The 57671-nt window shown below is 59.0% G+C and carries 42 protein-coding genes and 1 tRNA gene (2 of these 43 cut by a window edge); 23 read left to right on the top strand and 20 right to left on the bottom strand.

Going from position 1 to position 57671, the window contains the following annotated elements; genetic code table 11:
• Positions 1 to 1129 carry the 5' portion of an alpha/beta hydrolase family protein gene (locus FNT36_RS12290; protein WP_144847990.1) on the bottom strand. The gene continues 380 nt to the left of window position 1, outside the view, so 1129 of the gene's 1509 nt are visible here — the first part of the coding sequence; it begins with the start codon at positions 1127 to 1129; the stop codon falls past the left edge of the window.
• A gap of 289 nt (positions 1130 to 1418) precedes the next feature.
• Between FNT36_RS12290 and FNT36_RS12285 the strand changes: the two genes are divergently transcribed.
• The 5 genes from FNT36_RS12285 (at position 1419) to FNT36_RS12265 (ending at position 9056) form a co-directional block, all read left to right on the top strand.
• A complete protein-coding gene (locus tag FNT36_RS12285) occupies positions 1419 to 2324 on the top strand; it encodes an SDR family oxidoreductase (RefSeq protein ID WP_144847988.1) in 906 nt (301 codons plus the stop codon).
• A 102-nt stretch (positions 2325 to 2426) separates the two neighbouring features.
• Entirely contained in the window at positions 2427 to 3002 is a 576-nt protein-coding gene (locus FNT36_RS12280) for a gluconate 2-dehydrogenase subunit 3 family protein (protein WP_144847985.1), read from the top strand.
• A 93-nt stretch (positions 3003 to 3095) separates the two neighbouring features.
• A complete protein-coding gene (locus tag FNT36_RS12275; RefSeq protein WP_144847983.1) occupies positions 3096 to 4775 on the top strand; it encodes a GMC family oxidoreductase in 1680 nt (559 codons plus the stop codon).
• Positions 4776 to 4880: 105 nt separating this feature from the next.
• On the top strand, positions 4881 to 6215 hold the full coding sequence (locus FNT36_RS12270; protein ID WP_144847981.1) for a family 1 glycosylhydrolase: 1335 nt from the start codon (positions 4881 to 4883) through the stop codon (positions 6213 to 6215).
• Positions 6216 to 6479: 264 nt separating this feature from the next.
• Entirely contained in the window at positions 6480 to 9056 is a 2577-nt protein-coding gene (locus FNT36_RS12265) for a DUF5686 and carboxypeptidase-like regulatory domain-containing protein (protein ID WP_144847979.1), read from the top strand.
• A gap of 94 nt (positions 9057 to 9150) precedes the next feature.
• Here the strand turns inward: FNT36_RS12265 and FNT36_RS12260 are convergent.
• Together FNT36_RS12260 and FNT36_RS12255 are read right to left on the bottom strand one after the other, a co-directional pair.
• Positions 9151 to 9222 (bottom strand) — tRNA-Arg (locus FNT36_RS12260).
• Between the two features lie 50 nt (positions 9223 to 9272).
• Positions 9273 to 10586: a Pycsar system effector family protein gene (locus tag FNT36_RS12255; RefSeq protein ID WP_144847977.1), complete on the bottom strand. Its 1314-nt coding sequence runs from the start codon at positions 10584 to 10586 to the stop codon at positions 9273 to 9275.
• A 218-nt stretch (positions 10587 to 10804) separates the two neighbouring features.
• On the opposite strand from FNT36_RS12255, the gene FNT36_RS25465 reads away from it, so the two are divergent.
• The 4 genes from FNT36_RS25465 (at position 10805) to FNT36_RS12235 (ending at position 17211) form a co-directional block, all read left to right on the top strand.
• Positions 10805 to 14896, top strand: a complete 4092-nt coding sequence (locus FNT36_RS25465) for a metallophosphoesterase family protein (protein ID WP_233635870.1) — start codon at positions 10805 to 10807, stop codon at positions 14894 to 14896.
• Between the two features lie 191 nt (positions 14897 to 15087).
• Positions 15088 to 15468 carry a hypothetical protein gene (locus FNT36_RS12245; protein ID WP_144847975.1) on the top strand — a complete coding sequence of 127 codons (381 nt, stop codon included), beginning with the start codon at positions 15088 to 15090 and terminating at the stop codon, positions 15466 to 15468.
• Positions 15469 to 15649: 181 nt separating this feature from the next.
• A complete protein-coding gene (locus tag FNT36_RS12240; RefSeq protein WP_144847973.1) occupies positions 15650 to 16018 on the top strand; it encodes an SPW repeat domain-containing protein in 369 nt (122 codons plus the stop codon).
• A gap of 68 nt (positions 16019 to 16086) precedes the next feature.
• Complete coding sequence (locus FNT36_RS12235; RefSeq protein WP_144847971.1) at positions 16087 to 17211, top strand: DUF6268 family outer membrane beta-barrel protein; 1125 nt, start codon at positions 16087 to 16089, stop codon at positions 17209 to 17211.
• 137 nt (positions 17212 to 17348) lie between these two features.
• Here FNT36_RS12235 and ppk1 read toward each other — a convergent pair whose 3' ends face one another.
• Positions 17349 to 19436 carry a polyphosphate kinase 1 gene (gene ppk1, locus FNT36_RS12230; RefSeq protein ID WP_144847969.1) on the bottom strand — a complete coding sequence of 696 codons (2088 nt, stop codon included), beginning with the start codon at positions 19434 to 19436 and terminating at the stop codon, positions 17349 to 17351.
• Between the two features lie 146 nt (positions 19437 to 19582).
• Entirely contained in the window at positions 19583 to 20080 is a 498-nt protein-coding gene (locus FNT36_RS12225; RefSeq protein WP_144847967.1) for a SixA phosphatase family protein, read from the bottom strand.
• Positions 20081 to 20151: 71 nt separating this feature from the next.
• Between FNT36_RS12225 and FNT36_RS12220 the strand changes: the two genes are divergently transcribed.
• Positions 20152 to 21369: a TlpA disulfide reductase family protein gene (locus FNT36_RS12220; protein ID WP_144847965.1), complete on the top strand. Its 1218-nt coding sequence runs from the start codon at positions 20152 to 20154 to the stop codon at positions 21367 to 21369.
• An 86-nt stretch (positions 21370 to 21455) separates the two neighbouring features.
• On the opposite strand, the gene FNT36_RS25460 is transcribed toward FNT36_RS12220, so the two are convergent.
• The 3 genes from FNT36_RS25460 to hflX all read right to left on the bottom strand — a co-directional run bounded on the left by FNT36_RS25460 (position 21456) and on the right by hflX (position 26254).
• The gene (locus tag FNT36_RS25460) at positions 21456 to 23198 is read right to left on the bottom strand and encodes a GEVED domain-containing protein (RefSeq protein WP_233635869.1); all 1743 of its coding nucleotides are present in this window, start codon (positions 23196 to 23198) and stop codon (positions 21456 to 21458) included.
• A gap of 277 nt (positions 23199 to 23475) precedes the next feature.
• Positions 23476 to 24813: a leucine-rich repeat-containing protein kinase family protein gene (locus FNT36_RS12210; protein WP_144847963.1), complete on the bottom strand. Its 1338-nt coding sequence runs from the start codon at positions 24811 to 24813 to the stop codon at positions 23476 to 23478.
• A 76-nt stretch (positions 24814 to 24889) separates the two neighbouring features.
• Positions 24890 to 26254 carry a GTPase HflX gene (hflX, locus tag FNT36_RS12205; protein WP_144847961.1) on the bottom strand — a complete coding sequence of 455 codons (1365 nt, stop codon included), beginning with the start codon at positions 26252 to 26254 and terminating at the stop codon, positions 24890 to 24892.
• Between the two features lie 380 nt (positions 26255 to 26634).
• On the opposite strand from hflX, the gene FNT36_RS12200 reads away from it, so the two are divergent.
• Both FNT36_RS12200 and FNT36_RS12195 read left to right on the top strand, forming a co-directional pair.
• On the top strand, positions 26635 to 27234 hold the full coding sequence (locus tag FNT36_RS12200) for a Crp/Fnr family transcriptional regulator (protein WP_233635868.1): 600 nt from the start codon (positions 26635 to 26637) through the stop codon (positions 27232 to 27234).
• Between the two features lie 94 nt (positions 27235 to 27328).
• A complete protein-coding gene (locus FNT36_RS12195; RefSeq protein ID WP_144847957.1) occupies positions 27329 to 28207 on the top strand; it encodes an NmrA/HSCARG family protein in 879 nt (292 codons plus the stop codon).
• Positions 28208 to 28424: 217 nt separating this feature from the next.
• On the opposite strand, the gene FNT36_RS12190 is transcribed toward FNT36_RS12195, so the two are convergent.
• The gene (locus FNT36_RS12190) at positions 28425 to 31193 is read right to left on the bottom strand and encodes a M16 family metallopeptidase (RefSeq protein WP_144847955.1); all 2769 of its coding nucleotides are present in this window, start codon (positions 31191 to 31193) and stop codon (positions 28425 to 28427) included.
• Between the two features lie 262 nt (positions 31194 to 31455).
• Between FNT36_RS12190 and FNT36_RS12185 the strand changes: the two genes are divergently transcribed.
• Complete coding sequence (locus FNT36_RS12185) at positions 31456 to 31893, top strand: hypothetical protein (protein ID WP_144847953.1); 438 nt, start codon at positions 31456 to 31458, stop codon at positions 31891 to 31893.
• 114 nt (positions 31894 to 32007) lie between these two features.
• Here FNT36_RS12185 and FNT36_RS12180 read toward each other — a convergent pair whose 3' ends face one another.
• A complete protein-coding gene (locus tag FNT36_RS12180) occupies positions 32008 to 32304 on the bottom strand; it encodes a c-type cytochrome (protein WP_144847952.1) in 297 nt (98 codons plus the stop codon).
• Positions 32305 to 32426: 122 nt separating this feature from the next.
• On the opposite strand from FNT36_RS12180, the gene FNT36_RS12175 reads away from it, so the two are divergent.
• Positions 32427 to 33554, top strand: a complete 1128-nt coding sequence (locus tag FNT36_RS12175) for a glycosyltransferase family 4 protein (protein WP_144847950.1) — start codon at positions 32427 to 32429, stop codon at positions 33552 to 33554.
• Positions 33555 to 33627: 73 nt separating this feature from the next.
• Positions 33628 to 34176, top strand: coding sequence for a dTDP-4-dehydrorhamnose 3,5-epimerase (gene rfbC, locus FNT36_RS12170; protein WP_144847948.1), 549 nt, complete (start codon positions 33628 to 33630; stop codon positions 34174 to 34176).
• A 54-nt stretch (positions 34177 to 34230) separates the two neighbouring features.
• On the opposite strand, the gene FNT36_RS12165 is transcribed toward rfbC, so the two are convergent.
• Complete coding sequence (locus FNT36_RS12165; RefSeq protein ID WP_144847946.1) at positions 34231 to 35547, bottom strand: UDP-N-acetylmuramoyl-tripeptide--D-alanyl-D-alanine ligase; 1317 nt, start codon at positions 35545 to 35547, stop codon at positions 34231 to 34233.
• 39 nt (positions 35548 to 35586) lie between these two features.
• Entirely contained in the window at positions 35587 to 36990 is a 1404-nt protein-coding gene (locus FNT36_RS12160; protein WP_144847944.1) for a hypothetical protein, read from the bottom strand.
• Between the two features lie 190 nt (positions 36991 to 37180).
• Between FNT36_RS12160 and FNT36_RS12155 the strand changes: the two genes are divergently transcribed.
• Positions 37181 to 39562, top strand: coding sequence for an FG-GAP-like repeat-containing protein (locus tag FNT36_RS12155; protein ID WP_144847942.1), 2382 nt, complete (start codon positions 37181 to 37183; stop codon positions 39560 to 39562).
• Between the two features lie 61 nt (positions 39563 to 39623).
• Here the strand turns inward: FNT36_RS12155 and FNT36_RS12150 are convergent, their stop codons facing one another.
• Both FNT36_RS12150 and FNT36_RS12145 read right to left on the bottom strand, forming a co-directional pair.
• On the bottom strand, positions 39624 to 40412 hold the full coding sequence (locus FNT36_RS12150; RefSeq protein WP_144847940.1) for an amidohydrolase: 789 nt from the start codon (positions 40410 to 40412) through the stop codon (positions 39624 to 39626).
• Positions 40413 to 40516: 104 nt separating this feature from the next.
• Entirely contained in the window at positions 40517 to 41671 is a 1155-nt protein-coding gene (locus tag FNT36_RS12145; RefSeq protein WP_144847938.1) for a methionine aminotransferase, read from the bottom strand.
• Between the two features lie 167 nt (positions 41672 to 41838).
• On the opposite strand from FNT36_RS12145, the gene FNT36_RS12140 reads away from it, so the two are divergent.
• On the top strand, positions 41839 to 42261 hold the full coding sequence (locus FNT36_RS12140) for an STAS/SEC14 domain-containing protein (RefSeq protein WP_144847936.1): 423 nt from the start codon (positions 41839 to 41841) through the stop codon (positions 42259 to 42261).
• A gap of 82 nt (positions 42262 to 42343) precedes the next feature.
• Here the strand turns inward: FNT36_RS12140 and msrA are convergent, their stop codons facing one another.
• Complete coding sequence (gene msrA / locus FNT36_RS12135) at positions 42344 to 43042, bottom strand: peptide-methionine (S)-S-oxide reductase MsrA (RefSeq protein ID WP_144847934.1); 699 nt, start codon at positions 43040 to 43042, stop codon at positions 42344 to 42346.
• A gap of 191 nt (positions 43043 to 43233) precedes the next feature.
• Between msrA and FNT36_RS12130 the strand changes: the two genes are divergently transcribed.
• Complete coding sequence (locus FNT36_RS12130; protein WP_144847932.1) at positions 43234 to 43686, top strand: hypothetical protein; 453 nt, start codon at positions 43234 to 43236, stop codon at positions 43684 to 43686.
• Positions 43687 to 43756: 70 nt separating this feature from the next.
• On the opposite strand, the gene mutS is transcribed toward FNT36_RS12130, so the two are convergent.
• Positions 43757 to 46414 carry a DNA mismatch repair protein MutS gene (gene mutS / locus FNT36_RS12125; RefSeq protein WP_144849242.1) on the bottom strand — a complete coding sequence of 886 codons (2658 nt, stop codon included), beginning with the start codon at positions 46412 to 46414 and terminating at the stop codon, positions 43757 to 43759.
• Positions 46415 to 46654: 240 nt separating this feature from the next.
• On the opposite strand from mutS, the gene FNT36_RS12120 reads away from it, so the two are divergent.
• The 3 genes from FNT36_RS12120 (at position 46655) to FNT36_RS12110 (ending at position 50632) form a co-directional block, all read left to right on the top strand.
• Positions 46655 to 47191 (top strand): RNA methyltransferase, encoded by a 537-nt coding sequence (locus FNT36_RS12120; protein WP_144847930.1) that lies wholly within the window; start codon positions 46655 to 46657, stop codon positions 47189 to 47191.
• A gap of 164 nt (positions 47192 to 47355) precedes the next feature.
• Positions 47356 to 50127, top strand: a complete 2772-nt coding sequence (locus FNT36_RS12115; RefSeq protein ID WP_233635867.1) for a M36 family metallopeptidase — start codon at positions 47356 to 47358, stop codon at positions 50125 to 50127.
• Positions 50128 to 50206: 79 nt separating this feature from the next.
• The gene (locus tag FNT36_RS12110; RefSeq protein WP_144847926.1) at positions 50207 to 50632 is read left to right on the top strand and encodes a hypothetical protein; all 426 of its coding nucleotides are present in this window, start codon (positions 50207 to 50209) and stop codon (positions 50630 to 50632) included.
• A gap of 87 nt (positions 50633 to 50719) precedes the next feature.
• Here FNT36_RS12110 and FNT36_RS12105 read toward each other — a convergent pair whose 3' ends face one another.
• Both FNT36_RS12105 and FNT36_RS12100 read right to left on the bottom strand, forming a co-directional pair.
• Positions 50720 to 51496: a TerC family protein gene (locus tag FNT36_RS12105; RefSeq protein WP_144847924.1), complete on the bottom strand. Its 777-nt coding sequence runs from the start codon at positions 51494 to 51496 to the stop codon at positions 50720 to 50722.
• A 231-nt stretch (positions 51497 to 51727) separates the two neighbouring features.
• On the bottom strand, positions 51728 to 52216 hold the full coding sequence (locus FNT36_RS12100; RefSeq protein WP_144847922.1) for a YajQ family cyclic di-GMP-binding protein: 489 nt from the start codon (positions 52214 to 52216) through the stop codon (positions 51728 to 51730).
• Between the two features lie 132 nt (positions 52217 to 52348).
• Between FNT36_RS12100 and FNT36_RS12090 the strand changes: the two genes are divergently transcribed.
• Positions 52349 to 52828 carry a PaaI family thioesterase gene (locus FNT36_RS12090; protein ID WP_144847920.1) on the top strand — a complete coding sequence of 160 codons (480 nt, stop codon included), beginning with the start codon at positions 52349 to 52351 and terminating at the stop codon, positions 52826 to 52828.
• Between the two features lie 76 nt (positions 52829 to 52904).
• On the opposite strand, the gene FNT36_RS12085 is transcribed toward FNT36_RS12090, so the two are convergent.
• Both FNT36_RS12085 and FNT36_RS12080 read right to left on the bottom strand, forming a co-directional pair.
• A complete protein-coding gene (locus tag FNT36_RS12085; protein WP_144847918.1) occupies positions 52905 to 54005 on the bottom strand; it encodes an NYN domain-containing protein in 1101 nt (366 codons plus the stop codon).
• Between the two features lie 231 nt (positions 54006 to 54236).
• Positions 54237 to 54977, bottom strand: a complete 741-nt coding sequence (locus tag FNT36_RS12080; protein WP_144847916.1) for a metal-dependent hydrolase — start codon at positions 54975 to 54977, stop codon at positions 54237 to 54239.
• 384 nt (positions 54978 to 55361) lie between these two features.
• Between FNT36_RS12080 and mfd the strand changes: the two genes are divergently transcribed.
• Positions 55362 to 57671, top strand: the 5' portion of a protein-coding gene (gene mfd, locus FNT36_RS12075) for a transcription-repair coupling factor (protein WP_144847913.1). It continues 1167 nt past the right edge of the window; the window shows 2310 of its 3477 coding nt (coding positions 1-2310); its start codon is at positions 55362 to 55364; the stop codon falls past the right edge of the window.

Raw genomic sequence — 57671 nt, 5'->3', positions numbered from 1 at the left:
CGGGGTTGAAATCCAGAAAATAGCGCGACCACGGCGAGGTCAGCTCTGCGGCGCGAGCACGAGCCATGCTTTCGCTGAGGGCGGTATTGCTGCTGCGCAGCAAGGTGATGACTTTGGCGCGGGCAGCCGCATTGTTAGGGGTTTGGCGCACGGCATCGACGAGTTGGTCGTACAGCGCCTGGGCCGCTTTTATTTGTGTACCATCGGTGCCAATGAGGCGCATAATCTCGCCCTGCTGCCGCCGTAGTACATCGCGGCCCGACTGCCCGTATCCTGCCAGCGAGGCCACAAAGGCCGGCCCACCCTGGGGCGCTGCCGCCGCCAACAAGGCTACGTTGGCGCCTTCACCGTGCCCAAGCAAGCCCACCTGCTGAGGCGCAATGAGAGGTGTTTTGCGCAAAAAAGCTAGCGCAGCTTGCGCATCGGTTACTAGGTCGGCGGTGGTGGCGCGGGTGTAGTCGCCTCCCGAGCGACCCACGCCGCGGTCGTCGAAGCGCAGCACGGCAATGCCGTGGCGGGTCAGGTAATCGGCCAGGATGCCAAACAGATGGTAGCCTTGCAAATCGCAGTCGCGCTCCTGTGGGCCCGAGTCAGAAAGCAAGGCTACTGCTGCAAACGGGCCTTCACCGCTAGGAATAGTGAGCGTTCCACTGAGCTTGAATTTACCCGTAGGGTTGTTGAAAGTCACTTCTGACTCGCGATAAGGCGGGGTCAAGCGCAGCTTTTTGGCGGCTTGGGCGGCAGCCGGGGCAGTGCCGCGCTCTAGTACTAGGTCGGTTTTGAGGCCCGGCTGCTGCCAGGTGCCGCTAAGCTGGGCACCGCCAGCCAGTACCTTGCCCTCAAAGTGACTACCAGCCTGCTCGATACGCAGGGCAAGATTGTCGCCTTTTAGCTCGACCTCTACGGGCATGCGGCTGATGCGCTGCTGCGGCACATCGAGGGCCGCGTAGTAGGTGCCGTTGCTGAGGGGCACTATCGTTATCATCAGCGTGAGCGAGCCACCGGGCACTTTCAGCGGCCCTTGCCACTGGCCGCTTAGGCGAGGGGGCTCTTCGGCCCCAGGCCTAGCCTCGACAGTATGAACGAACCAACTACTAACGAGCAACAGCAAGAGTAATAATTTCTGCATAAAGTAGCACTCTATAAGGAAGTTAAAATAAAGTAAGGTCAATACTCCGCAAGGTACTAGGTCGCTGCCATTGAGAGGCTGGCTTTTAAGCGACAAAGCTGACTATAGTCGCATCCCTAAATGAACAATGCACACATAGCTAATGAAATACAGAAAACCTCGACCTTTAAAAATTATACTGACCGCATTGCTTTAAGGTGGTAGTCTGCCTTGCGCTGGCTTTGTGCGGTGCTAGCAGCCCTAGGCGTAGTTTTTCCGTAAGCAGGGCTATACTCATTGCCCCTGTTTTATGCCTACCAAAAAATCGACTTCTGCCCCTGCCCCACCCAAGCGCCCTATGGCGGCCGACATGAAGCAGCATTCTCAAACACTGCCTTATCCCGCCAAGCAGGCCGACATGAAGCTGCAACCGCAGTCGGACCTGGCTGCCTACCGCGCCGCGGGCAAGCTCGAAGGCAAGGTGGCCCTCATCACGGGGGCCGACTCGGGCATTGGCCGGGCCGTGGCCATCGCCTTTGCTAAGGAAGGCGCCAATGTGGCTATTCTATTTAATGAAAACCAAGAAGATGCCGCCGAGACCAAGCGCCTCGTAGAGCAGGAAGGCCGCCAGTGCCAGGTGCTGCAGCTTGATGTGCGCGACCGTGAACAGGCGTTTCAGGCTGTGCGCCTGGTGCGCCAAGAGCTCGGCGGCCTCAACATCTTGGTTAACAATGCCGCGTTCCAGGCCTCGCAGGAAAAGTTTGAGGACATCACCGAAGCCCAGATTCGGCGCACCTTCGATACTAATATCTTAGGGTACATGTGGATGGCACAGGCCGTTATTCCGCACCTGCAAAGCGGAGATTGCATCATCAACACCGGCAGTATTGTGGGTATCGTGGGCATTCCGATTCTGGTGGACTACGCCTGCACCAAGGCTGGCATTCATGCCCTCACGAAGTCGCTGGCGCTGTACCTAGGCGAGAAAAATATTCGGGTGAATGCCGTGATACCCGGCCCGGTTTGGACGCCCAATATCGTGGGCACCATGCCGCGCACCGAAATCGACAAGTTTGGCCATGAGGTGGCGCTCAAGCGCCCTGGCCAGCCCGAGGAGCTAGCCCCAGCCTACGTGCTGCTGGCCTCGCAAGATGGCTCTTTTATGACCGGCGCGCTGGTACACGTCACGGGCGGCAAGCTCAGCAGCGACGAGTAACCTACGGAGGAGTTTGTACGTTCTACTAGCCTAGCGGGCTGTTAGCTGCTTTTCAGGTCGAATAAGCAGCTAACAGCCCGCTTACTTTTTTTCAAGCAACGTATGACTTTTCAGGAGCTGCTGCCCACCTCCCACTTGTCGGAGGCTACCCGCGCCGAGCTAACGCAGCGCTTAGCCGCAACCAGCCAGGCGGCGGCCTACGAGCCGCAGTTTTTCGCCCCCGAAACCTACCAGCTCTTTGTGGCAGTGGCAGCGCGATTGTTTCCGCAGCCCGAGCGGCCGGTGCCGATTCCACTTATCGCGGCCGTTGACAAGCGCTTGGCCGAAGGTCAGTCGGATGGCTGGCGCTACGATGCCCTGCCCCCCGACCGCGAGGCCTACCGCCTAGGTCTGGGTGGCATCGAGCAAATAGCGCAAGCCCTGTTTCAGAAGAATTTTGAACAGCTTGAGCCGGCTCAGAAAGATGCCGTTATTGAATCGCTGGCCAGCGGCAACCCGCCCGGCGAAATATGGCAGAGCCTGAAAGCAACGCGCTTTTTTGAGGAGATGCTGGCCGAGCTCACCGAAAACTACTACGCCCACCCCTGGGCGCAGGATGAGATTGGCTACGTGGGCTACGCCGACCTACCCAGCTGGGTCAATATCGGCCTCAACCAAAAAGACGCACGGGAGCAATAGCCGGCCGGGGCTACTTCCGCTCCGCTTCCCTCCGCTCCAATACACTGCCTATCAACCCCGGCGGGCCTAGCTCCGCGCCCCATATACTAGTTTATGCCCGACGAAGAAATTGCCGAAGAGGGGGTGCTTACCCCGCTCGATACGCCCGTGCAGGACCCGCTGCTGCGCGAAATACTAGCTGAAAACCAAGCTGCCGCTACGCCGCAAGAACAGTCTCAGCCCACTCCTACCAAACAAGAGGAAGTTGACTGCGTGGTTATTGGCCTAGGAGCAGGCGGGGCACCGCTGCTGGCCCGCCTAGCTCAGGCCGGGCTAAAGGTAGTGGCGCTGGAAGCCGGCCCCTGGCACGACCCGACCAAGGATTTTGCCACCGACGAAAAGGCACAGAACTTCCTATTCTGGAACGATGAGCGCCTGGCGGCGGGCGGCAACCCGCTGGCCATGGGCCGCAACAACTCGGGTACCGGCGTAGGTGGCTCGACGCTGCACTACACGGCTTACACGCCGCGCCCCCTGCCCGACGACCTCACGCTAAAGCGCGACTTTGGCCAGGGTGAAGACTGGCCCCTGACCTACGATGAACTGGCCCCCTACTACGAAGAGGTGGAGCAGTTTCTGGGGGTTTCGGGACCTACCCCCTACCCCTGGGGGCCGGCCCGCCCCAAGGGCTATGTGCTGCCCCCACTGCCCCTCAATAGTGCCGCCCAACTGATGGTGCGTGGCGCCGAGAAGCTCGGCATCCGCACCTCGCCGGCTGCCAACGCGGCCTTATCGGCCCCTTACTTTCAGGAGGGCGTGGGCTGGCGGCAGGCGTGCACCAACCGAGGCTTTTGCCAAGCGGGATGCTCCAACGGGGCCAAGTCCAGCATGGACGTAACGTACATTCCGGTGGCAGTGAAGTTTGGGGCTGATATTCGGCCTAATAGCTTCGTAACCGAAATCGAGCGCAATGCCCAGGGCTTGGTTTCGGCGGTGGTATACACCCAAAACGGCCAGCAGCACCGCCAGGCCTGCCGCCACCTGTTCTTATGCGGCGGCGCCGTCGAAACACCTCGCTTGCTGCTGCTCAACAACCTAGGGCTGACCAGCGGCCAAGTAGGCCGCAACCTGATGGCGCACACTGGCATTCAAGTGTGGGGCACGTTTGAGGAAGAAGTACGGCCAACCAAGGGCATTCCGGGCGGGCTCATTTCGCAAGACACTCACCGGCCTCAAGATGCCGATTTTGTGGGCGGCTATCTGCTGCAAAGCATCGGCGTAATGCCAGTTACGTTTGCTAGCCAGGCAGCCCGCGGGCGCAAGCTCTGGGGCCAGGCTATGCGCGACTACATGCGCCAGTTCAACCACGTAGCGGGTATTAACATCCTAGGTGACTGCCTGCCGCACGCCGACAACTTTATGGAGCTGAGCGACGAGCTCGACGCGCGCCAGCTGCCCAAGCCACGCTTGCATTTCACCGCTCAAGACAACGAGGTTCGCATGACGGCCCACGCCGAAAAGAAAATGCGCGCCATTTGGGAGGCGGCCGGCGCTACCGACATCTGGGCATTTGACCGCTACGCTCACGTCATTGGTACGGCCCGTATGGGCCGCAGCGGCGACGATGCCGTGGTTGACCGCGATGGCCGGGCATTTGATGTGCCCAACCTCTACATCTCCGACAACTCGACTTTTCCGAGCGCCCTTAGCGTGAACCCGGCCCTGACAATTATGGCCTTGAGCTTGCGCACGGCCGATAAGTTTTTGGCGCGCGAGCGGCGGCGCGATAGCTAAGCCGCGATTAATGATGAATTATTAATGGTTAATGCTTTTCCTTACTGATTACCAATTAGCTATATCACTTCATCAACCATTAATAATTACTCATTAATCCTTAAAATGAAATCCTTTCTCACCGAGATAAAACGCAAATTCGGCGACGGCAACTACGAAGGTGACGAGTTTGGCGGGGCACGTGGGCATAATGGCAAAGGCCTGCCCACGGGGCTGCCCAACAACTTTATGTTTGCCACCGGCATCGAGTGCAGCTACCCTACCATCGACCACGGCAAAACCCGGCGCGATATGCTGGCCGAGTGCGACCACTACAACCGCTACAAGGAAGACCTAGGGCTGGTAAAGGAGCTGGGCTTGAAGGTGCTGCGCTATGGCCTACCCTACTACAAGATTCAGCAGGCACCCGGCAAGTACGACTGGGAATTTGCCGACCTAGCCATGGCCGAAATACAGCGCCTAGGCATCACGCCCATTCTGGACCTGATGCACTTTGGCGTGCCCGACTGGCTGGGTGATTTTCAGAATCCCGACCTACCGGTTCAGTTTGCCGACTACTGCGAGCAAGTGGCCAAGCGCTACCCCTGGGTGCGCTACTACACCCCCGTAAACGAGATTTACGTCACGGCCCGGTCGAGCGCCAAGGATGGCGTCTGGAACGAGCAGCTTAAATCAGACAAGGGCTTTGTGACGGCGCTCAAGCACTGCGCGGCGGCCAGTATCATGGGCACGCAACAGATTGCTAAGCACCGTCCCGACTGCGTGATAGTACAGAGCGAGTCGGCCGAATTCATTCACGAGCTGCGCGCCGAGCGTACGCCCGCCGTACAGCTCGAAAACCTGCTGCGCTTTACGTCACTTGATTTGCTGTATGCCCACCACCCTGAGGGTGAGGTAGTGAACTACTTGTACGACAATGGCATGACCCGCCAGGAGTATGACTGGTTTATGGCCGGCGAGCCGCCCGGCTACCAGATAATGGGCAACGACTACTACGGCCGCAACGAGAAAATAATGCTGCCCAATGGCGAGGTCTGCACCAGTATCGATGTGCTAGGCTGGTCGACCATCACCCACGACTACTACCAGCGCTACAAAAAGCCGGTAATGCACACCGAAACCAACGTTTTTGATGCCAACGAGGCCCCCGTTTGGCTTTGGAAACAGTGGGTTAACATCCTGCGCCTGCGCAAGGAGGGCGTGCCTGTGCTAGGCTTCACCTGGTATTCGCTTATCGACCAGATTGACTGGGAAACTGGCCTAGCTGAAAAGAAAGGCACCGTGAACGCCTGCGGCCTTTTTGACCTCGACCGCAAGCCTAGGCTTGTAGCCGAGGCTTACAAGCAGTTGCTCGAAGAGTACGGCCAAATCACGATAGTGCCCCACGGCGAACTGTTTGAGGTGACTGCCCGCCCCGCCACCTTGAAGGTCGAGGTGTAGCTGCTCGCAGCTTGACCAAAGGCCAGCCGCCCCCGCCGAAGAGTACTAGCTCTTTGGTGGGGGCGGCTGTTTTTGATGGCAGCCGCTATGCTAAGACCATCCCAGGCCATTGTCAAGCCTGTTATTAGCCTGTTAAATAGTTATTTTAACATTTTTAAAGACGTACTTAAATAAGAGAACAGGGAACTACTTGCAGCCAGCTAGTGATTGCGTAACTTGCAGGCGTAACCCTTTGACTTTACCCCGCTGCTATTACACATTTCTATGAAATTACCCGTTCCGCTGTTGCTGGTTGCCCTGCTCATCGGGGTGCTGCCGGCAGCTGCCCAACGACTATTTGTGACGGGCCAGGTGGTAGAGGCGCAGTCGGGTGAACCGGTGCCCTTTGCATCCATTTTTGTACCCAAGTCAACAGCAGGCATCACGGCTGACCTAGAAGGCAAATTTAAGATTTCGCTTACTGGGTCGCCCGACTCGCTCGCGGCCTCGGCCCTCGGGTTTCTGACCCAGCGCAAGCGCTTGAGCAACCTGCCGCAGCAAACCATCTTGTTTCGCCTCAAAAAAGGCGGAGGCGTGGCCCTAAGCGAAGTAGTAATTCGCCCTGGCGAAAACCCGGCGTTTCGCATTTTGCGCGAGGTGCAGCGGCACCGCAAGGAAAATGAGCGCAACGCCCTCTCGGCCGCTGAGTTCAACTCATATAACCGCATTGAGGTAAGCATGGCCGACATTCCGAAGTCCTTGGCCAACCGCAAGGTGGTGAAGGACATTCGGGCGCTGGCCGTGCGCCGGGGTGCGGCCGCCGCCGCCGACCCCGATGCTCCACTGCCGCTATTTGCTTCCGAAGTGGGCTCCAAAGTATACCAGAAATACAGCCCGCTGCGCCGCCGCGAAGACATCTTGCACAAGCAGATGCGCGGTGCTGGCCCCCGCGAAGGCTCAGTACTGAGCCAGATGCTGGGCTCTAATTTTCAGAACTTTGACTTTTACCCAAACTGGCAAAATATCCTAGGTAAGGATTTTATCTCACCTATTGCCGACGGCGGCCGCCTCACCTACGACTACGACCTGCAAGACTCGGTGTTTGTGGACAAAGACTGGTGCTACAAAATAGCCGTGACGCCCAAGCGCCCGCACGACCTGGCGTTTAAGGGCACCGTCTGGATTACGGCCGAAAAGTACGCCCTACGCCGTATCGACGTGGTAGCTAGCGAACAGTCTAACATCAACTTCGTCAGTGACCTGCGCATCTACCAGGACCTGACTCCACCTACAGATGGCCCTGGTCTGGCCTCCCGTACCCGCTTAGTGATGGGCATTCGACCCTACGAAAAACAAGCGGCCTTGCGTGTGCGCTTCACCACCGTCAACTCGGGTTTTGTGCGCAATCAGCCGCACGAGGCCGCTTTCTATGACCAGCCTATCGTGTCGAGCATCATGGAGCCGGGCAAGAACGGCGAAGCCAGCGGACTGCTCACCGGCATGCTGCCGGCCGGGGCTACCGAGGGCTACTTCGACAAAAACCGGCCCGATACACTGAGTTTGAGCGAGCGGCAAACTTTTGCGGTGCTCGACTCGGCCCGAAACCTGCCATCGGTGCGCAGTACCCTCGATTGGATTGACTTGTTTATCAATGGCTATAAGCGCATTGGTAACGGCGACAATAACAGCAAGATAGAACTGGGCCCTATCATCAATACCTACGCCCACAACGACTACGAGGGCAATCGCTTTCGCATCGGGCTGCGCACCACACCAGGCTTTAGCCGCAACACGGTGTCGCAGGCCTACATGGCCTACGGCACCCGCGACGGCCGTATTAAGTACGGCCTGCGGTCGAGCTACATTGCCGAGCGCCGCCACTGGACGGTAATAACGGGCGAGTTTCGGCACGATGTCGAGCAGGCCGCCCTGCTTGATAATGACTTTTTGCAGGTCGATAACAACCTCTTTCTGGCGGCTACGCGCTGGGGTCGCTTTATCCAAGGCAAGCCCATCTTGCGCGACTTAATGACCTTGTCGCTGCAGCGCGACTTGTTTCACGGGTTCACCCAAACCATTACGGTGCGTGAGCAAAATATACGGTTTCTAAATGACTTTATATATCGCCGCAACGACCGGGTGGTACCTGACATTACCCTGTCGGAAATAGTACTGGAATCGCGCTACGCCCCCGACGAAACCCAGGTGCAGGCCGAAAACCGCCGCCGCGCTATCGGTCTCAAGCGCCTGCCGGTGTTCACCTTTCGCTACACCATCGGAGCGCGCGACCTGTTTACCAGCAGCAACGCCCGCTATCAGAAATACAACCTGCTCGTGAGCCACAGTGTATCGCTGGGCCACTTTGGGCGACTCAACTACCGCGCTGAAGGCGCCTATGCCCCCGACCGCCTCCCGGCGCTGTTTCTCAAAATCCCGCTTGGCAACCAGACGCCGTTTTACAACGCCAATGCCTTCAACCTCATGAACTACTACGAGTTTGTGACCGACCGCTCCGTGTCGCTCCGGCTCGACCATCATTTCGAGGGCATTGTTCTCAACGCTATTCCGGGCGTGCGCGCCCTCAACTGGCGCCTAGTGGCAACTGCCAATGCGCTTTATGGCGGCTTAAGCTCTAAAAACCAGCGCCAACCTCTTGATATGCAGGGCCGCCCGCAGACGCCACTACCCACACTAGGAAAGTTGCCCTATGTGGAGGTCGGCTACGGCGTGGAGAATATTTTCAAGTTTATCCGGGTCGATTTCATTCATCGCCTCACCTACCGCAATGCTGCACCCACTGGCCCAGACGAGCCTGCTCCGCGCAACTTCGGTATTAAAGTGGGCGCCCAGTTCCGATTGTAAGCATCCGAAAAATTGCAAACAAAAAGCTCCGCTGCCTTTGCAGCGGAGCTTTTTGTTTATAGTAAAGCACTCAAGTTTTTGAGCTGTAACTATGTAGCCACGAGCAGATTCGAACTGCTATCAAGCGTTTAGGAAACGCCTATTCTATCCCTTGAACTACGCAGCCAGTACACAAAGGTAAGAACTAGCAGGCCCTAGGTCTAGCTGGCACACCACTTACATCTTATACGCCAACACAATGGCGAAGGACAAGGCGGTGAGAATCAAGCCTACCATGAAGATAGAGTAGCTCACGCGCAGCAGTTTGTACTTGCGGTCGAGCACCTCGCCTAGGTAGTACACGTCGGTCACCATGTTGGTATAGAGCGTATCCTTTTGGCGCATGAGCTCGCGCATACCTTCCTGAAAGCGCTGAAGGCTAAGCTTGGTGAACTGGCCGAAGAACAAGAGGTTAACGCGGCGATTGGTCGCAATTTCAGGGTTGCGCTTGAGCCACTTAAAGCTCGTGACATCGGGCTGGGCCGAGAGGATGGCCGAGGTAACTGACCCTAGGGCCGTGAGCAGCAAGATGCCCATAGGCACGGCCAGAATGGGATTGCGGATGAAGCTGGTGCCGCCCGTGGTAGCCAGCGACGACGACTTGGCTCCGAAGTAGGTGATGATAACCGACAAAATAACCGCGTTGAGCTGTATCATCATACTGGCCTTTTTATCGGCCATGTCGCTCAGCTTCATGTGGTTGGAATACATGGTGCGAAACATCGTTTCGATGCCCCGCTTGGGCTCGGCATAAGTGTCGGTGGCTTTCTTTTCCTTCTTCTTGGCCTTTTTCTCGGTCTTTTTGAGGTAGTCGCGCTGGTCCTCAATGTTGACCTTGAGCGCTTTCTTGTAGCGGTCCTTGCCAACTTCTGACTGGTACTTGTGGGCCAGCATAAAGTTGAGTTGCAGCTCGGCCCACTCGGGGTTGGTGTAAGACTTGCCTAGGGAGAGCTCCCACTCGGTACGAATGAGCTCGGCCCGCGAGCGGAAGTCCTCGGCCGCCAGATTACTCATGTCGGCGTCTACCATGATTTTTTCGAGCTCGGTAGTAGGCTCCTCGTTGCGATGGGTGACCCGAATGAGGTTTTTAATTACCTCAATGCGGGCAGGGTCTAGCTGCTTCTCGCGCAGCCAGGCCTCGGCGCGGGCCATGCTCTTGTACTCATGGCCATCGTAGGTGTCGAGGTAGCCCGAGTCGTGAAACCAAGCGGCCACGAGCAGCAGCTCCGTATCGGCGGGGGTGAGCTTGGCGCTATCGGCTAGGGCATGGGCCTGCTCTACCACATAGGTGGTATGAGCCAGCGTGTGGTACGTAAGGCGCGGGTCGAGGTCATTTTTGAGCAGCGGCTCCACGTAGGCCTGGGCCTGCTGCACCAGTGCCGAGGGCTCCGACTTGGGCGGCTTGGGGGGCTTGGGGGCCGCGGCGGCGGGCAGCCCAGGCGCATCGGCCGGCACCTCAGCTTCGGTGGCGGGGAGGGTAGTAGTAGCCATAGATATGCAAGAAACAACACAGAGCAGGCCCGTGGTTCGGCCAGCCCGCGGGGCTTTCAACGCGAAGCGCGGCCTAGGGGTTAAGATAGGCTCAACCGTACACCCAACCTTTGCGTAGGGAGCCACCTACACAGGTCATATTTCACGTATATACCGGTCAACTCCTCCGGTACTTATGCTGTTTTTGGCTGGTGCCCCGCCTCTTTTCTGCTTTATATATGCCACTACTTTTTCGCTTAACGCTATTTCTCAGTTTACTAGCTTCCCTGCCCTTCGCCGCCCATGCCCAACTAGAGGAGCTAGGCGAGGCCGGTGAGTCAGATTTTAACCCCGCCAATCCCAAACCCAACTACCGCGCCAAGGCGGTAGGCTGGCAAAAAAATTTGCCGCCCGATTCGAGCCGCATCCGGTACTCGGTGTTTTTGATTGGCGACGTGGGCAGCCCCATTCCGGCCGAGAAGGGTGGCGAGCCTTCGCTCAACTTTATGCGCCAGCAGATGATGCACATGGGCGCCAACAGCTCGGTGGTGTACCTAGGCGACAACATCTACAACCAAGGCATGCCGCCCGAAGGCGCCTACGACCGCAAGATTGCCGAAGGACGCCTAAACACGCAGCTTAACATCCTAAAGGGCTACAAGGGCGAGAAATACATGGTGCCCGGCAACCACGACTGGATACAGGGCACCCAGAACGGCCTAGCCCAGGTAAACCGCGAGCAGGCCTACGCCGAGCATTACTTGGCCCAGGACTCGACAGCTTTTGCCTACACCGGCGACTTCTTAGTGCCCCGCGATGGCTGCCCCGGCCCGTACGAAATACCGCTGCGCGACGACCTGGTAATGATTGCCCTCAACTCACAGTGGTTTATCACGCCCCAGGAGTTTCGCCCCTACGGCGACATCTGCGGCGCCAACAATGCCGAGGAGGTATACGCGCAGTTGGAGGAGGTTATTAAGCGCAATAAGGACAAGCACATCCTCATTGTGACGCACCACCCGCTGTTTTCGGACGGTATCCACGGGGGCTACTTCACGTTTGCCGACCACGTATTTCCGCTCAGCATTGTGCAGAAGTACGCCTTCTTGCCGCTGCCCATTATCGGGTCGATATACCCGCTGGCGCGCAAGTACGGCGGCATTTCGCAAGACATTCCGCACCCGGCCTACCAGGCATATAAGAAGAACCTGCTCGACATTTTTGCCAAGTACCCCAACGTCATTTACGCCAACGGGCACGAGCACAACCTTCAGTACATCGACGTGGGTACGGGCCACTTCATTACGAGTGGCTCGGGCTGCAAAACCCAGCACGTGAAGCCCGGTGTACAGGGCGACGCGCTGTTTTCGGACAAGGAGAAAGGCTTTGCCCGCCTCAACTACTATGAGGATGGGCAGGTATGGGTCGAGTTTGTGGTACCTAACGATGCCGACCAGGGCAAAACTGCGCGCATCGTGTACCGCCAGCAGGTGTATGGCGACCTAGGGCGCGGCGGTGCTACAGCTAGCACCAAAGGCCCCGGCGGCGCCGTAAACCAGCTCAAGCCCGACGCTGGCAAAGTACAGGGCACCAGTGCCCCAGCCGGCACCGGCCGCACCCGCAAGGGCAACCAGAGCAAGGACGACCTAGAGGCTGCTGCGGCTCAGGCCAGCGGCACGCCCATCGGCGCGCCCGTAGTGGCTGCCGATGTCAAGCGCCCCGACTACAAAGACAGCACCGTGACGGTGGCCGTGAACCCCACCTACGCCGAGCACGGGCGCTTCCACAACTGGCTGCTTGGCGACCACTACCGCGCCGAGTGGGCCACGCCGGTCAAGTTTCCGGTGCTCGACATCAAGACTGCTCAGGGGGGGCTGATTCCTTATAAGATGGGCGGCGGCAAGCAAACGGCTTCGCTGAAAGTGCGCAATGAAGAAGGCTACTACTTCACGGTGCGCGGCATCGACAAGGACCCTACGGCCGTGCTCCCCGAGGGCTTCCGCACCGGGCTGGCGCTGGCTGTGCTGCAAGACCAGATTTCGGCGCAGCACCCCTACGCCTCGTTTGTGCTGCCCCCGCTGGCCACGGCCGCGGGCATCTTGCACACCAACCCCAACTACGTCTACGTCCCTAACGACCCGGCCCTAGGGCAGTACCAGCAACGCTTTGCTAACACACCCGCCGCGCTGGAAGAAGATGCCAAGGGTAGCCAGGATAACGACGCCTCCCTAGGGTATGCCAAAAAGCTGGTGAGCACCGAGAAGATGCTCGAAGAACTGCTGCAAGACAACGACAACAAGGTAGACCAGCCGGCCTTTGCGCGCTCGCGCCTCTTCGATATGTGGATAGGCGACTGGGACCGCCACGAGGACCAGTGGCGCTGGGCGCAGCGCAAAACCAAGGACGGTGACAAGATATTCACGGCCGTGCCCGAAGACCGCGACATTGCCTTCTTCAAGGGTGATGGCGTGCTACCCTCACTGATTTCGAAGAAGTTTGCAGTGCGCAACTTCCAAAACTTTGGCTACGACTACGGCGACTATAAGGGCCTCAACCAAACGGGCCTCTCCAACGACCGCCTGTATCTAAGCGGCGTGAGCCGCGAGGAATGGGTGAAGCAGGCCGAGATAATGAAGGCCCAGCTCACCGATGCCGTGATTGAGAAAGCCTTCGCCGAGCGCTGGCCCAAGGAGATTTATAGCCTGCACGGCGCCGAGATTGTGGCCAAGCTCAAGAGCCGCCGCGACCTGCTGCCCGATGTGGCCCGCAAGTACTCCAACCTGATGAGCGACATCGTAGAGGTGCGCGGCTCGCAGAAAAACGAGAAGTTTACGGTAACGCGCCTGCCCGACCACAAGACTCGCGTGGTAATGCAGAAAATCAGCAAAAAGGGCGAGCTGACCAAGGTGCTGTACGACCGCACGTTCGATAAAGTAACCGATGAAATTCGCCTTTACGGCATCAGCGGGCGCGACGTGTATGACCTCACCGGCGACCAGCGCCTAGGTCATAAAATCCGCATTATTGGCGGCACGGGGCACGATACCATCATCGACGACTCGCGGGTAGCCGGCATGCGCCACCGCACCCAGATTTACGACGCTGACACCGGCAACGTGATTCAGAACCGCCGCGGCGAGGCCCGCCTGCGCCTCGAGCCGGGCGTAGACGTGAGCCGCTACGACCACCCACACCGCTTCGACCTTAAAGACTACCGCCTCAACTACACCGGCCCAGCGCTGTTTTTTGGGTATAACATCGACGATGGCCTGCTCATCGGGGGCGGCGTTACGCATCGGCGCTACGCCTTCCGCCGCGAGCCCTACGGCTCGCAGCAGTCGCTCACGGCCAACTTTGCGCCGGCCCGCGAGGCGTATAATTTGCGCTACCTAGGGGAGTTTATCAGTGTGTTTGGCGGCAAAGCCAACTTACGCGTAGCGGCTCAGTACTACGGTCCGCAGCTGCTTTACAACTTCTTCGGCATCGGTAACAACACCCAGAACTATAGCAGCGAGGACAACGACGATGGGCAGGCCTCCAACCGCTCTATCAACAGTGCCTACCGCGTGCGCTTCGACCGCTTCTACGTGGCGCCCACGCTCGAGCGCAAGCTGTTCTCGTTTGGTAAAATCGGCATTGGGCCGCAGTTCGAGCGCTTCCGGGTCGAGCAAGACCAAGTGGGTTCGATTATCCGCGACAGCATCGGGTCCAACTTCGAGAACCGCCGCTTTGGTGTTCGGGCTTCCGATTTTCAGGCCAACACCTACCTAGGCGCGCTGATGTACCTGGATTTTGGCGCGCAGTCAACGCCTAAAGACCCACGCATCGGCATCCAGTGGCACAATGAGTTCCAGTACAACTTCCAGCTCAACGGCACGGGCCTCACCTATGGCCGTTTCGCTACCGAGCTCAAGGCCTACCTCACGCCCAACTTCCCTTTCCGCCTCACCTACGCCGGCCGCATTGGCTGGATGCACAACATCGGCGACTACCGCTTTTACCAAGCCAATACGCTGGGCGGCACCACCAACCTGCGCGGCTACCGCCGCACACGCTTTGCGGGCCGCGACGCGCTGTATGGCAACTTTGAGGCGCGCCTGCACTTGTTCAAGTTCAATGCCTACCTCTTCCCCGGCACGTTCGGCATCCTAGGCCTAGCCGACGCCGGCCGCGTGTACTCAAGCAACGATACGCGCACGGGCATCGCGGCTTTCCACACGGGCTTCGGCGGCGGCGCGTTTGTCAATATCCTCGACCAGGCGGTGATTAATGTGACCTACTCGGTGGGCGAAGAAAAGCTCGTATTCGTGGGCTTCGACTTCCTCTTCTAAGCAGCTAATCAATTAGCTAGTAGAAGCCCCGACTGCTCTAGCAGTCGGGGCTTCTTTTTTAATCGCGTACTAGCCGTGGCCTGAGCGTGTTGAACGAGCGCTTCGCTAGCCGCTTCTTGAGAAGTAACTAAGCCCAACTACCTCCCCTAGGGCGCGTATAGTTCTCACTCACATTCTCTCCCCACCTCCTTATGAGCCAGAACGAACATAGCCGCACCCAGGCCGACGCTGCCAACGACGGCACCAATACCTCGCGCCCCGAAAACGCCCAAGGCACCGCCGGCCAGCAGCAGGGCAATGCCCCCCAAACCACCGACGGCACCACCGGCACCAGCCAGGGCCAGCACGGCGGCAACCATAGCGGCGCCTCGACCAGCAACGCCAAAGGCAGCAGCCACCGCGGCGACGAAGCCAATGCCGACTCAGAAAACACCGGCGGCGGCTCGGATAAAGAGCATAAAAACCAGACCAAGAACACCACCGAAGAAAAGACCGACTACGGCACCGGCAACGCCGCCCCCAGCGCTGCCAACGACGGCGGCAAAATCGGCGACGCCAACAACCCCGCCTAGGTAGCTTTTCTTCATTACGCTTGCAAAAAGGCCTCGCAGTATGCATTGCGGGGCCTTTTTGTGCGGTGCGCATAGCGGGTGGCAAGTAGGCTCGGCTATACCCTTTCGGGCGGCCGGCCGTTAGTCTGCCTGGCACCTACCCGTTGTCGCATCCTTTCATCTCCTCCTTTTTCGACTTGCTATGGACAAGCCCATCACCCGTGTACAGCACGGCTTCACCGATTACTCTTACATCCCGCTGGTATCGAGCGCCCCACACCTAGTTGGCTTCAGCGAAAATAAGACAGCTACTACGTTGTGCTACGTACTTAGCAGTAGCATTTTGGCTTCGTCGCTGGTTACCCGCGCCGAATGGGGCATCTTCAAGGTAATGCCTTACAAGGCCCACCTAGTATTTGACACCCTAGGCGGCCTCACGGCCCTCACAGCACCCTGGCTGTTTGGCTTCGCCAAAGACCGCAAGGCGCGCAATACATTCATTGCGGCAGGCATCTTTGGGCTGATGGCCGGGCTGCTCTCCAAGCCCGAGGAAATGCCAAAGTACGCCTAGGGTAGCCTTTCACCAGTTATTCACGTAAGCAGGCCGGCTCCCGCAAGTTGCGGGGCTTCGGCCTGCTTATGTCGTTCTACCCTACCTACCTCTGCACTAAGAAATACTTCCTGCCTGCTTTGCTCGCCTGTGCGGTGCAGGCCCACGCCCAAGACGTGCCCCGCATTTTTCCGGCGCCCGCCCCTACGGCCATCGACACCGCCCGCGGCTCGGCCGACCTTACTGATAAGCAGCAGTTTGCCAATCCCTCGGTACTGGGCATGGGCCCCAGTAAGGGCATCATCTTGCACTACGAGCGTACCACGCCCTTCAGCGTGGCCGCCTCAAGCCAGGTGGCGGGCGTAAGTGACTACAACACCGACGCTAAACGCAACGGCAAACTGATTTTTAAGGGTTACATCCCGGCCTGGAACCGGCCCCACCTCAAGGTGATTGTGGGCCTGAACTACGACCGCGAGGAGTTTAAATTTCGCGAGCAGCCCACCAACTACGGGCTGTTCGACAATATTGAGAACAAGGGCCTGAAAAGTACCGGCGTGCAGCTGGCCGTCATCCGGCCCGTCGATGCGGTGCACTGGTACTTGGCGCGGGTGAAGGGTGAGCTGTCGGGCGACTATACGTCGAGCACCGATATTGGCAACACCAACTACTTCCGGGGCTCGCTCGAAGCCTTCTACGGCTGGAAACGCAGCCCGCGCTTTTCGTGGGGCGTGGGCTTTCAGTACGGCTACACCTTCGGCCGCCTGAGCTTGTACCCAGCCATCATTTACAACCGCACCTTCAACGACCGCTGGGGCATCGAGGCGCTGTTTCCGGCCCGCGTGTCGGCGCGCTACAATGCCTCCGAGCGCTCGCTGTTCTACGCTGGCTACACGGTCGATGGCTTCAACTACATCGTGGCCCTGCGCCAGGAACTACCCCTAGGCCCTGGCAAGCAGCCCCTTCGCAGCCTGGAGCTACGCGAAACCGAAGTAAAGTTTCGCCTGCGTTGGGAGCGCGAGTTGCTGTCCTTTCTGTGGCTAGGGGCCGAGGGCGGCTACCGCTACAACCATGCCTTCGACGCCTTCGACCGCACCAATACCGACCGCGAGCGCATTGTGCGCACTAAGCTGGGCGGCGCGCCCTACATCAGCCTAGAAATATTCGCGGTGCCACCTCGCAAGCTGCTGGAAAAGGCAGGCGTTCGGCGGTAATAAATACAGTGCTAGCCACCTACCGCCTGTCATGCTGAGCTTGCGAAGCATCTTCTCACGCTAGGTTATTCCAACGTGAGAAGATGCTTCGCAAGCTCAGCATGACAGGCGCGATGGGTTGAAAAGAGAGCATCGAACTACTTCTTCGCTCGCTTTCTTCCGGCTAGCTTTTTCAAGTACTGGTATTGCGACTCTTGGGTGCGCACGGGCGGCGCTCCTTCAGCCGATAGTAGCAGGTTATTGTCAAAATCGCGGGCCTTCACATTGTCGGCACGCTCTAGGTCGAGTAGGTGACGGATTTCGGCGCGCAGCGCTTCGTCGGGCACTGGGAAGGCCACTTCCACGCGGCGGTCGAGGTTGCGAGTCATCCAGTCGGCCGACGAGAGGTAGACCTTTTCGGTGCCGCCGTTGGCAAACACGTAGATGCGGGCGTGCTCAAGGTAACGGTCGATGAGGCCGCGCTGGCTGATATTCTCGCTCAGCCCCGGCTCGCCGGGCACCAGGCTGCCAATACCCCTGATGAGCAGTTCGATGCGCACGCCGGCCTGGCTGGCCTCGTAAAGCGCGGCTATCATACCGGGGTCTTCCAGCGAATTCACCTTCAGCAAAATGTAGGCGGGCTTGCCCTTGCGAGCATTGGCAGCTTCGGCGGCAATGAGCTTGAGCAGCTGCTTGCGCAGCGTAAAGGGCGCCACCAGCAAGTGCTTTAGATTAGCAGGCTCCTCACCCGTTTGAAAGTAGCGGAACACTTGGTCAACTTCGGCCGCGATTTCGGCATTGGCCGTGAAGAGGGCGTGGTCGGCGTAGAGGCCGGCCGTGGCTTCGTTGAAGTTGCCCGAGCTGAGGTAGGCGTAGCGACGCAGCGTGCTGTCGGCGCCCTCACGCCGGTTGATAAGCAGCAGCTTGGCGTGGCACTTAAGCTCGGGCGGCGTGAAGATGACGTGCGCCCCGGCGCGCTGTAGCTTCTCGGCCCAGTGCATATTGCTTTCTTCGTCAAAGCGCGCTTTCAGCTCCACCACGGCCGTTACCTGCTTGCCATTTTTTACGGCTTTGAGCAAGGCTTTGGCTACTGCGCTCTTGGGTGCCACCCGGTAGAGCGTAATGGCGATGCTACTCACGCTGGGGTCGGTGGCGGCCTCACGCAGCAGGCGCGGCACGGCATCGAACGCCTGGTAGGGCACGTGCAGCAAGTGGTCGCGCTTGGCAATGGCGGGCAATAGTGGGCCCGTGCGGGGCAGCGTGGGATGCGCCAGCTCGGGCCACTCAGGGTTCAGCAGGTCGGTGCGCCCGAAGGTGGGGAAACCGAAGAAGTCACGGAAGTTGTGGTAGCGGCTGCCCTCTACCAGCTCTTCGTCTTCGATACCAGTCTTTTGCTTGATGGCGCGCAGCACCTCCTTAGGTGTTTCGGGGTCGTAGAGCAGGCGAGCGGGGTAGCCGGTAGCGCGTTTGGCGAGGCTGCTGCGAATCTTGGCCAGCAAGTCGCCCGATACTTCTTCGGCAATGTCAATTTCGGCATCGCGGCTGAGTTTGATAGCATTGACCTGCACCGACTTGTAGGCCGGAAACAAGCTGGGTGCCGCCACCCGCACCACATCATCTAGGAACAGCACTTGGTGCGGTGCCTCCGGGGTGCCGGCGCCGCCGGGCAGCGGCACAAAGCGGCTGCCGTGGCGCTTGGTGGGCAGCTCCATCAGCACTACGCGCTCGGCGTTGCCTTTCTTGGCTTTGGCCAGCGGCTTGGTGAGGTAGAAGGTGAGGTACACGGCCTGGTCCTTCAAGAAAAGCTGGTGCAGCGTTTCGTCGAGCACCACCGGCGAGAGCAGGTCACGCACGTTTTTTTCGAAGTACTGCTGCACCCAGGCTTGCTGCTCCGGGGTCAAGTCCTCGGCACTCAGCATCTGGATGCCGGCTTCGCCTAGAGCTGGCAGCACCTGCTCGCGGAAGGTGCGCCCAAACTCCTGCTGCTGGCGGCGCACCTCTTCGAGCACCTCGGCCAGCACGCGCTTGGGCTTGGCTTGCAGTTGGGTACGCGTTTTCTTTTTGAGCTTGACGAGGCGCCGCAGCGTGGCCACCCGCACCTTGAAAAACTCGTCTAGGTTGCTAGAAAAAATGGCCAGGAACTTGAGGCGCTCGAGCAGCGGCACTTCGGCACACTGAGCTTCTTGCAGCACGCGGGCGTTGAAACGCAGCCAGCTCAGGTCGCGGGGCAGGGTCTTCAAAGGCATCAGGAGTTAGGAGAAGGTAGAATGTACCAGGCCGAATTAGCTCCTCACTACGTCGGCGTGCCTTGTACGCAATTTTTGGGCCTAGCAGCAGCCCAACTTGCGACTAGGCCCTACTCCTAACTTAAAATTCACACCTAGGCGCCGCCCTAGCTTACGTTCTTCGGGTATTCGTAGAAGTAGAACTCGGCATTGGCCGGCCCTATCTCGGCCCAGTGGTCGACCAGAAAGCGCAGGCACATGAGGCCGGCCGTAGGCATTTCGCCGCTGAGAGGCGAGGGTGAGAGGTAGTTGGCCACGTCGGTAAAGGTGGGGTTGTGGCCGGTGAGCAGCGCCGAGTTAGCCTCATCGGGTAGCTCCCGGATAACGGCCACCACCGTGTCGAGGTCGGCCTCATACAGGGCGGGCTCCACCTGAATTTTATCGTGCGGATAATCGACCTCGCGCGCCACGAGCACGGCCGTGCTGAGGGCACGCACGGCTGGCGAACTCACGAAAACGTCGGGCGTAATCTGGCGCTTGGCCAGGGCCTGGCCGATGCGGGGGGCATCGTCGCGGCCCCGGTCGTTGAGGGGGCGCTCGCGGTCACTTAGCTCATCAAAGCTCCAGCTCGACTTGGCATGGCGCATTAGGTACAGGGTTTTCATGGCACGAAGCTAGGCAACGACAGATAAACCAGCCCGCCAAAAATTAAGCGCCTAGGCTGTACATTGTTAGCATGAAAACCTACTTCCGCTCGACCGGTGCCGCGCTAGCCATGCTCGGCCCCGCCCTGGCTTGGGGCCAGGCACCGCCTCCTCCGCCACCACCCTATATTGTAGCAGCTAGCCCGCAGCAGTTGGCACCCTACACGGTGCAGGGCCAGCTGCGCAGCCCGGCCACGGGCATGGCCTATCTATTTTACGATAGACCCAACGGCAAGCCCGATTCGGCGCAGGTCAAGGGTGGCAAGTTTATGTTTCGGGGCAAGGCGCCGGCTGGTACGATAGCGGGGCTGTTCGTCATTGCGCCCAAGCAGCTACCAAGCTTTCGGCACCCCCAGCGGGGCCAGCGCATGCCTCAGCCGCTGCAGGTGTACCTAGAGCCGGGCACGGTGAAAGTGAGCAGCCCCGACTCGCTGCCCCACGCCACTGCCCTAGGTACCCCGCTCAACGCCGATAACGCCCGACTGACGGCTGACCTAAAACCCACCGATGCCCAAATAGCTAAGCTCATGGCTGGCTACCAGAAAGCTACCCCCGAGCAGCGCCAGGATAAGGCGTTTGATGAAGGGCTTGAAAAGCAGTACGAAGCCATTCAGGAAGCTCAGAAACTGGTACTGGCTCGCTTCATCAAAGCCACGCCGCAGAGCATCGTGAGCCTGACAGCGCTTGAGCGCTACGCAGGCTACGCCATCGACCCAGCCACGGCCGAGCCGCTTTTTGTGGCTTTGGCGCCGGCCGTGCGCAACAGCGCACCGGGCCAAAACTTTGCCACTAGGTTGGCCTCAGCCAAGCTTACGGCCGTGGGCGCCCCAGCCCCCGACTTCACCCAAAACGACGTGAATGGTAAGCCAGTGAAGCTGTCTGACTTTCGGGGCAAGTATGTGTTGGTTGATTTTTGGGCGAGCTGGTGCGGCCCCTGCCGCCAAGAAAACCCCAACGTGGTGGCCAATTACAACCAGTATAAAACCCGCAATTTCACGGTGCTGGGCGTGTCACTTGACCGCGAAAGCGGCCGTGATGCATGGGTTAAAGCCATCGAGGCAGACCACTTGACTTGGACGCAGGTATCGGACCTTAAGTTTTGGAAAAACGAAGCGGCCCAGCTCTACGGCATCCAGGCTATTCCTCAAAACTTCCTGGTAGGCCCCGACGGCCGCATTGTGGCTAAGAATGTGCGCGGCGAGGACCTAGGCAAAACCCTGGCCGCCAAGCTGCCCACTACAACGCCCTAACTAGCGGTGCTTTCCTAGCTATTTTGTCATCAAAAAAGGCCTGCCATATGTGGCAGGCCTTTTTCGTGGGCTAGGCAGCAAGTTGTTTATTGCTTCACAAAGCGCTGGTGCGAGGTGGTGGTGCCATCGCTCACGGTGAGCAGGTACACGCCCTGGCGCAGGGTGCTCACGCGCAGTTGGTCGTTGGTGAGCGGCAGGTCGGCTACCTCAGCGCCGCGCAGGTCATACACGTGCACGCGCAGCGGCAGGCTGGCATCGGCCGAGGCTGGGCGCTCGATGGTGAGCATGTCGGTGGCCGGGTTGGGGTAGATGGTGTAGTGGTCGGAGGGGGTACCTAGGCGGGCGGTCGCACCGCCGGTCACGGTGAGGGTGTAGTCTTCGGTTTCGCCGGCGCTATAGGTGCCGCAGCTGGTGGTGGCGCTGCTCGTGCTCATCACTACGCGCAGGCGGGTGGTGCCGGCCATAGCGGTAGCGGGCACCGCGAAGGTGGCACTGCGCGTGGTTTTGCTAGAGCTGCCAGCAGCCGCTACGAGGGTTTCGCCCGCATCGTCAAAGCTGCCATCTTGGTTCCAGTCGGCATACACGTCGAAGTAGACGGTAGAGGCTTTATTGGCGAACCCAGCCGAGAAGCTGATGGTCTGGCTCGAGCCCGTGGCTACGCTGGTGCTCAGCGCAGTACCATTATAATAGCCACCGTCGTTGCCGCTCGTGCGGCTGATGCTGCCCAGCTTCACGTAGTCGATGTACTGGCTGGCAGCAGTGCCTTGGCTAGCACAATACGTGGGGGTAGTTGGTGTGGGAGTAGGCGTGGGGCTGGTGCCCGGCGCCAGCCCGCCCTGCGAGCTAAGCAGCGAGGCGCGCGAGCCGCCGGTAGCGAAGAGCGCATCCATGCGGTCGCCCTGGCCGCTCGAAAACATTTGCATGCAGCCGTCGTCGGTGTAGTCCATGTAGTTCATGAACATGTCGCCGCTGGCGCCATTCGAGCACGTCACGTGCGGGAAGGTGGGGCAGCCGTAGTTGCTGGTTTGCTGGGTGGGCGTGTCGCCTACTTGGTCGTTGCCGCAGCGGGCATCGCCCCAAATGTGGCGCAGGTTTAGCCAGTGGCCCACTTCGTGGGTAGCGGTGCGCCCTAGGTTGTAGGGCGCCACGGCCGAGCCACCGTTACCGAAAGCCGAATACAGAATGGCCACGCCATCGGTGGCCGCCGCGCCGCCCGGAAACTGCGCGTAGCCCAGCAAGCCGCCGCCTAGGTTGCAGCTCCAGAGGTTGAGGTACGACGCCGCGGGCCAAGCGTCGTCGCCGCCGCTGCTGCTGAACTTCATCTTGTCGCTACTATCGAAGCTGGTGGCGGTGGTGCTCTTATGCACAATGCCGGTGGTGGCGTTACCGTTGGGGTCGCGCTTGGCTAGCACAAACTGCACGCCCGCATCGCCGATGAGGCTGGTGAAGGCGGCAGGCACCTTGCTGAGGTCAGCATTCTTGCGGTGAAAATCGGCGTTGAGCACGTCAATCTGCGACTGCACCTGGGCATCGCTAATGTTTTGGGCGGTCGTGTTGTAGAGCACGTGCACCACTACCGGAATAGTCACGATGATGTCCGACGATGTGCGCTGCGTGGGATTAGCCGCTTTTTGCTTGGCATACACGCTGGCCTGCTGGTCGATGGCTTGCAGACGAGCGCCGTAGCTGGGGTCGGCGGCGAGCTGGGCGGCCAGTACTTCCATGGTAGCGCACTGCCGCTGCGCTGGCATTTGCTGCGCCTGGGCAGCGGGCCTAGCTAGGCCCAAAACAGCAAGCCCCGACAAGAGTGAGTAAACGAGTTTCTTCATGTGTAAACAGGTTGAGGAAAATGGAAAGGATATAATCCAAACCTATCGAAAAAAATTGATTTTATCACCACCCTAACTACGGGTCTATCCAACCTTTTCGCCCTCAATCTCAGTCCACTTATCCTAAACTCATCTTTTACCATTTGCAAAAAACGAGTCTTCAAAAATTAATCAGGAAATCTCCTAAAACCGGCAGCTACTGGTCACCTGTTCTAACTAAAAAACCGACCCTAGGAGGTCGGTTTTTTAGGCATACGGGGTACGGGCTCTAGTGCGATTATGCTAGCAGTTTCGCCCAGTTGGTTAGCTCTTGCACCACCTCATCAAACAGGGGCCGCACTGCTACTTCGGGCTGGGCGCAACGGTGCTGAAGCTGCTGCCAAGCCTGCTGCACAGCCGGCGTGGCAGCGGCTTCGGGGCAATGCGTCAGCAGGTCATCGAGCAAGCACGCGAAGGCACGCACTTCTAAGCGCTGCAAGGCTTGGGCCCGGCCTAGGTCGGCGGGGTCGAAGAAGCAGGCGGCGCCAAAGTCGCCCAACAGTGCTTCACCGGCCTCGGTATACAAGATATTATGGGCGTACAAGTCGCCGTGCATGATGCCCTGCGTGTGCAGGTGCGCGGCGGCGCCCGCAATACCTAGGGCAATCTGCCAGGCGGCCCGCAGGCTATACACGGTGCCGGGCGCGTATACGTCGCGGGTGCAAGAGGCTAAGCTGGGCGGGTCCCCTAGGTTGCGAAAAGCGGGGTTAATGAGCTCCAGCACCAGCCCTTCGGCCCCAGCCGGATGCTCGGCGATTTTCCCTTTCACCGCAATCAGATTGGGGTGCGCCCCGGCACTGATGCAGGCGGCCATCTCGCTGCGTGGCAAGCCATCGCTGGTAACGGTACCCTTGAAAAGCTTGACGGCCACCTCGGTGGGCACAGCCGCACCACGGTGCCACCCGGCCCGGTAGATGACACCCGACGCGCCCTCACCTAATTGCTGCTCGATACGCAGCTGCGCCCACGAAATACTAGCGATGGGGTGCCGGGCCACCACTGCCGCCTCGGCCGCCGCCGAGAAGGGATTGCCAGCGTAGGCTAGCCAGCTCAGGCTGGGCATGGTTAGCAGCCAAGCTGGCAGTTCGGTGAGTTGGTTGGCCGCGATGCGCAGCAGCCCTAGGTTGGTGCAGCGGGCCAGCGTGGCGGGCAGCGTAGTAAGCTGGTTGCCGGCTAGCATCAGCTTTTCGAGCTGCGGGCAGTCACCGATTTCGGGCGGCAGCTCGGCTAGCTGGTTGTCGGTAAGAATGAGCCAGCGCAGTTGGGGCAGTAGGGCCGCACCCGGCAGCGTGCGTATCTGATTGGCCTTGAAGCCTATCATACTCAGCTGCGGGCACTGGCCCAGCACCTCGGGTACGGTCGTAAACTGATTATCGGAACAGAACAGCACGCGCAGCTTGCGCAGGCGGGGCAGGTCGTCGGGTAGCGCCGACAGCGCATTGCCGGAGAGATTGAGGATTTCGAGCGAGTCGGCTAGGTCGAATATTTCGCGGGGAAACTCAGTAAGGCCGGCCGACAGGTCGAGGCGCGTGGCGCCCGTTAGCTGCCCGGCGCGCAGCTGGTCGAGGGTGTGCATGCGACAAAGGTCAACCTAGGCGCACAAAAAAGCGGCCGGGACATGCGCCCCGGCCGCTTTTCCTAACTGCTATTGGCTACTCTGCTACGGCGTCGTACTGGCCGTACTGCTGGTTGCTGTAGGGGTAGCGCACTTGGTACAGCTCGGCTACTTTGCGGCCCAGCAGCTCGCGCAGGGCCTCGATATTATCCTTTTGCTGCGCCGAAATGAATACTACTGGGTCGTGCAGGCGGGCCATGTAAGTTTCCTGCAACTGCTCGAGCGGCGGGCGTGGCGCGGCTTCTTCAAAGTCGGTTGGAAACTCCTGGTCCGGGTCGTCGTCACCGAAATTCGGCATCGGGTCGGCATCGGGCTTGTACTGGTCTATTTTATTAAAGACCAACAAGGAAGGCTTGTCCGAAGCGCCAATTTCGCGGAGCGTTTCATTCACAACTTCAATGTGCTCCTCGAAAGCTGGGTGCGAAATATCCACCACGTGAATCAGCAGGTCGGCTTCACGAATCTCATCGAGCGTGCTCTTAAAACTCTCAATAAGCTTGGTGGGCAGCTTGCGAATGAACCCTACGGTGTCGGAAAGCAGGAAGGGCACGTGGTTGTCGAGCACCACCTTGCGGGTCGTGGCATCGACGGTGGCAAAGAGCTTGTTCTCAGCAAAGACTTCGGCCTTACCGAGCAAGTTCATTATGGTGCTCTTGCCCACGTTGGTGTAGCCCACTAGCGCCACCCGGATGGTATTGCTACGGGTTTTGCGCTGCGTCACAGCCTGCTTGTCTAGGTCTTCGAGCTTTTCCTTGAGGAAAGCAATGCGGTCGCGCACTATCCGGCGGTCGGTCTCGATTTCGGTCTCACCTGGGCCTTTCATGCCCACACCACCACGCTGCTTGTCCAAGTGGGTCCAGAGGCCCGTCAGGCGCGGCAACAGGTATTGGTACTGCGCCAGCTCGACCTGCGTGCGCGAGGTGGCCGACTTGGCCCGCAGCGCAAAAATGTCGAGAATGAGCAGCGACCTATCCACGATTTTCACTTTCAGCTCGGCCTCTAGGTTGCGCAGTTGCGAGGGCGACAGGTCATCGTCGAAGACGACCATGCTGCTGTTTTCGTGCTGCACATAGGCTTTTATCTCTGCCAGCTTGCCCTCGCCCACGTAAGTGCGGATGTCGGGTTTTTCGAGCTTCTGCACGAAGCGCTTGGTGGCTTCGGCACCGGCCGTTTCAATCAGAAAAGCTAGTTCGTCAAGGTATTCAGTAGTCTGCGCGTCGTTTTGGCGACGCGGGGGCACGCTCACGAGCACGGCGGTTTCGCGCTCTTTGGCCGTAGCGTGGGTTTTTATTTTAAGCAGGTGCTTGGGCGTTTTGGCATCGCGGCGGGCAGGAGTAGCATCAGTAGCTCCCCAGTGACGGGTGCCGCTGCGGTTGCCGCCGGGCGAGTTGGAATTAGACATAGAATAGAAGCGCGGAAAAACAGCGCTGAGAATTTAACACTAAATATGGGGAAATCGTTGTATAAATACGCGTTTCCACGACCTGATTCCGGTAATGTACTGACTTATTTTTGAGCTATGCCTACGCCCATCACGTCCATTTCTTAGCTTGAGATGGTCTGATTAGGCGAGAGAGGATAGAGTGCTAATTTCCGCTCTATAGGCAAACCCGATAAGTGCCGTCAATACGACGGGCCACTTCCGTTCGACTAGGATAGCCACGAGCGGCAGCATTAGACGCTCGCCCGCCTAGCCCACAAGGTTCTCACCTTCAAAAACTTGAAGACACCACCCTACTCTCTCGCTTGGCCGGGCTGCCTCAGACTTCAGTTAGCTCCTAGTTGGAGCAAATTCGGCAAATGACGACAACAGCTCTAATAGCCTACTTCGAACGTGTTATTTCCTTAACGGAAGCAGAAAAGTCTCTCGTAGCAGAAGCTTTCCAGGAGCGAAAGGTAAAACGAAGGCATTTTATTCTGCAGAAAGGGGACGTATGCCAACACCACACATTTGTAGTGGAGGGCTGCTTTAGAATGTACCTGGTAGACGACAAAGGCAAAGAGCATAACCTGCAGTTTGCCATTGAAAACTGGTGGATAACAGACATTGCCAGTTTCTACGCGGCAGAGCCGAGTAGCCTGTACATAGAAGCGCTGGAAAATTCAACCATTCTTCAATTAAGAAAGGAAGACCAAGTCAAGTTCTTTGATGACAACCTCACGTTTAACCGGATTTTTCGGGCCCTTACGGAAAATGCCCTGGTCAACGCGCATCGAAGAATTCTGCAAACTATCAGCTCCACCGCCGAAGAGCGTTACCTCGACTTTTTGAAAAGGTATCCGCAGTTCCTGCAGCGGCTATCCAATGTGCAGATTGCCTCCTACCTGGGGGTGACGCCCGAGTTTCTGAGTACCATCCGCAAAAAGAGGGTTGGCTCTTAATCTACCTTAGCCGCTTTCTTAAACTACCTTATGGGCAGCCGCAGGCCAGCCCCTCCACCTTTGTAGCACTGGAAATCTTTAAAAAACAGCCAAGGTGGAAAAGAAAATAATTGCCGTAGTGGGCGCGACTGGCCTGCAAGGAAAGGGAGTGGTAGATGCGCTAGTGAAGGAGGGTTCTTTCACCGTTCGGGCCGTTACTCGAAACCCCAAGACCTATCAGGGCAAGGCACACGAAGTAGCACAGGGGGATTTGACGGACCTGGCCTCCATGACCAATGCCTTCCGGGGTGCGCATGGGGTATTCGTGGTTACTAACTTTTGGGAAGGAGCCGATGAGCTGGCACAAGGGACACTGGCCGTAGAAGCTGCCCAAAATACCCAGGTGCAGCATTTCATTTGGTCCACGCTGCCAAACGTGGAGAGAATCAGCAACGGGCAGTTTACCGTGCCTCAGTTTACGGGGAAAGCCGCCGTTGATGAGGTGGTGAAAAAGGCCGGTTTTGCGCAGTATACCTTCGTGCAGCCGCCGTTTTACTTCCAAAACTTCTACGGCCACACCGCCCCGCAGCAGCAGCAAGATGGCTCCATCGGCTGGACTTTGCCCATCGACCCCACCAAGCAGGTGCTGCACATGGCCGACATACACGATTTGGGTAAGGTGGTAGCCGGCGCGTTTTTACACCCCGAGAAGGTGGGCAGTGGCGCTTATTTGTCTCTGGCGACCGAAGTAAATAGCTTCCAGGATGTGGTGGGAGCGTTCAAGGCCAACGGGAAAGAATATACGTTTTACCAAGTTCCGGCCGAGGTATTTGCCGATTTCTTTGAGGGCGCGGAAGCCGTGGCGCAGTTGCTAGGCTACATTGAGACCTACACGTACATGGGCCCTGGTTCCGAGGCGCAAGTTCAATTAGCTAACGAAATTGCAACCGAGCCCTTTACCCCGCTCAGAGAATGGATTAAAGCATCTGCCTAGTGCGGGGAATTGAAGATGGGTTTCGCAGTAACCTAGGAGCTTAGTAGTCAAGGCTGGAGTGAAGGTTCTCGGCGCTGCCATAAGCAACTTCCAATCGCATTTCTAGGGGGCCGCGAGGTCATCTTATTACGTTGTCATACGCATCTGGGGGCCACGCAGTGAAACATCTCGCGTGGCCCCCAGATGAGCATGACCCGAACTTTAGCCGCTCTATCCCTTATGGCGCCGAAGCCTTGGGCTTGGCGCTCCGGGCAAAGTCACCGGCTTTCACAATAGTTAACTTAGAGTAATCGAGGTATTTCTTGGCGGCGGCGCTCACCTGCTCGGGCGTGAGGGCGGCGATGCGGCGGTCGAGCTCGGCGTCGTAGGCGAAGGTGCGGCCCTCGGCTTTGGTGAGGTACTGCGCCCAGGTGCTGGCCAGGTTACGGTCTTGTGAGCGCTGCACTTGGAAGTTTTGCAGCGCGGCCGATTTGGCGGCTTTCAGCTCGTCGGCCGTGACGCCGTCTTTGAGCAGGCGCTCCACTTCTTCCTTGTAGGCTTGTTCGAGGCGGGCCGAATTGTCAGGGTTGTAGATGGCATAGGACCCAAAGCCGCCCACCTCGTCGTTATCATCGGCATACATGTACGAGCCCACGCCGTAGCTCACGCCCTCTTTCTGGCGGATGCGGGTGGCGAGGCGCGAGTTCAAGAAACCATCACCTAGGATGTAGTTGGCCATGTACAGGGCCGCGTAGTCGGGCGAATCGTCGCGCAGCGGATACTTCATCATGGCCACGAACATGGCGTTGGCCTTGTCGTTGGTTTGCAGCGCCTGGCTTTGGGCCGTGCCGTTGAATACGCGCTGCGGAATGCGCACGTAGGGGCCGCTGGCCTTCCAGGTGCCAAGCTGCTTGTCGAGGCGCTGGCGCAGAGCCGGCTCATCGAAGCTACCCACCACGGCCAGTGTGGCGCTTTGAGCGCCATAAAACTGCTTATAAAAGGCGCGCACATCTTCCACCTTAATGGCCTTGATAGCAGCAATCTCGTCGTCGTACGAAAGCGTTTCCAGCGGGTGGCCCTTGGGGTAAGGCGAGCTTAGGCGATTGGCCAAATTGAAGGCCAGCGCCTGGGGTTCTTGCTTTTGCGACTCCAGGTCGGCGAGGCGCGCCTGCTTGAGCTTCTCAAACTCATCGGCCGGGAAGGTGGGGTTGCGCAGGCAGTCGAGCACGATGTCCATCACGCTATTGAGGTGCGCTTTGTCGGTCTGAATGCCCGCCGTGGCCGTTTGGCCGCCGCCGTAGAAGTACACTTGCGCCTGCGCTTTATCGAAGGCATCCCGAATCTGGGCGTAGGTGCGCGTTTTAGTGCCGCGCTGGAGCATGGCCGCCGTAAGCTCGGCCACGCCCGGCTTGCCTGTGAGCGAGGCTTCGGTGCCATAGCGCAGCTTCAGTTCAGCATTCACCGAGTTGCCGCGGGTTTGCTTTTGCAGCAGGGCATACTTGAGGCCGTTCTTTTCTTGGCCTAGCTTGGTGCGCGTGTTGATGTTGGCGGGCGAGGCATCGAAGGCTTCGCCGGCCGCGATGGCGGGCTCGCCTTTGTAGTTCTTAACCAGCGCGGCCACGTCGGGCGCGGCGGGCACCGTGCTGCGGTCGGGCTTGTTGTCGGGCTCGAAGAGGCCCACGGTGCGGTTGCTGGGCTTGAGATAGGAGGCGGCTACCCGCTGCACATCGGCGGGCGTCACCTTGCGCAGGTTGTCGCGGTAGAGGTACACCAAGCGCCAGTCGCCGGTGGCGATGTATTCGCTCAGCGTCAGCCCTAGGTCATCACTTTTCTGAAATAGCAGCTCAACGTCTTTGAGTAGTTTAGTTTTGGCGCGGGACACCTCCTCAGCCGTGGGCGGCTGGGTGCGGGCTACGGCGTCGAGGGCGCCGAGCATGGCCGTGCGGGCCGAGTCGAGCGAGCGGCCCTGGCGCACATCGGCGTAGAAATACGCAAAGCCAGGGTCGTGCAGTGTGGGCGTGAAGCCCCAGGTGCTGGCCGCTTTTTTGGTTTCGACCAGCGCCTTGTACAAGCGGCCCGAGGGCTGATTGGTGAGTACATCGACCAGCACGTCGGTGGCAGCGTAGTCGGGATGCGCGCCGGCCACCACGTGGTAGGCCACGGCCAGGCCCTGCGTGTCGCCGGGGCGGCGCAAAGTCACTGAGCGCTCGCCATCCTGGGTGGGCTCGGTGGTGTAGGTGGGGGACAGCACGCGGGTGGGCTTAGCAATGGGCCCAAAATCCTGCTTGATGAGCGCCAGCGTCTTGGCGGGGTCAAACTTGCCGGCTACCAGCAGCACGGCGTTGTCGGGCTGGTAGTAGCGCTGGTAGAAAGCTTTGAGGTTATCAATCGGCACGCGCTCAATATCCTCCTTTGAGCCGATGGTCGATTTGCCGTAGTTGTGCCAGAGGTAGGCGCTGCTTAGCACGCGCTCCATGAGCACGCGGCTGGGCGAGTTTTCGCCGCTCTCAAACTCGTTGCGCACCACGCTAAACTCGCTGTCGAGGTCCTTCTTAGCGATGAAAGAATTAACCATGCGGTCGGCCTCTAGGTCGAGCGCCCACTTCAGGTTCTCGTCGGTCGAGGTAAACGTCTCGAAGTAATTAGTGCGGTCGAGCCAGGTAGTGCCGTTGGGGTTGGCGCCGTGCTCGGTCAGCTCCTGCGGGATGTTGGGGTGCTTGGTCGAGCCCTTAAATACCATGTGCTCCAGCAAGTGCGCCATGCCGCTTTCGCCGTAGCCCTCGTGCCGTGAGCCCACCAGGTACGTGATATTGACCGTGGCGGTAGCCTTCGACTGGTCGGGGAAAAGCAGCACCCGCAGTCCGTTGGGCAGCTTGTACTCGGTGATGCCCTCCACTGACGTCACTTGCGTGACGCCCGCTGGCAGGGCGGCGGCAGTTTGGGCCAGCAATGGCCGGGCGGGCAGACCTAGGGCCAACAAAGCCCCTAGCAGGAAAGTGTGTTTCATACAATGGCAAAAAGGAGGGCGGTAGAATACCACTAAATAAATGCCTTATGCCGTGTTTTCCAAAGCATTGAATTAAGAAAGAGTTGAAGCGCAAATACGGGGCAGCAGTAGTAAGCAGGGCCTCCTAGGTGCCTACCGCAGGCTTTGACGAGAATAGAGAGAAATAAAAATTAAATAATTTTTATTTTATATATTAAGATTATACATTTATTTAAAATTCAGAATTCCCTCAACTTACATCTCAATTTAACTCTCTTGCTGCATGAACTGCCCCTCTTGCACCTCCGACAACGTACAGAAGCTGAGCATTCTGTACGAGTTAGGCACTAACGACATCCGCACGTCCAGCGTCACTACCGGGCTGGGCGGTGGCCTAAGCCGCGGCAGCGGGCTGGGCCTGGGTACCGCTCACACATCGACTAAGGGCACCTCGCAGTCCAAGCTAGCCAGCAAAGCCTCGCCGCCAGCTAAACAGTCTTATAAGGTAGCGCTGGCCATAGTCCTTGGCATCCTTATGCTGCTGGTTGCGGCGGGCAACGGTTTCTTTCTTACCATCGCCTTGCTCCTCATAGGCGGCGGGGGTTATTTGCTCTACCGGGCTTACCTCTACAATAACAATACCTGGCCGCCTAAGTACGCCATATGGCAGCAATCCTGGCATTGCAATAGGTGCGGGGATATCTACTCGCAAGGTGCGTAATGGCCGCTGACCGCGTTTTGCGGCAACCTCACCCGGCCTGATACAACGCGGCCAATCAACAAGCGCTCTCATCTCAAATGATAGGGCTCTTGTTGGTTGGCCGTTTTAGTTATCTTACTTCAGCGTCAGCGAGTAGGCCACCACCTGCTCTATTTGGGCCGCCGTCAGCGTTTTATTAAAGGCTGGCATTTTACCCATACCATTTATTACCAAATATGTACGTCCCATAGTATTGAGGTTACTTTTGGTGAGGTCGTGGGCGCCGTTTAGGCCCAGGCGGCCATCTTTGCCGTGGCAGCGTTGGCAGTTTTTTTGAAAAATTAGTTGGCCCGGCGTGGGCGGCGCGGCCTGGGCGCGGGCGCTTAAAGCAAGCAAGCCCAGCGCGAGAACCGTGTTTTTATACTTGTTCATAGCAATTTGCTAACGCGAAAACTGCGCCGAAAGTAACCCGCTGGCCGGGCCAAGTAGCGCCCGCGCCGCTTTCGCGCCCGACCTTTGCCCTGTTATTCTATTTTTTTAGTTACCCTAGGCCCGTGCGCGTTGCTGTAGTTATCAATACCTCCTGGAACATTTGGAACTTCCGCCGTGGCCTTGTCAAGGCCCTGCAAGCCGCCGGCCACGAGGTGCTGGCTATTGCCCCGCCCGACGCCTACTCGGCGCGCCTGGAGAGTGAGCTAGGGTGCCGCTACGTTCCCATCCTGATGGAGAACAAAGGCACCAACCCTATCAAGGATGCCCAATTAACGCGCCGTTTTCTAGCCATTTACAAGCGCGAGCGGCCCGATGTAGTGCTGCACTTCACCATCAAGCCTAACATTTATGGCACGCTGGCGGCCAAGCTGGCGGGCGTGGCCAGCATCAATAATGTGAGCGGCCTAGGTACGGTTTTTCTTATTGAAAACCTGGTGAGCAAAGTAGCCCGCGGGCTGTACCGCTTTGCGTTCCGGTTTCCACACAAGGTCTTTTTTCAGAATAACGACGACCGCGAGCTGTTCATTCGCTACGGCCTCATCCGGCCCGAGCGCACGGGCCTGGTGCCCGGCTCGGGCGTCGATTTGAAGCGCTTTCGGCCCCAGCCCAGCGCCGACAAAGCCGCCAATACGCCCTTTACCTTTCTAATGGTGGCGCGGGTGCTCTACGAAAAAGGCATCGTAGAATACTTCGAGGCGGCGCGGCAGCTGCGGGCCACCCTAGGGCCCGACAAAGTGCGGGTGCAGCTACTTGGCGGCCTCGACGAGGCGGGCGGCGTGGGCGTGCCCCGCGCCACCTTTGAGCAGTGGCTGGCCGAGGGCACCATTGAGCACCTAGGCACTTCCGACAACGTGGCCGAGCACCTGCACCGCGCCGACTGTGTGGTACTCCCCTCCTACCGCGAAGGCACTCCTAAAACGCTGCTCGAAGCAGCAGCCTGCGGCAAGCCCTTAATAACCACCGACGTGCCCGGCTGCCGCGAAACCGTGGAGCACGGCCGCAATGGTTACCTCTGCCAGGTGCGCTCAGCCGACGACCTAGCCGCTAAGCTGCTGCAACTAGCCCAGCTGCCGCCCGAGCGGCTGGCCGCCATGGGCGCCGCCAGCCGCCAACTCGCCGAAGAAAAATTTGACGAAAACCTGGTACTGCGCGAGTACTTGAGCGCTGTAGCCGAAGCCGCAAAAAACTAACAGAAAGCACTTTGAGTAGCATTAATTCAACTTACCATCTTACGTAAATTTTATACCTCATCCATCAACATTTATGGAAGTTATCTCCCATTCCCTGCCTGGACTGCTTGAGTTTCGTCCTCGCATTTTTGGTGACCCTCGCGGCGCATTTTTCGAAAGCTTCAGCGCCCGCACCATGCAAGGCCTGGGCCTGCCTACCATCGACTGGGTGCAGGATAATCAGAGCAGCTCTAAGGCCGGCACGCTACGCGGCCTGCACTTCCAGAAGCTGCCTCACGCCCAGGCCAAGCTGGTGCGTGTGGCCCAGGGCCGCGCCCTCGACGTGGTAGTGGACCTACGCCGCGACTCGCCCACCTACGGCCAGCACGCCAAGGTGCTGCTCACAGCTGAGCTGGGCAATGCGTTCTACGTGCCCGTCGGCTTTGCCCACGGCTTCGTAGCACTGGAAGACAACACCCTCTTTCTCTACAAGTGCTCGGACTACTACGCCCCCGGCGCCGAGGGCGGCCTGCTCTGGAACGACCCTGCCCTAGGTATTGACTGGGGTTTTGAGGGTGAAGCATTAGTGTCGCCCAAAGATGCCATCCTACCTACGTTAGCTGAGCTGGAAAGCCCTTTTTAGAGAATTAGCAATGAGCAATGGGTGTCGAGGCACCCATTGCTCATTGCTAATTCTCTACAGCAGAGGCAACAGCGACTCCAGCCCCATACCGCGCGAGCCTTTTAGCAAGATGAGTTGGCCGGCGGTGGTTTGGTGGGCCAGCCACTCGGCCGCGGCGGCCTTGTCAGCAAAGTAATGGGCGGTTGGGTGCGCCGCGGCGGCGTCCTGCATCAGCGGGCCGATGAGCACGGCGTTGGGCAGCCCTAGGTCGGCCAGTAGCTCGCCGAGAGCACGGTGCTCGGCGGCGCTGGTGTCGCCTAGCTCAAACATGTCGCCCAAGATGACCAAGCGGCCTTGCCCGGCAGCCACGGGGCGCTGCGCAAAGCTGCGCAAGGCGGCGGCCATACTGCTGGGGTTGGCGTTGTAGGCGTCGAGTATCAGGTCGTTGCCGCGGTCGGTTCGCACCAACTGCGAGCGATTATTCTGCGGATTATAGGCAGCCAGGGCGGCGGCCACTTGGGCCGAGGGCACTTCAAAATAAGCCCCTACGGCTGCCGCCGCTGCCATATTTGGAAAGTTGTACTCACCCGTAAGTTGGGCGGCTACTTCGGTTCCGTCCCACAGGCGTAGGCGTAGGGCTGGGTCAGCAGCCAGCAGCGTGGCGGGGTACGCGTCGCCGGGCTGGGGGTAGGTAGCAGGCGATAGGGTAGAGTAGCCAGCAGCGGAGGCAGCAGCCACAATCTTGGCATCGAGGGTATTGATGAACAATGAACCGCCGCTAGCGGCTACATAGTCGAACAGTTCGCCCTTGCCTTTCGCAATTCCTTCCTCGCCTCCAAAGCCTTCGAGGTGAGCTTTGCCGATGTTGGTGATGAGGCCGTGCGTGGGCTCGGCCCACTGGCAGTAGTCCGCAATTTCGCCCCGATGGTTGGCGCCCATCTCAATCACGGCAAAGTCGTGCTCCTCGGGGCGCAGGCGCAGCAGCGTGAGCGGCACACCAATGTGGTTGTTGAGATTACCGATAGTAGCCAGCACCCTATACTTCTGGGCTAGCACCACCGTCAGCAACTCCTTGGTTGTGGTTTTGCCATTTGAGCCCGTGATGGCCAGCACGGAGCCCCGAAACTGACGGCGGTGCTCCTGGGCCAGGGCCTGCAGGGCGGCCAGCGGGTCGGGGGCGTAGGTGTAGCGCGCCGGGTCTTGGGCAGCTAGTTGTTCATCATCGACTACGGCGTGGTGGGCACCTTTGGCCAGCGCGCCGGCGGCAAAAGCAGCCCCCCGAAAGCTCGGGCCGTTGAGGGCAAAGAAGAGCGTACCCGGCTGGGGCTGGCGCGAATCGGTGCTAACCTGGCCTTGGGCGGCGAGGTAGTGGGCGTAGAGGGGCGTCGTCATCACGGCCGCAAAGGTGGGGCCCTAGGCGGTATTTAGCGGCTAGTACTTTACCACGCGGTGCAGGCTGGCCTGGCCATCGAGCACCACACGCAGCAGGTAAAGGCCGGGCGGCAACGCGGCCAGGCCGGGCAAGGCCAAGTCTTGGGCGGGCGACTCGGCCAGCTGCTGCTGGTGCAGCACGCGGCCATCGGGGGCTAGCAGCGCCAGGGTGGTGGTGCCGGCCGCGGGTAGGCGCACCGTCAGCGCTTGGTCGAACACACTCGGGAACACCACCACGGCTGCCGCGCCGGTGCGCACGGCCACCACCGGCGAGTAGTGACTGGTACCATCTAGGTCTACTTGGCGCAGGCGGTAGTACACTAGGCCAGACTGCGGCGGCTGGTAGTTAAATGCGTAGTGCTGGGCTTGGGCGGTGGTGCCGGCCGCCGCCACCCGGCCCACCGGCGCGAAGGTGCTACCGTCGGTGCTGACTTCTACCACAAAGGCCTCGGCGTCGCGCTCACTGGCGGTTTGCCAGTGGAGGCGCACAGCTGGGCCCTGAGCTTCGCCTGTAAAAGTGGTAAGGGTCACGGGCAGCGGCGTCACGCTCAGGGCTTTGGCGTTGTAAGCTACAAAGGCCTGGTCGCTGCTGCCACTAAGTTTAATCTGAAAGCTCTTGATGCGGCTGTAGTCGCTGGGCACGATGTTGAAGGCCGAAAAATCGGCTGCCCACAAGCGCAACGGGCGCGGCGTTTTCGTGAAGTTGCTCAGCAGGCTCATCACCGTTTGCGAAGCTTCGTAGAAATCGACTGTCCAGTTGCCTACCACTGGCACATCGGTAAATACTATTGTGAGGGGCTGGCCCACCGTCTTGCCGTCGGCATCCAAAAACTGGTACTGGTCGCCTAGGTCGTCGGGCGAGGCAATTTGGGTCACGAGCACATCGGGGGTACCGTCGCCAATGGCAGCGGGCACCACCGAGTTGAGGGCAAATGTGAGCGTGCCGGCCGGCAGATTGGCCACGCCCGTGCCTAAGTCGAGGCCCTGCACCCCATCGGTGAGGTACTGTGCAAAATCATTGGCGGGCGGTGGAGTGCTGGGGCCGTTATCTACCTTATCGAATAGCTGCCCTAGGGCCACCTTGGTGTTGCCAGTGAAGGTGCTGCTGAGGGCGGCTACCGGCAGCGCTTGGTACTGGCCAGGCGTATACTCTACCCCTTTTGCCGTAAGCAGCTGGTTGTTCACGCCCGTAGAGAAGCGCTTGCCGTTCAGCGTGAACGCCAGCAGTTGCTGCGAGTTATCGGGCAATGTCGGGTTGAGCAGCGCGTTAAGATTGAGGCCCGTGCCGCTACGCCAATAGCCGTTATAATCGGTAATAATTTCGGTGACGTAGGTAGTCGCCGTTTGGGCGCGCAAGCTGCCGGCTAGCAGTAGTACAAAACCAATAGTAAATGTTATTTTCATAATTATCAGTTAGTTATGCAAAATACAAAAGTATACAGAGGCCAGAAATACACCAGAAACAGGCTCACTTTTTCTTTTAGCCACTCGCTACAAGCCGTACTTTTAGTGCTTGCATCGCCAAGGCCCGCAACTTCTTCCCCCAGGCTTGCTGTTGACTACCAACTAGTTTTACCCTTCTTGTCTCTCGCTCATGGCGCGTCGCGTTAGCCTCCTGGTTTTTTTGTTGTTGGCGTGGGTGGGAGGCGTGACCCCGGTGCACGCCCAAACGACGGGTACTCGGTTTGGATTTGAGTTTGGGAGCGTGGCCAAGCTCGTGCAAGGCACCGACACGCTAACCCACGCCTGGGTGGGTGGCCTCAACGCGCCGCAATTCAGCAACATCGACCTGAACGGCGACGGCCAGCTCGACTTGTATGTGTTTGACCGCGAGGCTTCGCGCAGCTACACGTTTCTCAACGTGGCGGCCGCCACCGGTCGGCATTGGGAGTACGCCCCGGTGTACGAAAATGCGTTTCCGACCGACCTAACCAGCTGGGTAACTCTGCGCGATTATGACTGCGATGGCCGGGCCGATATTTTCACTTACGTCGAAGGGGGCAACATTCGGGTGTTTCACAACGAGGGCTCGGCTGGCGGTAGCCCGCGGTTTGCGCTGGCCAGTGGCGAGCTAGACTTTGCCCTCACCAGCACGCTCAATGTCAATATAAACTCGGGCTACTACAACGTACCCGCGGTGCAGGATGTAAACGGTGATGGGCGGCTAGACATTCTGACCTACGATTTCTCGTCTTCTACCAACCTAGAGTTGTACCTAAACACGGGCACTGGGCCGTGCACCGACCTAGGCTCGTTTCGGCAGGCATCCAACTATTGGGGGCAGCTTTCGGCGTGTGCCGACTGCGCCATGTATCAGCCCAATGGGGTGGCCCAGTGCCAGGCCAAGCGCGTAATGGGCCCTGTGCCGGGCGACGGCACGGCCAAAATCCTGCACAGCATGGGCCACAACGTGCTGCTCGTGGACCTCAACGGCGATGGCGTGCTCGACCTGCTCGATGGCCGCGATAACTGCCCGCAGCTGTCGCGGCTGCTTAATACGGGCAGTAGCAGCACGGCCGCCTCATTCACGCTGGCGGGCATCAGCAGCGCCTTTCCTTTAGCCACGCCCCTGGCCACTTCGGTGTACCCCGCACCCTACAGTTTTGATGCTGACCTAGATGGCGTGGCCGACCTAGTGATAGCGCCCAACCAAATTACCAATCAAGATGACCGTGTGAGCATGCGCCGTACTGTGCGCCAGTATCGCCTCACGAGCAGCGGCGGGGCGGGCGCGCTGCCCACCTACAGCCAGGTAAGCGACGGCTTTCTGCAAAATGATATGCTCGACGTGAGCGAGGGCGCAGCGCCGACCTTCGGTGACCTCGACGGCGACGGGCTCACCGATATGCTGGTGGGCTCGCAGGGCGACCTCGTCAACGGCTACTACCGCAGCAGTATTTACTACTACCGCAATGTGGGCACGGCGCGCCGCCCCGTGTTCCGGCTCGTTACCGACGACTACCTAGGGCTGGCGGCTACGGCGGCGCTCACGCCCACCAGCCGCTTCGAGAGCCTGCGCCTGGCGCTGGTAGACCTCAACCGCGATGGCGCCCTCGACCTCGTGTATTCAGTGTATGCGGGCAGCAGCAACCGACTGCACTTCCGGCTCAACCAGGCGGGCGCAGGGCAGGCTGCCGTTTTCAATGCCGCTGCCGACGATTACTTCCGGCCGCAGGGCTCGGGCGGCACTGGCGCTATTGCTACTTATGCGGGCGATACACCGTGCTTTTTTGATGTAGATGGCGATGGCTATGTGGACCTGCTGCTCGGCACCAACGACACGAGCGAGCCGGGCTCGAGCCTGCGCTACTACCGCAACCAAGGCGCGGGCGTGGCCACCAACAGCCTGTTTGTGCTGGCTAACAACGACTACGGCCAGCTGCGCAACAATGGCGCCCGCCTCATCAACCTAGCCCCCACCGTGGCTGACTTCGACAGCGACGGCCGCCCCGACTTGCTCACGGTGAGCGGCGCTGGCACAGTGCGCTTTTACAGTGACTTCCGCACCCAAGGAGCGGCCTTCACGGAGCGCACCGACTTGTTTTATAACAAGCTAACCAGCAGCTACCACGCTGCCCAGCTCGGCCACGGCACGCTGCTGCACTACGCCCCCACCGCCGCCGACCTCAACCAGGACGGCACGCCCGAGCTGTACATCGGCACCGAAACGGGCGGCATCGTGAGCTACCTCACGGGGCGCCAGACCCCGCTGGCTACCGAGCCTCCCGTTACCATTCCGGCAGTGGCCCTAGGGGTATATCCCAATCCTGCCAACCCCACCGACGCGGTAACCGTCGAAACGGCACAACTTACCAGCCTGCGCTTGCTCGACCTCACGGGCCGCCTCGTGCGCCAGGACGCTACGCCCAGGCGCACACGCACCCTCGACCTGCGCGGCCTCGCGCCTAGCCTCTACGTAGTACAAGCCACCACCGAGACTGGCACAACGGCTACCCAAAAGCTGTTAGTGAAGTAGCTAAATAGCAAGGCAAGAAGGCTAGGGAGCCATACGCATCCCAGCCTTCTTGCCTTATTCTTTATCTCAAGTCGTAAGCGTCGGCATCGCTCAGGGCCGATAGCTGCTCGCGGGCCTCGTGCAGAGGGTGGCGCATGAGGCGGCGAGTAAGAATAGTAGGCATGGAGCCAGCCTGAGCTAGGTAGTCGCCCCTAGGGTCGAGCAGCATGGTGTGGCCGCTATATTCTATCCCCAAGCCATCGAGGCCAATGCGGTTGACACCGGCCACGTAAGTTAGGTTTTCGATGGCACGCGCCTGCAGCAGCACCTTCCAGGCATGCACGCGGGCGTGCGGCCAGTTGGCCACATACAGCAGCAGGTCGTAGGGCTCGGCGGAGGGGTTGCGGCTCCACACCGGAAAGCGTAGGTCGTAGCACACGAGCGGCTGAATACGCCAGCCGCGCCACTCCTCTACCAAGCGATTCGTGCCGGCCGTGTATACTTCGTGCTCACCGGCCATCCGAAACAGGTGGCGCTTGTCGTAGGCGCTGTAGCTGCCATCGGGGCGCACCCACAGCAGGCGGTTGTAGTAGCGCCCGGCCTCAGTTATCATTACGCTGCCCGTCACTACGGCGTCGTAGCGGGCGGCTTGCTCGCGCAGCCAAGCTAGCGTGGCACCCTCGCCAGGCTCGGCCTGAGCTGCCGCGGCCATGCTAAAGCCAGTGGTGAACATCTCGGGCAGCACAATTAAATCGGTGAGCCCCGGCCCAGCGAGGGCCGCAGCTAATTGGTCGGCTAGAGCTGCGCGGTTGGCTGCTGGCTCATGCCAGTGCAGGTCCGTTTGCACCAGCGACACGGTAAAATCAGACATACGTGTAAAGAGTATCTAGGAAGGCGGATATTGGTAATGAGCGCAAATAGCGCATACTTAGGTGATAAGTAGCAATTTTCTAAACAAAATTCGGCTAGGTCACCTCATTGACGCAAGCGGGCAGCCGCAGCTTCCAGTGTAAGTAATTCTTTGGCAAAGCAAAAACGCACTAACCCAGGGTCGTAGCCATCGTGGTAGAAGGCCGACACCGGCACCACCGCCACGCCCCACGCACGGGCCAGCTCGGTGGCAAAAGCCACGTCGCCGGCCTGCGAATATTGCTGGTAGCTAGCCAGTTGAAAATAGCCACCCGGTACTGGCAGCAGCTGCCAGCCCGTGTTCGCCAGCAGCTGCCGGAAGGCATCGCGCTTGGCCTGGTAAAATGCGGCCAGTCCGCGGGCGTGCGCATCGGTGGGGTCGGCGGTCAGCACGTCGGCCAGCGCGTGCTGGGTGGGCGTGCTCACGGCGAAGGTCACGAACTGGTGCACCCGTCGCACCTCGGTGCTGAGGGCAGGCGGGGCCAGGCAGTAGCCCACCTTCCAGCCAGTAGCGTGGTAGGTCTTGCCAAACGACGACAGCACGAAGCTGCGCGCTCGCAGCGCCGGGTGCTGGCGGGCACTGCGCGGCGCCACGCCATCAAATACTAGGTGCTCGTACACTTCATCAGAAAGCACCAGCACATCGGTGCCCTCGAGCAGGTTGGCCAGCGCATCCCAGTCGGCAGCCGTGAATACGGCCCCGCTGGGGTTGTGCGGGGTATTAATCATGATGAGCCGTGTGCGCGGACCTAGGGCCGCCCGCACGGCATCCCAATCGGGCCGAAAGTCGGGCGCGGGCAGGCGCACGTAGCGCGGCACGCCTCCCTGCAGTCGCACCGCCGGGCCGTAGAGGTCATAAGCTGGCTCCAAGATAATGACTTCATCGCCGGGGCGCACCACGGCGGCCAGCACTACATACAGCGCCTCGGTGGCCCCGGCCGTGATGGTGATTTCGGTGGCGGGGTCGGGCGCCGGTGCATCGGCTTGCAGGCGGCCTACCTGCGACGCAATGGCCTCGCGCAGGCGCGGTAGGCCCGGCATGGGCGCATACTGGTGGCTGCCCGGCGCTTGGGCGTGGTGGGCTAGGGCCTCGCGCAGGGCCAGCGGCGGGTCGTAGTCCGGAAAGCCCTGCGCTAGGTTCAGCGCCCCAGTTTCCTGGGCCAAGGCCGTCATCTGCGAGAAGATACTAACCCCGATATCGGGCAATTTGGAAGCCAGCATAAATGCGAGGTAACGCCTGCTGCGGCGGCACGTAGAAAACAGGGTGACCCCAAAGATAGATAGGTGAGACAAGGCTGCGGCCACTCCGGTTGCCCTAGCCTCCGCCGTATCTTTGCGTACAATTAAATCCTCAATTCTCTACGTAGAAATTAAGCCTTTTGGATTTTATGGCTATTGTTTATCGTACTTCTTATTTGCTATTACACCACGACCCCACCGGCGCTACTATCGAAACTGAGTGGCAAGGCTTCGTGAATTCTGAGCAGTTGCGTGCCTCCCTGCTCGAGGTGTTGCGCCTGGCGCGCCAATACCGCATAAAAGGATATATTGCTAATAATGTGCTGCTACGCACCATTCGCCCCGCCGACCAGGACTGGATAAACGAGGTGTGGTTTCCGGAGTTTGCCAAGCTTGGTGTGCAGCGCCTCGCGGTCGTCGTGTCGCAGGACGGCCTCAACCGCATGGGAGTAGATAATATTATGCAGCGCGCTACGCCTCATTTACCCTTCGATACACAACACTTTGCCGACGCCCAGGCGGCCCGGCAGTGGGCGGCCGTAGCCAGCACTGGGCGTACGCAGCTAGCCTAGGTTACCTGGCTCAATACTACTACCTAAAAAGCCCCGCCAACGGTCGTTGACGGGGCTTTTTTATAGAATAGTCCTCTTGGGCTTACAGCGCTTGCTTTAGCTCCTGCGGGAAGAGCTTGCGTACGTGTTCGACTTTGCGGGCCGATACGGCTTCGATGTAAGGATTTTCGGGGTGCAGGCGGTAGTAGCCCTGGTGGTAGTCTTCGGCATCCCAAAATTGCTTAAAGGGCACTACCTGAGTTACGATTTTAGCGTCGTACTGCTTCGAGGCATTCACCTTAGCAATGGTTTGCTCGATTATCTTTTTCTCCTCCGGCGTGCGGTAAAACGCCACCGAGCGGTACTCGGGACCCGTATCGTTGCCCTGGCGGTTGAGCTGCGTGGGGTCGTGGCTGGCCGTGAAGAACACGCTGGCTAGCGTTTGGTAGCTGATGACCTTGGGGTCATAGTAGATATTCACTGTTTCGGCGTGGCCGGTGTTTTGCGCAGCCACTTGCTCGTAGCTGGGCTTGGGCACCGTGCCGCCCGCGTAGCCGCTCACTACTTGCTTCACGCCTTTGAGCTCCTCAAAAGCTTCTTCCTGCGCCCAAAAGCAACCGCCAGCAAAGGTGGCTTGCGCCAAACCGGCCGTGTTTTTAGGAGCGAAGCCTGCCGTGGAGGCTGAGAGCACCGCCGCCGAAGGAGCCGGGGCCTTAGTTTGCGCCTGCGCAGGCTGCTGCGAGCCGCAAGCGGTAAGAGCGAATAAGCCAAGGCCTAGGGCGGCCGATAATAGCTTGGTCATGAGTAGGTGAGAAAGAAAAGCAAGTGGGCTGTGACATACGCCAGTTACCAGGCGTGCGGATTCTTTTAAACACCTCTTGCTAGCGCGCAGTTCATTGCCGGCACGCTCATTTTGATGGCGTTACCTGGCCAAAGCCGCGCAGCTTTGCGTAGTAGAGCCATCCTTGCCCTGCTTCTCTCATTTGCTCGCCTATGCCTCTCCAAGCTTTCGCTAGCACCCTCGGTCTTGCCCTGGGCGCACTCGCCATCTGCCCGGCTCATGCCCAAAACCGGGTCGCCAACTACGGCTTCGGTCAGCCTGGCACGGCTAGCTACGAGCACTTTAGCTTCTGGACCAACAACGGCCGCCGCACCGATGTGCAGTACGCCTATGGCAAAGACCGCCAAGACACGCAGCTACGCTACGCTGGCCTAGGTCGGCTAAATGGGCAGCGCTGCTTCAAAGTGCAGTTTCCTAATCGCCGCACGCTGTACCTAGTGCCCAACGGCAATACGCTGCGCGTAAGTACCGCCAGTGGAGGCACTCCGAAAACCTTCGCCTGGGAGTATGAAGGCCCTGTCAATGGTGTGGGTACAAATTGCAGCGTATGCGTAGCCGATGCCACCGCAGCCATGCAGCTGCTACGGAAGCATTATTTGAGGTAGAAGGACATGATGCCGGGGTAGCGTACAGGGCCGTCTACAGCTCAAAAAGCGAACCTAGGGTGATATTACCTTACATCAGGCCCTTCAGCTCCTGCAACTTCAACAGCGCCTCGATAGGCGTGAGCGTATTGATATCTAGCGTTTGCAGAAGCTCGCGCAGCTGTTCCAGTTTGGGGTCGCCGGGCTCGAACATGCTAAGCTGGAGCGTGGGCCGCGTGGCCATGGCGGTAGTGGCGCGGGGCCGCGGCTGGGCCGACCTAGGCGACTCGTCGAGGCCAGCCAGCACATCGTCGAAGTCGGTGGGTGCGGTGGGGTCCACGGCGTCGGGCAGGCCGGTTTGGGTGCGCTCCTGCTCTAGATGGTGCATGATTTCATTGGCGCGCAGCACCACGGCGGGCGGCATGCCGGCCATGCGCGCCACGTGGATGCCGAAGCTGTGCTCGGAGCCGCCTGGCCGCAGCTTGCGCAGGAACAGCACCCGACCATCGGCCTCTTGCACCGCCACGTTGTAGTTGCGCACCCTAGGGCAGTCGTCGGCCAGCTGGTTGAGCTCGTGGTAGTGGGTGGCAAACAGCGTTTTGGCGCGCGCCTTGGGCGTGTTATGCAGGTGCTCCACAATGGCCCACGCAATGCTGATGCCGTCGTAGGTGCTGGTGCCACGCCCAATTTCGTCCATCAGCACCAGGCTGCGGTCAGAGAGATTATTCAGAATCGAAGCCGTTTCTGTCATCTCCACCATGAATGTGCTTTCGCCCTTGCTCAGGTTGTCGGAAGCGCCCACGCGGGTAAAAATCTTGTCGATAATGCCAATGGTCGCCGCATCGGCGGGCACAAACGAACCCACCTGCGCTAGCAGCACGATGAGCGCGGTTTGGCGCAGCAGGGCCGACTTACCGGCCATGTTAGGGCCGGTTATCACTACTATCTGCTGCTCATCCTGGTTGAGGCAGATGTCGTTAGGAATGTAGCTTTCGCCGGGCGGTAGCCCGCGCTCAATCACCGGATGGCGGCCCGCCTTAATGTCAAGCGTGGGTCCGTCGTTCACCACCGGCTGCACGTAGTGGTACTGCCGCGCCGTGGCCGCAAACGAGGCCAGGCAGTCGAGCACACCCACGGCGCGAGCGTTCTGCTGCACTTGGCTCACGAAGTCGAGCGCCGCTAGCACAACCTCTTGATAGATACGGCTTTCAATAACGAACAGCTGTTCCTCCGCGTTGAGGATTTTCTCCTCATAGGTCTTCAGCTCTTCGGTCACGTAGCGCTCGGCATTCACCAGGGTCTGCTTGCGAATCCACTCGGCAGGCACCTTGCTTTTGTGTGCGTTGCTGACTTCGAGATAGTAGCCAAACACTTTATTGTAAGCTACTTTCAACGACGAAATACCTGTGGCGGCCTGCTCACGCTGCTGCATTTTGAGCAAAAAGTCCTTGCCCGAAAACGCCAGCCCGCGCAGCTCATCGAGCTCCGCATCGACGCCATCCATAATGACGTGGCCCTGGTTGGTGAGCAGCGGCGCATCGGGGCGGATTTTGGTTTGAATCTCGGCCCGCAGTGTGGTGCAGGGATTGAGTTGGTCGGCGAGCTTTTCGAGGGCGCGCACACCCGAAGCGGCCAGCTTTTCGCGCAACGGCGCAATGCTTTCCAGCGCCCGGGCCAGTTGCAAGAGCTCCCTAGGGTTCACCCGGCGCACGGCCACCTTCGAGATAAGGCGCTCTAGGTCGTTGATGGGACGCAAGTGGGTTTGTACCGTTTCGAGCAGCTCGGGGTCGGCCACGAGGGCCGCCACCGTGTCGAGCCGCCGCTGAATTTGGCTTACTTCCTTGAGGGGCAGCACTACCCACTTGCGCAGCAGGCGGGCACCCATTGGCGTCAGGGTCTGGTCTAATATCTCGATGAGCGGCACGCCGCCGGGGTGCTGGGCTTGCACCAGCTCGAGGTTGCGCACTGTGAAGCGGTCGAGCCACACGTACTTATCTTCTTCGAGCCGTCCTAGGCTGGCTACGTGCTGAATGTCTGTGTGCTTGGTCTCGGCGAGGTAGTGCAGAATGCAGCCCGCCGCAATGACGCCCTCCTTAATCGTATCGACGCCAAAGCCCTTAAGCGAGGTAGTGCGAAAGTGCCGCGTAAGGGTATCGTGGGCGTAGTCGTGGCCAAATACCCACTCATCCAAGGCATAGGTGCAGAAGTCGGGGCCGAAATGCTCGTCGAAGTCGCGGCGGCTTTTCTTGCAAAACAGTACCTCCGCGGGACGGAAATTCTGCAATAATTTCCCTAGGTAGTCCAAGGTACCCTGCGCTACCAGAAACTCGCCGGTGCTAATATCCAAGAACGAAATACCCGCCTCGTTCTTGCCAAAGTGCACGGCAGCGAGGTAGTTGTTTTGGCGGCGCTCTAGGGTATTATCGTGCAGGCTTACGCCGGGCGTCACGAGCTCGGTTATGCCTCTTTTTACTAAGCCCTTGGCTTGCTTGGGGTCTTCGAGCTGGTCGCAAATGGCCACGCGCTGGCCAGCGCGCACCAGCTTGGGCAGGTAGTTGTCAAGGGCATGGTGCGGGAAGCCCGCCAGCGCCACCTCGCTGGCCGTGCCGGCGCCGCGCTTAGTGAGCGTGATGTCGAGAATGCGCGCCGAGGTCACGGCATCTTCGCCGAAGGTCTCGTAGAAGTCGCCGACCCGAAACAACAGCACCGCGCCCGGATGCTGCTGCTTGAGCTGGTAATATTGGCGCATGAGCGGCGTATCGGCCACCGCGTCGGGCTTGATATGGTCGGGCCCCAGCGACTTAATAGCAAACTTGGAGGACTGGGCGGCGGGGGCAGAAGCAGTAGACACAGAGCGGAGCGCGACCTTTGGGGTTCGCGTTTTTGTAAAAGCTAACGAATTGGTTGGTACTCCTGGCCAGCAATTGCTGGGCAAGGAGTGCCAGAACTAAAAACCCTTATTGCGAACGACAAAGTTCGCGCTACTTCTATGCGCAAACTCACCATGCAGGAACTCAACCGCCTGCCCGTGGCCGATTTCAAAGCTACGCCCAAAAGCCCGGTCGTTTTGGTGCTCGATAATGTACGCTCGCTGCACAACGTGGGCGCCGTATTTCGCACCGCCGACGCCTTTGCCCTGGAGCACATCTACCTCTGCGGTGTCACGGGCCGGCCACCCCACCGCGAAATCACCAAGACCGCCCTAGGTAGCACCGAGTCGGTGGCCTGGACGCACACCTCCACCACCCTAGAAGCCGCTCAGCAATTGCAAGCCGCTGGCTATCAGCTAGTGGCTGTGGAGCAAACTACTGGCTCGGTGCAGCTACCGCAGTTTCAGCCCACCCTAGGTAGGCCGCTGGCGCTGGTGCTAGGCAATGAGGTCTTCGGCGTCGATGATGAGGTACTAGCCCTCTGCGATGTCGCCGTAGAGATACCCCAGCTCGGCACCAAGCACTCGCTCAACGTGAGCGTGGCGGCTGGCGTGGTACTCTGGGACGTGCTTAATAAGCTGGCAGTCTTTCAATAATCGCCCCGCAAAAGGGGGCGTGCGTGGGCAGCTTATCCTCCTAACAAAGTTGTAGGGATGTTGTGCAAAATACGGTTATCTTTGGACACTACCCATCCTGATTTTCACCTCTATCCCCCTCTATGTCATTGTCCTCTACTTTGTTGGGATGCCGAACACTAGCCTTGGCTGCGGCTTTAGCGGCCCCGGGCTGGGCTGCGGCGCAGCAGTTAGCTCCTAGCCCGGCTCTATCGGCCTTCGCAGCCCGGGCCAAAGCGCAAGGCCTGAGTGCGGCCGATGTAGCCAGCCCACTTGTCACCAGCACCACGTTCGACGCTAGTACCGGCATCACACATACCTATCTGCAGCAGCGGGTTAACGGCCTCGTGGTATTCAACGCGACCGGAGCCGTGCACACTAATAAAGACGGGAAGGTTCTGTTTGCCATTCAAGACTTTGTGCCCGACGCCGCCAAGCTAGCGCCGTCGCCCACCCCCACCCTCACGCCCGAGCAGGCCGTGACCGCCGCCGCCGTAGGCCTAGGTTTGCCCCGGCCAGTGGGCCTACACTTGCTCAACGACGCCCGCGTGGCCGATGGCTTAGTGTATAACAATGGGGGAATTTCGGAGACCGATATTCCGGTGCGCCTGCTGTATGCGCGCGTCAATGGCAAGCTGGTGCTGGCCTGGAATGTGACCATTGCGCAGCTCGACCAGCAGCACTACTGGAACGCCCGCGTGGATGCCCAAACCGGCCGCTTAGTTGATAAAAACGACTACACCGTGAGCGAGCAGGCCACCTTTGGCCAGTATACGCAGCGCGCGCAGCATCAGCAGCAGCAAGCACTGGCGTTCAGCCACGTAGAAGCTCCGGCGGCTACCTTCGAGCCCACTGGCACCACGGCCGCCAATAGCCTGACGGTTTTTCCCTTTCCGTTCGAAAACCCAAAGGAGGGCGCTCGGCAAGCGGTGCCGCTGGCCGCCGTTGGCTCGGCCTACTCGCCCTACGGCTGGCAAGTATCGCAGGCACCCACCGGTACGTTTGCGGACACCTACTCGTATTTGAGCACCAACAAGTACCTGACGCGCGGCAACAACGTGGCCGCCTACGACGACAACAGCAGCACCGCTAGCGGCGCTAACGCGGCTAATTTCAATTCGATAACGACCTCACCCGACGGGGGCTCGACGCTGAATTTTGATTTCCCGTTTGACCAGACAGCGGGGGCCCGCAACAACCTAAGCGCAGCTACCACCAACTTGTTCTACGTGAACAACATGGTGCACGACGTAATGCAGGCGCACGGCTTCGACGAGGCTTCGGGCAACTTCCAGTATAAGAACGCTACCACCAACGGCAAGGGCCTCGACCCGGTGCGGGCCGAAGCACAGGATGGCGCAGGCCGCAACAACGCCAACTTCTCGACGCCCATCGACGGCAACATGCCCACCATGCAGATGTACCTGTGGGACAACGTGTCGAGTGCGCTCACCATTACGGCGCCTAGCACGGTGGCTGGCAGCTATGCCTTTGGCACCGCCAGCTTTGGCCCCAGCATCTCGACGCTACCCAACGGCCTGTGCGGCAACATTGTGCCCGTCAACGATGGTGTGTCGGCCGATGATGGCATTCACTCGTGCGCGGCGCCCACCAATGCGGCGGCTCTTGCCGGCAACATTGCCCTTATCATGCGTGGCGGCTGCACGGCCCCGGCCACCAATAACTTCTCCGATAAGGTGAAGTTTGCCCAAGCTGCCGGTGCTATTGGTGCCATCATCTACGACTCGGACCCTACCAGCACCGCCCCCCTAGGCCTAGGGGGTACTGATGCTACCGTCACCATCCCGGCCATTGGCATCAGCGGGGTGCTGGGTACGCGCCTCAAGGCCGCCCTCACAGGGGGCACGGTGGGCGTGGGCTGCGCCAAGGTCACGACCTTCGCCGACTGGGATGGCTCCTTCGACAACGGCATTATTGCCCACGAGTACGGCCATGGCATCAGCAACCGCCTCACGGGCACGCCTTACAACTCGGCGAGCTGCGCTACCCAGACTTACAACAACGGTGACTCTTACACCCAGGTAATGGGCGAGGGCTGGAGCGACTTTTTCGCTCTCTGGATGACCACCAAGCCCGGCGATGATGGCAGCACGATGCGGTACCTAGGCTACTACGTAAAAGGTGGTACCAACTCGGCCGGTCCCGGTATCCGCACCAAGCCCTACTCCACCAACTTCACGCGTAACAACCTGACCTACGGCGCTATTGTAACGCCGACTGCCACAGGCACTTTCACTTACCAAGAGTCGCACTCGCTGGGCGAAATCTGGGCCGAAACGCTCTGGGACTTGAACTGGCAGTTCATTTACAAGTACGGCTACAACAACGACCTCTACGGCAGCACGGGCGGTAACAATAAAGCGCTGCGCCTGGTGCTAGATGCCTGCAAGATTCAGGCCTGCAACCCAGGCTTCTTGCAAGGCCGCGACGCCATTTTGCGCGCCGACTCACTCACCAACCGCGGGGCCAACTCCGACCTCATCTGGAACGTGTTTGCGCGTCGGGGCATGGGCTACAGCGCCAAGGCCGGCGACCGCCTCAATGGCCTGCCCATATTCACGGGCATTGCTGAGGCCTTCGACCTGCCGCCCCGCGCCAACGTGGTGGTGCTAGCCAACCAGAACAGCACCGTGGTGAGCAGCGCCCTCGAAGCCTTCCCCAACCCCGCCCAAGACCTGCTAACGGTGCGCACGCAGGTAAGCAGCGCTACCCCCATGCAAGTGACGGTAGTAGACCTGCTCGGCAAAACCGTGCTGGCGCCTACTGTAGTGCCCGTAGCCCAAATGCAGCAGCGCGGCGTGGAGCTGAATACCAGCCGCCTCGCCCCTGGCATCTACGTGGTGCGCGTGAGCACCACCAGCGGTATTTACACTACCAAGGTTACGATTCAGCACTAAGCGACCTAGGGCGCATGGCGCTACTAAAAAAAAGCTCGGCTTCGGCCGGGCTTTTTTTAGGCCCGTATGCAAGCGGGCTATGTCTCCTTCCGCGCCCCTCCCCCGCCCCGATGCCGCGCTGCTCGCTCTGCGCCCTCACGTAGATGGCCAGCCACCCGCCATTCCTACGCCTACTACCGTCGCCGATTTTCAGCATCAAGTGCTGCGCCCGCTGCTCAAGCTACAGCACTCAGTGCTGCTGGCCACCGTGACGGATGTGGCTCTCGATTACCGCCTGCCCCTAGGTGCCCCCGAGGCCACCCTGCGCCTCGCCCTCACCGAACTGCTCACGCGCAACGTGCGCCTGCGCGCTACCCTTACGGGCCTCGTTAGCGGCCTTTTCACTCAGGAGGAGCTGGCCTTCTACCGCCAACACCGCAACGAGCTGAACCGCCGCCTGCTCGACCTAGCGCAGCAGCGAGTGCTGAGTAGCCTAGCTGAGCTACCCGCTGGCCCCAATAAATAGTATACACTCCTACCTAGGAACGCAAAAAACCCCACCGAGCAATATAGCTCAGTGGGGTTTTGGTTCTTACGCTTACTACCTAGGGGCCTAGTCGTAGCGCGAATCGCGCAGCTGCACCGGAACAGCCTTCGACTTCTTGCGCAGGCGCATGTTCAGCAGCTCCACTATCAGGGAGAAGGCCATTGCGAAGTAGAGGTAGCCTTTTTCAATCTCCTTATGGGCGGCCTCCATTACTAGCATAAAGCCAATCATGATGAGGAACGAAAGCGCCAACATCTTGATAGTGGGGTTTTTATTTACGAAGTTGGCTACCACCCCGCTGAAGGCCAGCATCACACCCATGGCGCAGATAACGGCGGCTATCATCACCAGCACGTTGTCGACCAAACCCACGGCTGTGAGGATAGAGTCGAAGCTAAACACGATATCGATGATGATGATTTGCAAAATTATTTGGGGCAGTGTGGCCTTGCCTTTGCCGGCCGCATTTTCATCTTCTTCCTCACCTTGCAGCTTGGTATGAATCTCGGTGGTGCTCTTGTACATCAAAAACAAGCCGCCCGTTAGCAAAATCAGGTCGCGCCCGCTCACTGGGAAGGGCTCGTCGAGCCACGGCAGCGGCAGGGTAAACAGCGCCGAGCGCAGCCCCACTATCCAAGAAATACTCAGCAGCAGGCCAATGCGAAACAGCAGTGCCAGTAGCAAGCCGATGGTGCGCCCCCGCGTTTGCTGGTCTTCGGGCAGGCGGTTGACCGTAATGGAAATAAAGATGATGTTGTCAATCCCCAGCACGATTTCCATCAGCGTGAGGGTCAGCAAGCTAACCCAAGCTGCGGCGTGGGTGAAAGCGGAAAAATCGTACATTATCGCAGATTTAGCGGATTTAACGGATTGCGCAGATACGCCCGCTGCGCGGGCTGGCTAACACGCTACGCCACGTTGGTGAATAAATGAAAATATATATTAAACAAGCACTTAGCTGCTTGCGCTTCGCAACCAGCTAGCAATACTTGCAAAAACGGCTAACGCTCGCGTAGTCAGTCCCGCGCCCCGGGGCATATCTGCGCAATCCGCCAAACCCATTAAATCTGCGGTCTATTTCATGTTGACAAACTGCAGTGGCTGGCCATTATCCGTGCGGCGCAGCAAGGCAATAACAGCTTGTAAGTCGTCTATTTTCTTGCTGGTCACCCGAATCTGGTCGTCCTGCATTTGGGCTTCGACCTTAATCTTGCTGTCCTTAATCGTCTTGATGATTTTGCGGCCCGCTTCTTTGTCTACTCCAGCGCGCACTTTTATCGTTTTCTTTACTAGGTTACCGCTGGGCTGCTCCTCGGCCGTAAAGTCGAGCGCGGTGCCATCAATGCCTTGCTTCACTACGCGGGCCAACAAGATGTCTTCCAACGCCTTAATGCGCATCGAATTTTCGGAGCTGAGCAAAATGGTGTTGCCTTTTTTGTCTAGCTCCATGCCCCCTTTGGTGTCGCGGAGGTCGTAGCGGGTGGCTAGCTCTTTCTTGGCCGTGTTCACGGCGTTTTCCAGCGTTTGGGGGTCTACTTTGCTGACGATGTCGAAGGAAGGCATGACGATAACTGAAGAAGCACGCAGCCACCTGAGCAGCTACATGAATTTTGGGTAAAGGTAAGTGGGTTTAGCCTGGTCCGGCATACCTGCTAGTTTCCGGCCGATAGGCTTTTTACGTTAGTTTGCGTTCCGATGTCGATTCAACCTTTCCCCGAATGGCCCGCCCTGGTAGCGGGCTACAACCGCATCAATGCCTATGGTCAAGCCAACGGCATGATACTGAGCGTACCAGCACCCGGCCAGGCCGAATACCGCATGGTCATTCAACCCGAGCACCTTTCATCGCCGGGGGTGGCACACGGCGGCGTGCTGGCTGGCCTCATGGATGCCGTGCTCGGCGCCGCAGCCCTCACGCTGGCCTTCACCACAGGCGAACTTGTATCGACGGTCGAGTTCAAAATCAACTTCTTGCATCCCGTGCGCCTCGGCGACGAACTGCGCGCCACCGCCCAAGTCGACCACGCGGGCAAGTCGCTTGTGGTGTGCAGCGGCACCATCTACCGCCAGGCAGCCGGTAAGCCGGGCGAAACAGCCGTAGCCCAGGGCCTAGGTACCTTCAACCGCTACCCGGCCGGCAAACGCCTCGGCGAGCTAGGTTCTATGCTGCCCTAGGGCCTGCCTGCTGCCAATACAAAGGCCCGAGGCTTGCGCCCCGGGCCTTTGTGTAGCTTGCAAGAAGTAGCCTGCGCTAGAGGGTGGCGCTGAGGGCCTGGCCTACAGAAGCAGGCTCATAGTCAGCATCTTCGTCGCCAGTCAGGTTAGGAGCGGCTACTTTGCGCACGTTGCGAGCGCAGTCTTCGTCGCGGTGGTTGCGGCCCACCGTAAACTCCACCCAGTCGCCTTCGCGCAGGTCGTTGAAATCGCCTTCCGAAAGGTCAGCGTAGGAGAAGAACAGGTTATTGGGCGGCATTACCACGAAGCCAAAGCCGTTCTTCAAATTCTTGATGGTGCTGATGCCTACAGTGCCTACTGGGCCAGCTGCAGTAGGGCCGCTGGTGCGAATGACGCGCGGTGCAGTAGAGGGGGTAGCGGCCGCAGGGGCAGCGCTGGTGCCGGGGGCAGCCGCAGGGGCCGGCGTCGGGGCACCGTTGTAGCTAAAGCCAGCCGTGGAGGGCGCAAAGGCAGCGGGCTCGCTCTGCGTCACAAACATGTTCTCCACTACCTCGTCTTGCTCTTGCAAGCCGCGGTCGATGACGGCGTGCATGGCCACTGGGTAGGTAGCTTGCTCCAGCAGGTGCTGCGAGGCACGCGTTACGCGGGTTTCGCCTTTGAAATCTTCGTATTTGAAATCCCAGTTCAGCAGCATCACGCGGGTACCCACGGTGTTGAGCTTGCGAATGAGAGGCACGTAGTCCGAGTCGCCGGCGATAAGCACTACTACATCAAGGGTCTTGTGCAGCGCCATCTCGAGGGCTTCGAGGCTCAGCCACACGTCGATACCTTTTTCCTGAAGCCGACCGTCGCGGGTTTTGAGGGGCATGTAATGCGTGCACACCCCTAGGTTCATCAAAATATCGTCGAGCAGGCGGTCATGGAACAAACGGTCCTTGTCGCGGGCTTCAGTAGCCGAAAGGCGTCCCCGGAAGAAATGAGCAGTGGTTACTTGCGCCAAGCGCACATCAACATCTTCCTCCTCAGCTACTTGGTGGCGGATAAATTCGTGCAGGCCTTCGAGGCTAATGCGGGCCTTACGCTCGTGCTGAAAGTAATAATAATCGCTAATCTTAAGAAAATAATTGCCGTCGTAAAAAACGCCGACCCGGATGAGGGGACTGTTCATCTGGTTCATAAAAATTGGGGTATTAAGTGGGGGGTAGAGAGTTATTTATGTAGAGCGGATAGATTGGTTGACAGCTTCGAAACAGCGCAAGCAACTAACTATAAATCAGATAATAAGGACTAGCCTACAGTCAAAAAAAGACCGCACTGTATAGTTCACGTTAGATTACTTTCGCTCCAGCCGGCCACTCGTTCCAACGCGAAACTAATAGTTTGCCCCGATAACCGCAACTCTTCGGGCTTAAAACCCTAGGTGACCGACTACTAAGCCCAGTACCAACAGCCCATACCCTAGGCAAATAGCGGCTTCCATAACATTGCCAGATTTGGACCCGGTGCTCAGCAGCGGAATTTTAAAACTGAAGTCGGTAAGCGGCAGCAGCCAGCGCACGCCAGATTTTGTGAGCGTATCAGCCAATAAATGAGACACATATCCACCACCCGCAAAATAAGCTATCCCATGCCACCCTAGGCTACGGTTGGCTAAGTCACCGATATAGGTCCAAAGGGCGGCGGCCCAAATTGTATGTGTCCAAGAACGGTGGGAAGTGAATGGCGCCAGCGCGATAAAAGTACCGAGCAGGCTTAGCCATAAAAATTGTGTATATAGTCCTATCAAGACGGTGCCCAGTCCTGTGAATAGCAAGGCTAGGCGCCGGGCTGAGCCGCCTTGCAAAGCCACGCCTATCAGCCCAAAGGCCAGCGCGGCGGTGTAGCTCAGGCGCTGGTCGGGGCCAGGCCGCAGTTGGAAGTAGGCGTAGGCGGCCAGGGCCAGCGCTACACCACCAAAAGCCCAGCGTACGTAGCCCTGCGTGAAGCCTAGGCGCTTGCTCAGGCGGCTTTCAGGATGGTCGAGGTCGGGGGCGAGAGCCGAGAAGCCTGCTAGGGCGATACCGGGCAGCGAGAAGGGAATGCCGGGCACGAGGCCCGCAATGGCCACGCCCGTAATAAGGCCAATGGCCAAGTGAGCAGAACCGCGCAACTAATTAATTTTATACGATTTATAATTTATATAAGAGACTCTTTATGAGCCGAGATGCCTAGCTTATGAGGCGGTTAACCCGCTTAGCGTTTGCTACTCGTAGCGATAGTTTAACTTCTGCTTTCTACGTCCTTACTGCGGCAGCTTAGTTAGCCTACTCGTTTGCTAAGAGATTGTGATTTTAAGCGCATTTTGGGCATTTCACCGAAAGATTAGGACACTACTTTGGGCGAATTGCGGTTAGAAAAGGTAGCCATTACTAATAATTTTGGTCTAAGGTACGGCAGAAACCTTCGGGCTGCCGTAGCAGTATTCTCGCAGTTGCCCGGCCGGAATAGCCCCCAGCCGGGCTAGCCGTTTTTAGTTGTTTGATAGCCCTATCCTGTGCAAGTAGCTGATTTTCTTCGCTTATATCGCCTCGACGCTGAATTACAAACCCTCAGCGCTCGCTTGCTGGCCGCCTACAAGCCCGCCGATGCCACCCGCCCGGCCGACGACGCGGCCCGGGGCAGCGAGCTACGCCTGCACTTGCGCGGCTTGGTCGGTTCGCAAGACGCGGTAGTGGTAGCCGCTGCGGCCCACCACGCCCACCCCAACGTGTTCATCTTGCACGACAAGGACGAGGCGGCGCTCTTTATGGCCGACCTGCGCCACTTGCTGCCCGATGGGCCCGAGGCGTTGCTGTTCCCGAGCTCGTACAAGCGTCCGTATGAGTTTGATGAGACGGAAAATGCCAACGTGCTGATGCGGGCTGAAGTGCTCAACCAGCTCAATGCCAGCCGGCAGGCCAGTGTGGCGGCCCTAGGTACCGCACCGCTCATCGTGACCTATCCCGAGGCGCTGAGCGAGAAAGTAATTAATCGCCAAAGCTTGGTGCAGAATACGTTCACGGCTAAGGTGGGCGACAAGCTGGACGTGAATTTCTTAGGTGAGCTACTGGGGCAGTACGACTTCGAGAAGTCGGATTTTGTGTATGAGGCGGGGCAGTACGCAGTGCGCGGGGGCATTGTGGATGTGTTTAGCTATGCCAATGATTTGCCTTATCGCCTAGAACTGTTTGGCGACGAGATTGAGAGCATCCGCACATTTAACCCTGAGACGCAGCTATCGGTGGAGCCGCGCACGAGCGTGAGCATTATTCCGAACGTGCAGACGAAGCTCTTGCAAGAACGGCGCGAGTCATTTTTGGAGTTTTTGCCTCGCACGAGCTGCTTGTGGGTGAAGGACATGCGTCAGACGTTGGACATTGTGACTGAGCTTTTCGACAAAGCCGAGAGCAACTTCAAGCGCTTGCTGGAAGAGGCAGGCGGCATGCAGATTGTCTCGAAGCCCAGCGACTTATTTGAGGCGGGCAAAAGCCTGAAGAAGTGCCTTGACGAGTATGCTATTGTGGAATTTGGCAAGCGGTTTTACTTCAAAAACGCTCAGGAATTCCAGTTTACAGCTAAGCCGCAGCCGAGCTTCAACAAGGATTTTGAGCGGCTGCTGAAGAATATTCGGGAAAATAAAGTCCGCGATTACACTACCGTTATCGCGGCTGATTCAGTGCGGCAGGCCGACCGGCTGCGCACCATTTTTGACGAGCTAGACCCCAACGTGCAGTTTCAGCACTTGCTGATTGCCTTGCGCGAAGGCTACGTGGATGAGCAGCTGGGTCTGGCCGTGTACACTGACCACCAGCTGTTTGAACGCTACTACCGGGCACAGGAAACGCGTAAATTCTCGAAGAAGAAGGCGCTGACCTTGCGCGAGCTTAAGACCTTGCAGCCCGGCGACTACGTGACGCACCAGGACTACGGCATTGCGCGCTTTGCGGGGCTGACGCAGATTGAGATTGGCGGTCATGTGCAAGAGGCCATCCGGCTGGTGTACCGCGACGACGACGTGCTGACGGTGAGCATTCACGCGCTGCATAAGATTGCGAAGTACAGCGGCGCGGAAGGCTCTCCACCTACCATGAGCAAGCTGGGCTCGCCGGAGTGGGAAAACAAGAAAAAGTCGGTTAAGAAGAAGGTCAAGGACATTGCGGCCGACCTTATCCGGCTGTATGCCAAGCGCAAGAGTGCGCCGGGCTTCGCATTTCCGAAAGACGATTTCTTGCAGGCCGAGTTGGAGTCGAGCTTCATTTACGAAGACACACCCGACCAAGCCAAAGCTACCGAAGACGTGAAGCAGGACATGCAGCAGCCCCACCCCATGGACCGGCTGGTGTGCGGCGACGTGGGCTTTGGCAAGACGGAAGTAGCTATTCGGGCGGCGTTTAAGGCGGCGGCGGGCGGCAAGCAGGTGGCAGTGCTAGTGCCCACAACCATTCTGGCGATGCAGCACTACAAAACCTTCCGCGACCGCCTGGCCAACTTGCCGGTGACGGTGGAGTACATCAACCGCTTCAAAACGGCCAAGCAGGTAAAGGAGACGATGGAACGCGTGTCGGCGGGCAAAACTGATATTCTCATCGGCACGCACGCGCTTACCAACAAGAAGTTGCAATTCAAGGACCTAGGGCTCTTGATTATTGACGAAGAGCAGAAGTTCGGTGTGAAAACCAAGGACAAGCTCAAAGAAATCAAGGTGAACGTAGATACGCTTACGCTGTCGGCTACTCCGATACCGCGCACGCTGCACTTCTCCCTGATGGGCGCCCGCGACCTGAGCGTGATTGCCACACCGCCGCCCAACCGCCAGCCGGTGCAG

Source organism: Hymenobacter setariae (assembly GCF_007713685.1).
Taxonomy (GTDB): Bacteria; Bacteroidota; Bacteroidia; order Cytophagales; family Hymenobacteraceae; genus Hymenobacter; species Hymenobacter setariae.
The sequence above is the reverse complement of the archived record's forward strand: the minus strand, read 5'-3'. Positions and strand labels throughout refer to the sequence as shown.

Excerpts from the sequence above, each read along its gene's own strand:
- FNT36_RS12285 (WP_144847988.1), top strand. The coding sequence starts at position 1,419 with ATGCCTACCAAAAAATCGACTTCTGCCCCTGCCCCACCCAAGCGCCCT.
- FNT36_RS12280 (WP_144847985.1), top strand. The coding sequence starts at position 2,427 with ATGACTTTTCAGGAGCTGCTGCCCACCTCCCACTTGTCGGAGGCTACC.
- FNT36_RS12275 (WP_144847983.1), top strand. The coding sequence starts at position 3,096 with ATGCCCGACGAAGAAATTGCCGAAGAGGGGGTGCTTACCCCGCTCGAT.
- FNT36_RS12270 (WP_144847981.1), top strand. The coding sequence starts at position 4,881 with ATGAAATCCTTTCTCACCGAGATAAAACGCAAATTCGGCGACGGCAAC.
- FNT36_RS12265 (WP_144847979.1), top strand. The coding sequence starts at position 6,480 with ATGAAATTACCCGTTCCGCTGTTGCTGGTTGCCCTGCTCATCGGGGTG.
- FNT36_RS12255 (WP_144847977.1), bottom strand. The coding sequence starts at position 10,586 with ATGGCTACTACTACCCTCCCCGCCACCGAAGCTGAGGTGCCGGCCGAT.
- FNT36_RS25465 (WP_233635870.1), top strand. The coding sequence starts at position 10,805 with ATGCCACTACTTTTTCGCTTAACGCTATTTCTCAGTTTACTAGCTTCC.
- FNT36_RS12245 (WP_144847975.1), top strand. The coding sequence starts at position 15,088 with ATGAGCCAGAACGAACATAGCCGCACCCAGGCCGACGCTGCCAACGAC.
- FNT36_RS12240 (WP_144847973.1), top strand. The coding sequence starts at position 15,650 with ATGGACAAGCCCATCACCCGTGTACAGCACGGCTTCACCGATTACTCT.
- FNT36_RS12235 (WP_144847971.1), top strand. The coding sequence starts at position 16,087 with ATGTCGTTCTACCCTACCTACCTCTGCACTAAGAAATACTTCCTGCCT.
- ppk1 (WP_144847969.1), bottom strand. The coding sequence starts at position 19,436 with ATGCCTTTGAAGACCCTGCCCCGCGACCTGAGCTGGCTGCGTTTCAAC.
- FNT36_RS12225 (WP_144847967.1), bottom strand. The coding sequence starts at position 20,080 with ATGAAAACCCTGTACCTAATGCGCCATGCCAAGTCGAGCTGGAGCTTT.
- FNT36_RS12220 (WP_144847965.1), top strand. The coding sequence starts at position 20,152 with ATGAAAACCTACTTCCGCTCGACCGGTGCCGCGCTAGCCATGCTCGGC.
- FNT36_RS25460 (WP_233635869.1), bottom strand. The coding sequence starts at position 23,198 with ATGAAGAAACTCGTTTACTCACTCTTGTCGGGGCTTGCTGTTTTGGGC.
- FNT36_RS12210 (WP_144847963.1), bottom strand. The coding sequence starts at position 24,813 with ATGCACACCCTCGACCAGCTGCGCGCCGGGCAGCTAACGGGCGCCACG.
- hflX (WP_144847961.1), bottom strand. The coding sequence starts at position 26,254 with ATGTCTAATTCCAACTCGCCCGGCGGCAACCGCAGCGGCACCCGTCAC.
- FNT36_RS12190 (WP_144847955.1), bottom strand. The coding sequence starts at position 31,193 with ATGAAACACACTTTCCTGCTAGGGGCTTTGTTGGCCCTAGGTCTGCCC.
- FNT36_RS12185 (WP_144847953.1), top strand. The coding sequence starts at position 31,456 with ATGAACTGCCCCTCTTGCACCTCCGACAACGTACAGAAGCTGAGCATT.
- FNT36_RS12180 (WP_144847952.1), bottom strand. The coding sequence starts at position 32,304 with ATGAACAAGTATAAAAACACGGTTCTCGCGCTGGGCTTGCTTGCTTTA.
- rfbC (WP_144847948.1), top strand. The coding sequence starts at position 33,628 with ATGGAAGTTATCTCCCATTCCCTGCCTGGACTGCTTGAGTTTCGTCCT.
- FNT36_RS12165 (WP_144847946.1), bottom strand. The coding sequence starts at position 35,547 with ATGACGACGCCCCTCTACGCCCACTACCTCGCCGCCCAAGGCCAGGTT.
- FNT36_RS12160 (WP_144847944.1), bottom strand. The coding sequence starts at position 36,990 with ATGAAAATAACATTTACTATTGGTTTTGTACTACTGCTAGCCGGCAGC.
- FNT36_RS12155 (WP_144847942.1), top strand. The coding sequence starts at position 37,181 with ATGGCGCGTCGCGTTAGCCTCCTGGTTTTTTTGTTGTTGGCGTGGGTG.
- FNT36_RS12150 (WP_144847940.1), bottom strand. The coding sequence starts at position 40,412 with ATGTCTGATTTTACCGTGTCGCTGGTGCAAACGGACCTGCACTGGCAT.
- FNT36_RS12145 (WP_144847938.1), bottom strand. The coding sequence starts at position 41,671 with ATGCTGGCTTCCAAATTGCCCGATATCGGGGTTAGTATCTTCTCGCAG.
- FNT36_RS12140 (WP_144847936.1), top strand. The coding sequence starts at position 41,839 with ATGGCTATTGTTTATCGTACTTCTTATTTGCTATTACACCACGACCCC.
- msrA (WP_144847934.1), bottom strand. The coding sequence starts at position 43,042 with ATGACCAAGCTATTATCGGCCGCCCTAGGCCTTGGCTTATTCGCTCTT.
- FNT36_RS12130 (WP_144847932.1), top strand. The coding sequence starts at position 43,234 with ATGCCTCTCCAAGCTTTCGCTAGCACCCTCGGTCTTGCCCTGGGCGCA.
- mutS (WP_144849242.1), bottom strand. The coding sequence starts at position 46,414 with ATGCGCCAATATTACCAGCTCAAGCAGCAGCATCCGGGCGCGGTGCTG.
- FNT36_RS12120 (WP_144847930.1), top strand. The coding sequence starts at position 46,655 with ATGCGCAAACTCACCATGCAGGAACTCAACCGCCTGCCCGTGGCCGAT.
- FNT36_RS12110 (WP_144847926.1), top strand. The coding sequence starts at position 50,207 with ATGTCTCCTTCCGCGCCCCTCCCCCGCCCCGATGCCGCGCTGCTCGCT.
- FNT36_RS12105 (WP_144847924.1), bottom strand. The coding sequence starts at position 51,496 with ATGTACGATTTTTCCGCTTTCACCCACGCCGCAGCTTGGGTTAGCTTG.
- FNT36_RS12100 (WP_144847922.1), bottom strand. The coding sequence starts at position 52,216 with ATGCCTTCCTTCGACATCGTCAGCAAAGTAGACCCCCAAACGCTGGAA.
- FNT36_RS12090 (WP_144847920.1), top strand. The coding sequence starts at position 52,349 with ATGTCGATTCAACCTTTCCCCGAATGGCCCGCCCTGGTAGCGGGCTAC.
- FNT36_RS12085 (WP_144847918.1), bottom strand. The coding sequence starts at position 54,005 with ATGAACCAGATGAACAGTCCCCTCATCCGGGTCGGCGTTTTTTACGAC.